At 64.6% G+C, this 57527-nt stretch carries 50 protein-coding genes (2 of these 50 running past the window's edge); 23 read left to right on the plus strand and 27 right to left on the minus strand.

Going from position 1 to position 57527, the window contains the following annotated elements; genetic code table 11:
• The 3 genes in view from FJ988_RS02700 to FJ988_RS02710 are tightly spaced (at most 54 nt apart) and all read right to left on the minus strand, a layout consistent with a single transcriptional unit that may run on beyond the window.
• Positions 1–11, minus strand: the 5' end (the start) of a protein-coding gene (locus FJ988_RS02700; RefSeq protein WP_140815189.1) for a 5-guanidino-2-oxopentanoate decarboxylase. The gene continues 1570 nt to the left of window position 1, outside the view; only the first 11 of its 1581 coding nucleotides appear in the window; its start codon is at positions 9–11; the stop codon falls past the left edge of the window.
• Between the two features lie 54 nt (positions 12–65).
• Positions 66–737, minus strand: coding sequence for a TetR family transcriptional regulator C-terminal domain-containing protein (locus tag FJ988_RS02705; protein WP_140815190.1), 672 nt, complete (start codon positions 735–737; stop codon positions 66–68).
• Positions 707–1579 carry a dimethylarginine dimethylaminohydrolase family protein gene (locus tag FJ988_RS02710; protein ID WP_140815191.1) on the minus strand — a complete coding sequence of 291 codons (873 nt, stop codon included), beginning with the start codon at positions 1577–1579 and terminating at the stop codon, positions 707–709. The genes FJ988_RS02705 and FJ988_RS02710 overlap by 31 nt, the downstream gene beginning before the upstream one ends.
• 213 nt (positions 1580–1792) lie before the next feature.
• Between FJ988_RS02710 and FJ988_RS02715 the strand changes: the two genes are divergently transcribed.
• The 7 genes from FJ988_RS02715 (at position 1793) to FJ988_RS02745 (ending at position 8130) form a co-directional block, all read left to right on the plus strand.
• Entirely contained in the window at positions 1793–2608 is an 816-nt protein-coding gene (locus FJ988_RS02715) for an ABC transporter ATP-binding protein (RefSeq protein WP_140815192.1), read from the plus strand.
• A gap of 55 nt (positions 2609–2663) precedes the next feature.
• Positions 2664–3461 (plus strand): transporter substrate-binding domain-containing protein, encoded by a 798-nt coding sequence (locus tag FJ988_RS02720; RefSeq protein ID WP_140815193.1) that lies wholly within the window; start codon positions 2664–2666, stop codon positions 3459–3461.
• A gap of 192 nt (positions 3462–3653) precedes the next feature.
• Positions 3654–4319 carry an ABC transporter permease gene (locus tag FJ988_RS02725; RefSeq protein WP_181183407.1) on the plus strand — a complete coding sequence of 222 codons (666 nt, stop codon included), beginning with the start codon at positions 3654–3656 and terminating at the stop codon, positions 4317–4319.
• Positions 4319–5125 (plus strand): ABC transporter permease, encoded by an 807-nt coding sequence (locus FJ988_RS02730; protein WP_246688410.1) that lies wholly within the window; start codon positions 4319–4321, stop codon positions 5123–5125. The genes FJ988_RS02725 and FJ988_RS02730 overlap by 1 nt, the downstream gene beginning before the upstream one ends.
• 101 nt (positions 5126–5226) lie before the next feature.
• Complete coding sequence (locus FJ988_RS02735; RefSeq protein WP_140815195.1) at positions 5227–6228, plus strand: Ldh family oxidoreductase; 1002 nt, start codon at positions 5227–5229, stop codon at positions 6226–6228.
• Between the two features lie 350 nt (positions 6229–6578).
• Entirely contained in the window at positions 6579–7031 is a 453-nt protein-coding gene (locus tag FJ988_RS02740; protein ID WP_140815196.1) for a DoxX family protein, read from the plus strand.
• 115 nt (positions 7032–7146) lie between these two features.
• The gene (locus FJ988_RS02745; RefSeq protein WP_140815197.1) at positions 7147–8130 is read left to right on the plus strand and encodes a complex I NDUFA9 subunit family protein; all 984 of its coding nucleotides are present in this window, start codon (positions 7147–7149) and stop codon (positions 8128–8130) included.
• A gap of 9 nt (positions 8131–8139) precedes the next feature.
• On the opposite strand, the gene FJ988_RS02750 is transcribed toward FJ988_RS02745, so the two are convergent.
• Positions 8140–9510, minus strand: a complete 1371-nt coding sequence (locus FJ988_RS02750; protein WP_140815198.1) for a cytochrome P450 — start codon at positions 9508–9510, stop codon at positions 8140–8142.
• A 180-nt stretch (positions 9511–9690) separates the two neighbouring features.
• Between FJ988_RS02750 and FJ988_RS02755 the strand changes: the two genes are divergently transcribed.
• On the plus strand, positions 9691–10272 hold the full coding sequence (locus tag FJ988_RS02755; RefSeq protein ID WP_140815199.1) for an NADPH-dependent FMN reductase: 582 nt from the start codon (positions 9691–9693) through the stop codon (positions 10270–10272).
• A 238-nt stretch (positions 10273–10510) separates the two neighbouring features.
• The gene (gene gyrB, locus FJ988_RS02760) at positions 10511–12982 is read left to right on the plus strand and encodes a DNA topoisomerase (ATP-hydrolyzing) subunit B (protein ID WP_140815200.1); all 2472 of its coding nucleotides are present in this window, start codon (positions 10511–10513) and stop codon (positions 12980–12982) included.
• Here the strand turns inward: gyrB and FJ988_RS02765 are convergent.
• Positions 12966–14051, minus strand: a complete 1086-nt coding sequence (locus tag FJ988_RS02765; RefSeq protein ID WP_246688411.1) for a dienelactone hydrolase — start codon at positions 14049–14051, stop codon at positions 12966–12968. The two genes, gyrB and FJ988_RS02765, sit on opposite strands and share 17 nt — an antisense overlap.
• Before the next feature lie 508 nt (positions 14052–14559).
• Here FJ988_RS02765 and FJ988_RS30735 point away from each other — a divergent pair.
• A complete protein-coding gene (locus tag FJ988_RS30735) occupies positions 14560–19392 on the plus strand; it encodes an autotransporter domain-containing protein (protein ID WP_181183394.1) in 4833 nt (1610 codons plus the stop codon).
• A 164-nt stretch (positions 19393–19556) separates the two neighbouring features.
• Here the strand turns inward: FJ988_RS30735 and FJ988_RS02800 are convergent, their stop codons facing one another.
• The 11 genes from FJ988_RS02800 to FJ988_RS02850 form a co-directional block, all read right to left on the minus strand.
• Entirely contained in the window at positions 19557–20954 is a 1398-nt protein-coding gene (locus FJ988_RS02800) for an NAD(P)(+) transhydrogenase (Re/Si-specific) subunit beta (RefSeq protein WP_140815202.1), read from the minus strand.
• A 3-nt stretch (positions 20955–20957) separates the two neighbouring features.
• Positions 20958–21506: a hypothetical protein gene (locus tag FJ988_RS02805; protein ID WP_140815203.1), complete on the minus strand. Its 549-nt coding sequence runs from the start codon at positions 21504–21506 to the stop codon at positions 20958–20960.
• 44 nt (positions 21507–21550) lie between these two features.
• A complete protein-coding gene (locus FJ988_RS02810; protein WP_140815204.1) occupies positions 21551–21970 on the minus strand; it encodes a proton-translocating transhydrogenase family protein in 420 nt (139 codons plus the stop codon).
• Entirely contained in the window at positions 21970–23247 is a 1278-nt protein-coding gene (locus tag FJ988_RS02815) for a Re/Si-specific NAD(P)(+) transhydrogenase subunit alpha (protein WP_140815205.1), read from the minus strand. Before FJ988_RS02815 ends, FJ988_RS02810 begins: the two co-directional genes overlap by 1 nt.
• Positions 23248–23333: 86 nt before the next feature.
• Positions 23334–23558 carry an aa3-type cytochrome c oxidase subunit IV gene (locus FJ988_RS02820; RefSeq protein WP_140815206.1) on the minus strand — a complete coding sequence of 75 codons (225 nt, stop codon included), beginning with the start codon at positions 23556–23558 and terminating at the stop codon, positions 23334–23336.
• Positions 23559–23713: 155 nt separating this feature from the next.
• The gene (locus FJ988_RS02825) at positions 23714–23863 is read right to left on the minus strand and encodes a DUF3096 domain-containing protein (protein ID WP_140815207.1); all 150 of its coding nucleotides are present in this window, start codon (positions 23861–23863) and stop codon (positions 23714–23716) included.
• A gap of 167 nt (positions 23864–24030) precedes the next feature.
• Positions 24031–24795 (minus strand): N-acyl amino acid synthase FeeM domain-containing protein, encoded by a 765-nt coding sequence (locus tag FJ988_RS02830; protein ID WP_140815208.1) that lies wholly within the window; start codon positions 24793–24795, stop codon positions 24031–24033.
• Between the two features lie 242 nt (positions 24796–25037).
• Positions 25038–27353 carry a bifunctional diguanylate cyclase/phosphodiesterase gene (locus FJ988_RS02835; RefSeq protein WP_140815209.1) on the minus strand — a complete coding sequence of 772 codons (2316 nt, stop codon included), beginning with the start codon at positions 27351–27353 and terminating at the stop codon, positions 25038–25040.
• 151 nt (positions 27354–27504) lie between these two features.
• Complete coding sequence (locus tag FJ988_RS02840) at positions 27505–31071, minus strand: indolepyruvate ferredoxin oxidoreductase family protein (protein WP_407067700.1); 3567 nt, start codon at positions 31069–31071, stop codon at positions 27505–27507.
• 113 nt (positions 31072–31184) lie between these two features.
• On the minus strand, positions 31185–31715 hold the full coding sequence (locus tag FJ988_RS02845; protein WP_140815211.1) for a hypothetical protein: 531 nt from the start codon (positions 31713–31715) through the stop codon (positions 31185–31187).
• Positions 31708–32316, minus strand: a complete 609-nt coding sequence (locus FJ988_RS02850) for a CGNR zinc finger domain-containing protein (RefSeq protein ID WP_140815212.1) — start codon at positions 32314–32316, stop codon at positions 31708–31710. Before FJ988_RS02850 ends, FJ988_RS02845 begins: the two co-directional genes overlap by 8 nt.
• 92 nt (positions 32317–32408) lie before the next feature.
• On the opposite strand from FJ988_RS02850, the gene FJ988_RS02855 reads away from it, so the two are divergent.
• The 4 genes from FJ988_RS02855 (at position 32409) to FJ988_RS02870 (ending at position 36987) form a co-directional block, all read left to right on the plus strand.
• Positions 32409–33314, plus strand: coding sequence for a branched-chain amino acid ABC transporter permease (locus tag FJ988_RS02855; RefSeq protein ID WP_140815213.1), 906 nt, complete (start codon positions 32409–32411; stop codon positions 33312–33314).
• Between the two features lie 175 nt (positions 33315–33489).
• Positions 33490–34095 (plus strand): TRAP transporter small permease subunit, encoded by a 606-nt coding sequence (locus FJ988_RS02860; RefSeq protein WP_140815214.1) that lies wholly within the window; start codon positions 33490–33492, stop codon positions 34093–34095.
• Positions 34095–35864 (plus strand): TRAP transporter large permease subunit, encoded by a 1770-nt coding sequence (locus FJ988_RS02865; RefSeq protein ID WP_140815348.1) that lies wholly within the window; start codon positions 34095–34097, stop codon positions 35862–35864. Before FJ988_RS02860 ends, FJ988_RS02865 begins: the two co-directional genes overlap by 1 nt.
• Positions 35865–35958: 94 nt before the next feature.
• Entirely contained in the window at positions 35959–36987 is a 1029-nt protein-coding gene (locus tag FJ988_RS02870; protein WP_140815215.1) for a zinc-dependent alcohol dehydrogenase family protein, read from the plus strand.
• Between the two features lie 239 nt (positions 36988–37226).
• On the opposite strand, the gene FJ988_RS02875 is transcribed toward FJ988_RS02870, so the two are convergent.
• Complete coding sequence (locus FJ988_RS02875; protein WP_140815216.1) at positions 37227–38336, minus strand: TRAP transporter substrate-binding protein; 1110 nt, start codon at positions 38334–38336, stop codon at positions 37227–37229.
• Between the two features lie 279 nt (positions 38337–38615).
• Between FJ988_RS02875 and FJ988_RS02880 the strand changes: the two genes are divergently transcribed.
• The gene (locus tag FJ988_RS02880) at positions 38616–39389 is read left to right on the plus strand and encodes a gamma-glutamyl-gamma-aminobutyrate hydrolase family protein (RefSeq protein ID WP_140815217.1); all 774 of its coding nucleotides are present in this window, start codon (positions 38616–38618) and stop codon (positions 39387–39389) included.
• A gap of 12 nt (positions 39390–39401) precedes the next feature.
• Here the strand turns inward: FJ988_RS02880 and FJ988_RS02885 are convergent, their stop codons facing one another.
• The 5 genes from FJ988_RS02885 to FJ988_RS02905 all read right to left on the minus strand — a co-directional run bounded on the left by FJ988_RS02885 (position 39402) and on the right by FJ988_RS02905 (position 43813).
• The gene (locus tag FJ988_RS02885) at positions 39402–39737 is read right to left on the minus strand and encodes a hypothetical protein (RefSeq protein WP_407067701.1); all 336 of its coding nucleotides are present in this window, start codon (positions 39735–39737) and stop codon (positions 39402–39404) included.
• A 238-nt stretch (positions 39738–39975) separates the two neighbouring features.
• The gene (locus FJ988_RS02890) at positions 39976–40959 is read right to left on the minus strand and encodes a 2-hydroxyacid dehydrogenase (protein WP_140815219.1); all 984 of its coding nucleotides are present in this window, start codon (positions 40957–40959) and stop codon (positions 39976–39978) included.
• On the minus strand, positions 40956–41978 hold the full coding sequence (locus tag FJ988_RS02895; protein ID WP_140815220.1) for a LacI family DNA-binding transcriptional regulator: 1023 nt from the start codon (positions 41976–41978) through the stop codon (positions 40956–40958). Before FJ988_RS02895 ends, FJ988_RS02890 begins: the two co-directional genes overlap by 4 nt.
• 68 nt (positions 41979–42046) lie before the next feature.
• Positions 42047–42931 carry a DMT family transporter gene (locus FJ988_RS02900; RefSeq protein WP_140815349.1) on the minus strand — a complete coding sequence of 295 codons (885 nt, stop codon included), beginning with the start codon at positions 42929–42931 and terminating at the stop codon, positions 42047–42049.
• A gap of 471 nt (positions 42932–43402) precedes the next feature.
• Entirely contained in the window at positions 43403–43813 is a 411-nt protein-coding gene (locus FJ988_RS02905; protein ID WP_140815221.1) for a DUF2000 family protein, read from the minus strand.
• A 41-nt stretch (positions 43814–43854) separates the two neighbouring features.
• Between FJ988_RS02905 and FJ988_RS02910 the strand changes: the two genes are divergently transcribed.
• Entirely contained in the window at positions 43855–44712 is an 858-nt protein-coding gene (locus FJ988_RS02910; RefSeq protein ID WP_140815222.1) for an AraC family transcriptional regulator, read from the plus strand.
• An 84-nt stretch (positions 44713–44796) separates the two neighbouring features.
• On the opposite strand, the gene FJ988_RS02915 is transcribed toward FJ988_RS02910, so the two are convergent.
• Entirely contained in the window at positions 44797–45270 is a 474-nt protein-coding gene (locus tag FJ988_RS02915; RefSeq protein ID WP_112097283.1) for a MarR family winged helix-turn-helix transcriptional regulator, read from the minus strand.
• A gap of 371 nt (positions 45271–45641) precedes the next feature.
• Between FJ988_RS02915 and FJ988_RS02920 the strand changes: the two genes are divergently transcribed.
• The 3 genes from FJ988_RS02920 to FJ988_RS02930 all read left to right on the plus strand — a co-directional run bounded on the left by FJ988_RS02920 (position 45642) and on the right by FJ988_RS02930 (position 48834).
• Positions 45642–46688, plus strand: coding sequence for a GTP-binding protein (locus FJ988_RS02920; protein WP_140815223.1), 1047 nt, complete (start codon positions 45642–45644; stop codon positions 46686–46688).
• Positions 46689–46917: 229 nt separating this feature from the next.
• Positions 46918–47892, plus strand: coding sequence for a WD40 repeat domain-containing protein (locus FJ988_RS02925; protein ID WP_140815224.1), 975 nt, complete (start codon positions 46918–46920; stop codon positions 47890–47892).
• A 132-nt stretch (positions 47893–48024) separates the two neighbouring features.
• A complete protein-coding gene (locus tag FJ988_RS02930) occupies positions 48025–48834 on the plus strand; it encodes a hypothetical protein (RefSeq protein ID WP_140815225.1) in 810 nt (269 codons plus the stop codon).
• Between the two features lie 10 nt (positions 48835–48844).
• On the opposite strand, the gene FJ988_RS02935 is transcribed toward FJ988_RS02930, so the two are convergent.
• Positions 48845–49285, minus strand: a complete 441-nt coding sequence (locus FJ988_RS02935) for a hypothetical protein (protein WP_140815226.1) — start codon at positions 49283–49285, stop codon at positions 48845–48847.
• Positions 49286–49435: 150 nt separating this feature from the next.
• On the opposite strand from FJ988_RS02935, the gene FJ988_RS02940 reads away from it, so the two are divergent.
• The 4 genes from FJ988_RS02940 to FJ988_RS02955 all read left to right on the plus strand — a co-directional run bounded on the left by FJ988_RS02940 (position 49436) and on the right by FJ988_RS02955 (position 55018).
• On the plus strand, positions 49436–50815 hold the full coding sequence (locus FJ988_RS02940; RefSeq protein WP_140815227.1) for an aspartate aminotransferase family protein: 1380 nt from the start codon (positions 49436–49438) through the stop codon (positions 50813–50815).
• Between the two features lie 11 nt (positions 50816–50826).
• Complete coding sequence (locus FJ988_RS02945; protein ID WP_140815350.1) at positions 50827–52233, plus strand: glutamine synthetase family protein; 1407 nt, start codon at positions 50827–50829, stop codon at positions 52231–52233.
• An 89-nt stretch (positions 52234–52322) separates the two neighbouring features.
• Positions 52323–53558, plus strand: coding sequence for a putative DNA modification/repair radical SAM protein (locus tag FJ988_RS02950; RefSeq protein ID WP_140815228.1), 1236 nt, complete (start codon positions 52323–52325; stop codon positions 53556–53558).
• Between the two features lie 2 nt (positions 53559–53560).
• Positions 53561–55018: a UdgX family uracil-DNA binding protein gene (locus FJ988_RS02955; RefSeq protein WP_407067699.1), complete on the plus strand. Its 1458-nt coding sequence runs from the start codon at positions 53561–53563 to the stop codon at positions 55016–55018.
• A 229-nt stretch (positions 55019–55247) separates the two neighbouring features.
• On the opposite strand, the gene FJ988_RS02965 is transcribed toward FJ988_RS02955, so the two are convergent.
• The 3 genes from FJ988_RS02965 to guaD form a co-directional block, all read right to left on the minus strand.
• Entirely contained in the window at positions 55248–56507 is a 1260-nt protein-coding gene (locus tag FJ988_RS02965; RefSeq protein ID WP_140815230.1) for a glycerate kinase, read from the minus strand.
• Positions 56504–57007, minus strand: coding sequence for a heme-degrading domain-containing protein (locus FJ988_RS02970; RefSeq protein WP_140815231.1), 504 nt, complete (start codon positions 57005–57007; stop codon positions 56504–56506). The genes FJ988_RS02965 and FJ988_RS02970 overlap by 4 nt, the downstream gene beginning before the upstream one ends.
• A gap of 74 nt (positions 57008–57081) precedes the next feature.
• A protein-coding gene (gene guaD, locus FJ988_RS02975) for a guanine deaminase (RefSeq protein ID WP_140815232.1) crosses the window boundary here: on the minus strand, positions 57082–57527 show its final stretch. 868 nt of this gene lie beyond the right edge of the window; only the last 446 of its 1314 coding nucleotides appear in the window; the start codon falls outside the window, past its right edge; it ends in the stop codon at positions 57082–57084.

The following is a 57527-nucleotide window of genomic DNA, read 5'->3' on the forward strand; positions in this document are numbered from 1 at the left end:
ACGGTGGTCATCAATCTCCTCCCTACCTCTTTGTTCTTGCGCAATTCCGGACGGAAAACCGCTTCTCACGTTTCCCGGAACTGCTTTTCCGGCGCCAAGCCGAGCTCGGCCTCTATGGCTTTGATGCCGATCGCCGCCAATTCGCCAGGCGAGAACATCTCTGCGGCCAGGCAGCCTTCGATCCAGAGCCCGTCGATGATCGCATTGATCGCGATGGCATGGCGGCGCAACTCGCTTTCATCCGGCTTGCGCCTTTCGGCGGCAAGCACTTCGGCCACGACCGCTTCCACTTCGTTGCGGAAGCCAAGATAGCCTTCGCGATGGGCACGGGCGAGCGTCGGATCCGCATTGGCGCGGCCGAGGAAGGTCGCCCAAAGCGAAAACACCCGCGCGTCGACGATCGGCGCGTTGAGATTGGCGGCGACGAAGGCCGCGAGGCGCTGGCGCGGCGAGGCGTCTTCCACGGCGAGAGCCGCTTTCGCCTGCTCGGTCATGCGGCCGACCAGGGCCGTATAGGCTTCCTGCAGCAATTCTTCCTTGCCGGGGAAATAGTGCCGGATCAGTCCGGCGGTGACGCCGGCGCGCAAGGCGATGGTGCGCAGGCTAGCGCCCTGCAGGCCATGTTCCGCCACGCTGTCGAGCGTCGCCTCGATCAGGTCCTGCCGCCGCCGCTCCTCGCCCTCGCGACGGAACTTGCGGCGCGCAGTCATTGCCGCAGGATCGGCCGCGTCAGGCATGTCGGCCCGCCTTCGCAGGCAATGCAGAGCGCATCCGCCTCGAATATCTCGACCGTGCAGCCGGCGGCTTCCATCGCGGACTTGGTCTTGGGAAAGCCGGCAACGGCGATGACCTTGAGCGGGCTGGTCGGCAGCACGTTCAGGCTGAGGCCGTTGGAGGCGGCGAACTCCCCTGCGTCGCCTTCGACCAGCCGGATGCCGCGCGCCTTCAGCATCTGATAGAACGGCGCCGGCAAAAGCGGCGAATAGACCAGTGCGAGATCGTCGGCCAGCGGGCTGATCACCGACATCAGATGCAGGCACGCCTCTTCACCCTGCCACAGCGGCAGGTCGAAGCCGTAGACGGAAATGCCGAGCGGCGTCAGCAGGTTGGAAACCTGCTGGATGCCTTCCTGGTTGGAGCGCACGCCGCGCCCGATCGCCAGCGTGCGGGCGTCCAGCCAGACGCAATCGCCGCCTTCGACCTGGCCCGGAGCCGCGACGCGACCGAGGATCGGAATGCCCAGCCTTTTGTAGGTTTCCTCATGCAGCGAGGGCTCGCCGGCGCGCAACGGCTTGCCCATCGACAGGATGAGCGCGCCGCGGTCGGTCATCAGCGATGGATCGTGCGTGAACACCGAATCCGACAGCCCGTCGGCCTTGTCCTCGATCCACTCGATTTCGGCGCCGGAAGCCGTCACCAGTCCAGCAAGCGCGGCATGCTGCAAGGCTGCCTTCGCCGGGTCGAATCCCGGGCCATAGTGCCAGGCGGCCCGGTCGGCGCCGCGCATGGCGTTGGCCGCCGACCGCATCAGCACGCGCCGCAGCGGCGCCGCCATGGACTGGGATCCGAAAGCGCTCATCGATGTCCTTTTTTAGGTGAAAAAAATCGAAAAAATTTCATCAGCGGCTATTTATACACTTGCACAATAAGCCTGCAAGTGCCGTAATGAGCGGGATTGACGGGCTCGCGCTGTCGGGTCCATGCTGAAGTCTGGAGCGGGACAGTACAGCGTAATGTTGATTAGCCGGATGGACGTTCGACGACCTGCCATTGACCATAGAGAGGTCACCTGGTGAGCGCGGTGGGAACCGCCACAGTCTCATCCGGCAAGGCGCTAAACAGCGCCGCCGAAGCCATCCATGTCGAAAACCTGCACAAGAAATTCGGCCAGCTGCATGTGCTGAAGGGCGTGTCGCTTTCGGCGCGCGACGGCGAAGTCATCGCCATCATCGGCGGCTCCGGCTCGGGCAAGTCGACGCTTTTGCGCTGCATCAACTGCCTGGAGAACCCGACCAGCGGCATCATCCGCGTCAATGGCGAGGAGATCAAGCTCAAGGCCGACAGCCACGGCCACACCGTGCCTGCCGACCGCCGGCAGATCGAGCGGATCCGTTCCAGGCTCGGCATGGTGTTCCAGAATTTCAATCTGTGGAGCCACATGACGCTGATCGAGAACGTCATCGAGGTTCCCGTGCATGTGCTGGGCGTCAAGCGCGACGAGGCGATCGCGCAGGCCGAGAAGCTGCTTGCCCGCGTCGGCCTTGCCGAGAAGCGCGACGTCTATCCCGCGTTCCTCTCCGGCGGCCAGCAGCAGCGCGCCGCGATCGCCAGGGCGCTGGCGATCAATCCGCGCGTCATGCTGTTCGACGAGCCGACCTCCGCGCTCGATCCGGAGCTGGTCGGCGAGGTGCTGAAGGTGATCGGCGACCTGGCGCGCGAGGGGCGCACCATGGTGCTGGTGACGCATGAAATGAAGTTTGCCCGCGAGGTCGCGACGCATGTCGTCTACCTCTACAACGGGCTGGTCGAGGAGGAGGGTCCGCCCGAACAGCTGTTCGGCGCGCCCAAATCCGAAAGGCTCAAGCAATTCCTCCGCAATGTCGGCTAGGGCCGGCATCAAGCGGAGCGAAGAACCGGGAACACAACAAAGTGGGAGTTCTGACATGAAGACTGTTCTCAAGACCTTCGCCGCGGCGCTGCTGATCGGCGTCGCCGCGCTGGGCGGCGTGGCCAAGGCCGACCAGGTCAAGATCGGCGTCGCCGCCGAACCCTATCCGCCCTTCACCTCGCCCGATGCCTCCGGCAAATGGGTCGGCTGGGAGATCGACTTCATCGACGCGGTCTGCGCCGAAGAGAAGCTCGACTGCGTCATCACGCCGGTTGCCTGGGACGGCATCATTCCGGCGCTGACCACCAAGAAGATCGACCTCATCGTCTCCTCGATGTCGATTACCGCCGAGCGCGAGAAGACGATCGACTTCTCGGATAAGTACTACAACACCCCGACGGCGATCATCGGGCCGAAGGACCAGAAGTTCGGCGCCACGCCGGACGACCTCAAGGGCAAGGTGATCGGCGTGCAGGTGTCGACGGTGCATGCCGTCTACGCCAAGAAGCACTTCACCGGCGCACAGGAAATCAAGGAATACCAGACGCAGGACGAGGCCAACAACGATCTCGCCGCCGGCCGTCTCGACGCGGTGCAGGCCGATTCCATCGCGCTCGGCGAATTCCTCAAGACCGACCAGGGCAAGGCCTGCTGCGACCTGAAGGGCATGGTTGCCCCGGACGACGAGGTGCTGGGACCGGGCGTCGGCGCCGGCGTGCGCAAGGAAGACACCGCGCTCAAGGAAAAGATCAACGCCGGCATCAAGGCGATCCGCTCCAACGGCAAATATGACGAGATATCGAAGAAGTACTTCGACTTCGACATCTATGGCGGCGCGCCGCAGTCGAACTGAACCCTCGCCTTATGAGTGCGGGCATGGCGCCGGCGCCATGCCCGTCCCTGCCACGCATGCCTGCCGCTGATCTTGCCGTCAGCAACTTGCCAGCAACTGGGGGCGAAGCTGTTCGACGTCCTTCTTCCGGCCTCCGCGGCCGGCATTTTCGAGCTCCTGTCGCCGGTGGCGCCGGGATGGGGCGGCACGCTGCTGGTCGGCCTGCTGCATTCACTCGAGATCGCCATCGGCGCCACTTTCCTTGGTCTGCTGATCGGCACCGCCGGCGCCTTCGGCAAGCTCTATGGCGGCCCGGTGACGCGCGACTTGCTCGCTGTCTACACGACCGTGGTGCGCGCAGTGCCGGAACTGGTGCTGATCCTTTTGCTCTATTACGCCGGCACCGACCTCATCAACCAGGTGCTGGCGGCAATGGGCTACAGCCGTGTCGACATCAGCGGTCTAGCGGCCGGTATTTTCGTGCTCGGTTTCGTCCAGGGCGCCTATTCGACCGAAGTCATCCGCGGCGCCATCCTAGCCATCCCGCAAGGCCAGATCGAAGCCGCCCGCGCCTATGGCATGCCGCCCGGCCTGATGCTTAGGCGCATAACGATACCGGCGATGCTGCCCTTCGCCATTCCGGGCCTGGCCAATCTCTGGCTGATCGCCACCAAGGACACCGCGCTGCTCGCCGTCGTCGGCTTCTTCGAACTGACGCTGGCGACACGGCAGGCGGCCGGCGTCACCAAGGCCTATCTGATCTTCTATCTCGCGGCCGGCGTGCTTTACTTGGCGGTGACGCTTTTCTCCAACGTCATCATCAGCCGCGTCGAGGCCTGGTCGCGGCGCGGCATGCCTTCGGTCAAGGAGGCGCGCTGATGTCCGAGGCAACCGCCATCAACGTTGCGGCGCGCGCCTCGCTCTGGCTGCAGCCGCACCGCATCGTGCTGATCCTGATCGCGCTGGCGCTGGTCTTCTGCGCGGTCTTCTTCCTGCGCTGGGACTGGCTGCCGCAATATTGGCAAATGGGCCTGATGGGCATCTGGCGGGCGCTGTGGATCCTCGCGGTCACCTGCGCGCTTGGCTTTGCGCTGGCCGTGCCGCTCGGGCTGGCGCAGGCCGGCGGACCGTTCTGGTTCGCGGTGCCGGCCAAGGTGTTCTGCACCATCATCCGCGGCACGCCGCTGCTCTTACAGCTCTGGCTGCTCTATTACGGGCTCGGCTCGATCTTTCCTCAATATCCGTGGATCCGCGAATCCTGGATGTGGCCGTATCTGCGACAGGCATGGCCCTATGCCGTGGTGGCGCTGACCTTTTCCTTCGCCGGCTATGAGGGCGAGGTGATGCGCGGCGCCTTCGCCGGCGTGCCGAAGGGTCAGTTGGAGGCCGCGCGGGCCTTCGGCATGAGCCGCTGGAAGATCTTCCGCCGCATCTGGCTGCCGCAGGCCTTCTACCGGGCGCTGCCGACGCTGACCGGCGAGACGGTGCTGCAGCTGAAATCGACGCCGCTGGTGGCGACGATCAGCGTCATCGACATCTTCGCCGTCTCGTCCAAGGTGCGCCAGGACACTTATCTCACCTACGAGCCGCTGCTGCTTCTGGCGCTGATCTATATGACGATCACCGGCATTCTGGTGCTGATCTTCAGCCGGATCGAGGCGCGGATACCGGTCAAGATCGGGTAGTGAATGGTGAATAGTAAGTGGTAAATGGTCGCAATTTTCGCGCCCTCGTCTAAGACGGCCATTCACTATTCACCCATTCACCATTCACCAGGGCGTCCACCATGGAACTATCACTCGACCAGGCAACAGGCCTTTGCCGCATGGCGGCGCTCGGCGCCGGCGCGAACGAAGAAGCGGCGCAGTCGCTGACCGCATCGATCATAGCAGCGGAAGCGGAAGGCCTGGCGACGGTCGGCCTGTCGCATTTCATCGACTATCTCGAAGCGCTCGAGGCCGGCCGTATCGACGGCAATGCCGATCCGGTCATCACAAGGCCGGCGCTCGCGGTCTATCTCTCCGACGCGCGCGGCGGCCTTGCGCATACCGGCTTCGACCGCGCGATCGAAGATCTGATCAAGGCGGCAAAACTGTTCGGGGTGGGGATCTTCTCGCAAAAGAACGCCTATACATGCGGCGCGCTCGGCTATTTCACCGGACGGCTGGCCGAGCAGGGGATGGTTTCCTTCGCCGCCACCAACGGCCCGGCGGTGCTTGCCGGCTCCGGCTCGATCAAGCCGGTCTATTGCACCAACCCGATGTCGTTCGCGGCGCCGACCGCCGACGGGCCGCCGCTGGTCATCGACCAGTCGTCGAGCGCCACCGCCTTCGTCAACATCCGCAAGGCGGCCGAGGACGGCAAGGAAATCCCAGAGGGCTGGGCGCTGGACGTCAACGGCAACGCGACCACCGATCCTGCCGCCGCGATGAAGGGCGCGATGCTTGCCTTCGGCGGCCAGCGCGGCGCCAACATCGCCTTGATGGTCGAGGTGCTGGCCGCCGGCATTTCCGGAGCCAACTGGTCGCTCGACGCGCCCTGGTTCACCGGCGGTCCGGATAGCCCCGGCACCGGGCTTTTCGTCCTGGCCATCGAGCCGAAGCTGCTCGACCCGGATTTCGAACAGCGCATGAAAGACCAGCTCGACCGGCTGCGGCAGCGCTACGGCGTGCATATCCCCGGACGCTCGCGCGCCGTAGCGGCCGAGAAGGCCCGGGAGCGCGGCATCACGACGTCCAAGGCCATCGTGCAGCGCATTTCGGAGTTCGCCGAGCGCTATTCAGCGTGATTTTCTTCCACTCGACTTGAACCTTTCTAGGGCCTGCAACGACCCATTCTCGGCACCCTCGCCGCGAGCCGCTTGGTTGGCTTCGTCCGGTTCGCGGCTGGCGGGCCGCGCCGGGCGGTCAGGGCCGGAGGTAGGCGTGCTTGCTTCACGCCACCTTGATACCGTCTCAGGTCAGGCTGCCTCGTTGGGCCCTGTTTCGGTGCGGGCACTGCCCGGAAAACCCCGCTCCGGCGGGGTTTTCTGCATTTGTGCGCCTGCTAGGCAAAACATGATTAGAAAAGTTAACTTTTGTTAACTTGACTTGAGGAGAGCCGTCGGGCGTTTGCGGAATCGTCAAAAAAGGAGAGACTATGTCCGCGACCACCGACACCCCCCGAGCAAGTCTGATCGTCCCGGCTCTTGGCCGCCTCTATTCGGCGCTTCACGACGCCGGCGAAACCCTGCTGCGCGCCGTAGCCGGCGGCTTCCTGGCCATTCACGGCTCGCAGAAGATCGTCAACCCGTTCGGCGCCACCGAAATGGTCGAAGGCCTAGGCTTCTATCCCGGCGTCTTCTGGTCGCCGCTGCTTGCGGCCACCGAATTCTTCGGCGGCATATTGATCGCCATCGGGCTCTTGACCCGCCCCGCCGCCTTCGCCGGCCTGATCGTGCTTCTGGTCACCGTCTGGTTCCATTGGGTCACCATGGGCCAGGGTTTTTCCGGCGCGGAAAAGTCGCTGCTGTGGGCCGCGATCCTGGCCTTCTTCGTCATCCGCGGCGGCAACCGCCAATCGGTCGACGCGCGCATAGGCAGGGCTTTCTAAGCTACTTTTGCCTGCACACAATTCACGCGACCGGCGACCTCCGGTCGCTCTTTGCCTTTGGCGAAAAACGGATTAAGACACGGCCTCAGCCAAGCATTCGCGCGCGGAGCCAGTCATGACCGAAATCCTGCAGACCCCAAAGCTCGTCGTCGTCTTCGGCGGCTCGGGTTTCGTCGGTCGCCATGTCGTGCGGGCGCTGGCCAAGCGCGGCTACCGCATCCGGGTCGCCTGCCGGCGGCCCGACCTCGCCGGCCACGTGCAGCCGCTCGGCAATGTCGGCCAGATCCAGCCGGTGCAGGCCAATGTGCGTATGCGCTGGTCGGTCGACCGCGCCGTGCAAGGCGCCGACCATGTCGTCAATCTCGTCGCCATCCTGCACGAGACCGGACGGCAGAAATTCAACACCGTTCATGACTTCGGCGCCCGTGCCGTCGCCGAGGCGGCACGCTCCGTCGGCGCCGGCCTCACCCACGTCTCGGCGCTCGGCGCCGACGAGAACTCGCCATCGGTGTATGCGCGCACCAAGGCTGCCGGCGAGAAGGCGGTGTTCGAGACGATCGCCGACGCCGTCATTTTCCGGCCGTCGATCAATTTCGGGCCGGAGGACGGCTTCTTCAACCGTTTCGCCAACATGGCGCGCTTCTCGCCGGTATTGCCGCTGATCGGCGGCGGCCAGAACAAGTTCCAGCCGGTCTATGTCGGCGACGTCGCCGAGGCGGTGGCCCGCTCCGTGGACGGCAACATCAACGGCGGCCAAATCTACGAGCTCGGCGGCCCGCAGGTGCTGACCTTCAAGGAATGCATGCAAGAACTACTCACCGTCATCGAGCGCCGCCGCCTGCTGGTGCCGGTGCCGTTCTGGATGGCGAACATCCAGGCTTCGATCCTGCAGCTTTTGCCCAGCCCGCTGCTGACCAAGGACCAGGTGGAGCAACTGCGCGAGCACAACATCGTCACTGACGAGGCCGCCAAGGCGGGCAGGACGCTGACCGGCCTTGGCATCCAGCCGCAGGCTCTCGCGACGATCCTGCCCAGCTATCTGTGGCGCTTCCGCGCCGCCGGCCAGTTCCAGCAGCGCCGGCCGCTCGCCGACCGGTAATCAAGACACTCAGGTTCTGCGCGAGACCTGCATCGGCAGGCCGCCCTGCGGCTGCGTCGTCAGCTTCTGCACCGGCCATGGCTTGGTGTCTGAGGTGACGTCGAAGCGGAAGCGCGACAACAGGATCGCCAGCGCGATAATTGCTTCCTGCATGGCGAAACTGGCGCCGATGCAGACGCGCGGCCCGGCGCCGAAGGGCAGATATTGGAAGCGGTCGATCTTGTCGCGGTTCCCCGGATGGAAGCGCTCCGGCATGAAGGCGTCCGGCCTGTCCCACAATTTGCGATGGCGGTGCACGACCCAGGGCATGACCAGCACGGCGGCATATTTCGGCAGATAAAGACCGTTCCAGGTCTCGGGCTCGATCGGCTCGCGGTTGATCGAGGGCGCCGGCGGATAGAGCCGCAGCGCCTCCTCGAAAGCGGCGCGGGTGAACGGCATGGCGTCCAGCCATTTTGTCGGATCCGGCTCGCGTGCCAGCACGGCGTCGATCTCCTGCTCGACCTTGTCGCGCTCCCAGGGCGCTTCGGCGAGACAGTAGATGGTCCAGCCCAGCGCGCGGGCCGTCGTCTCATGGCCGGCGCCGATGAAGGTGATGATGTTGTCCTCGACCTCGGCGCGGGTCAGTCCGTCCGGCCCTTCGGCCTTGAGCAGCAGCGTCAGGAAATCCTGCGGCACGCCGTCGGGATCGCGCTTCATGCGCTCCTCGCGCATCTTGACCGTGCCGGCGACGATGGCGCGGAAATAGGCCATGGTCTTGCGGCCGCGGATGCGGGTCAGCCTGGGCAGCCATTCCGGGGCGCGCAACAGGTCGAGCGGGTCGACGCGACCCATGGTCTCGAACAGCCGGTCGATCTCCTTGGCGAAGCTGCCCGGCTCGCCGGCGATCTCGCCGGAAAACAACGTCTCGGCCAGGATGTCGTAGGTGAGCAGCGTCATGTCATGGGCGACGTCGGTGGTGCCGCCGGACTCATAGCGGGTGACGAAGTCCTGCGTGCGCCTCAGCATCGGGGCGGCGAAGCCGAAGATATGGCGCGGCGTGAACACAGGTGCCATGGCCTTGCGCGAGCGCTTCCACACTTCGCCCTCGGCGGTGAGCAGCCCGTCGCGCAGGATCGGCCGCAAGATCAGTTGGCGCACCGTCGCCATCTTGTAATTCCGGGCGTTGTCGATCAGCACGTGGCGGATAAGACCCGGATCGTTGGCGACGATCAGATGTCCGCCGACGCCATTCGCCGATATCCAGGGTTCGTTATAGGTGTGCTCGCCCCACAGTTCGAGCGGGTTGCGATAGACGATGCGCATCATCTCCAGCGTCGAGGGCGGCTGGGTGCGCGGCTTGGGCGCCGGCGGCACGAAAGGGGCGGGCTTGGTGTCCATGAGCATGCTCCGCTGCAGGCATGAATGTAGTGCCGGCCAAACCCGGCGTCCATGCGACCGAGCGGCAGGCTGCAATGGAGGGCCCTCGCCGGAAAGTGACCGGCGTCGGCCCATACAAGCTTGTTGCCGGCGTCCGCTTACTTTAGTCACCAACGGATACCGTCAACGAAGGAGCCACATGTGAAGCATCGTTTGAACATCATCATCGGCAGCACGCGGCCGGGACGCGCAGGGCCGATCTTCGGCGAATGCCTGGAAAAGCTCGCCCGCGAGCACGGCAAGTTCGAGCCGGTGCTGACCGACATCGCCGCGTTCGACCTGCCGATGCTCGACGAGCCGCATCATCCGCGCCTGCGCAAATACGAGAAGGACCACACCAAGGCCTGGTCGAAGGCGATCGATGCCGCGGATGCCTTCGTCTTCGTGGCGCCGGAATACAATTACTTCGTGGCACCCGCGATCGTGAACGCCATCGACTATCTGGTCCATGAATGGCGCTACAAACCGGCCGCCATCTTCAGCTATGGCGGCGTTTCCGGCGGCTTGCGCGCCGCGCAGTCGCTGAAACCGCTGCTTACCTCGGTCGGCGTCATGCCGATCCCGGAAGGCGTCGCGCTGCCCGCCTATGCAAGCCTGCTCGACGAGAAGCGCGCCTACCATCCGTCGGAGCAGGTGCAGGCAAGCGCCAAGGCGATGCTTGACGAGCTGTTCCGCTGGAGCGAGGCGCTGAAGGGACTGCGCGCCGGCCTGCCCGCGCAATAACGAAACCGCTCCGGAAATATGCCTTGCGAGGCCGCGCCCAGGCGCGGCTTTTCGCGTTTTGCACCCACGTCTCGGAGCGCCATTCCATCTCGCTTGGAAAACGCCTGTCGCCAAGCCGGCAAAATGCCCGCAAACCTTGGAAAATCCGCCATTTGCGCCTATATTCAGGACATCAAATCGGCGCGATTCGAGGGCATTTTTCTGCGCCGGACCATCGACATCAATCAGACAGGTTTTCATGAGCGACCAGACCGAAGGCGCCAATGGCGCGGAAGCCGAGTACGGCGCCGATTCCATCAAGGTTTTGAAGGGGTTGGATGCCGTCCGCAAACGGCCAGGCATGTATATCGGCGACACGGATGACGGCTCGGGCCTGCATCACATGGTCTACGAAGTGGTGGACAACGCCATCGACGAGGCGCTTGCCGGCCATGCCGACCTGGTTTCGGTGACGCTCAATCCCGACGGTTCGGTGACCGTCATCGACAATGGCCGCGGGATTCCGACCGATATCCACCCCTCGGAGGGCGTTTCGGCGGCCGAGGTGATCATGACGCAGCTGCATGCCGGCGGCAAATTCGACCAGAACTCCTACAAGGTTTCCGGCGGCCTGCACGGCGTCGGCGTTTCCGTCGTCAACGCGCTTTCCGCCTGGCTGAGGCTGAAGATCCGCCGCAACGGCGAAATCTTCGAAATGAGCTTCACGCACGGCAATGCCGATGCGCCGCTGAAGGTGACCGGCAGCTACGTTCAGGACAAGCAGCCCGGCACCAATGAGGGCCGTAGCGGCTCGGAGATCACCTTCTTCCCGTCGGCCGAGACCTTCACCATGGTCGAATTCGACTACAACACGCTGGAACACCGGCTGCGCGAGCTCGCCTTCCTCAATTCCGGCGTGCGCATCATCCTGACCGACGCCCGCCATGCGGACGTCGTGCGCCACGAGCTGCATTATGACGGCGGCCTGGAAGAGTTCGTCAAATATCTCGACCGGGTGAAGAAGCCGCTGATCGAGAAGCCGATCGCAATCCGCGCCGAACGCGACGGCATCACCGTCGAGGTGGCGATGTGGTGGAACGACAGCTACCACGAGAACGTGCTGGCCTTCACCAACAACATCCCGCAGCGCGACGGCGGCACCCATCTGGCCGGCTTCCGCGCCGCGCTGACGAGGCAGATCACCGGCTATGGCGAATCCTCCGGCCAGACCAAAAAGGAAAAGGTCTCGCTCACCGGCGACGACTGCCGCGAGGGCCTGACCGCCGTTCTGTCGGTCAAGGTGCCGGACCCGAAATTCTCCTCGCAGACCAAGGACAAGCTGGTCTCATCGGAAGTCCGCCCGGTGGTGGAAAGCCTGGTCAACGAGGCGCTCGGCACCTGGCTGGAGGAACATCCGGCAGAAGGCCGGGTCGTGGTCGAGAAGGTGATCCAGGCGGCCGCGGCGCGCGAGGCCGCGCGCAAGGCGCGCGACATCACGCGCAAGAGCACGCTCGGCGTCACCTCGCTGCCCGGCAAGCTCGCCGACTGCCAGGAACGCGATCCGGCCAAGTCGGAAATCTTCATCGTCGAGGGTGACTCGGCCGGCGGCTCGGCCAAGGGTGGGCGCTCGCGCCAGAACCAGGCGATCCTGCCGCTGCGCGGCAAGATCCTGAACGTCGAGCGCGCCCGATTCGACCGCATGCTGTCCTCCGAGATGATCGGCACGCTGATCACCGCGCTCGGCACCTCGATCGGCAAGGACGAGTTCAACGCCGACAAGCTGCGCTACCACAAGATCATCCTGATGACCGACGCCGACGTCGACGGCGCCCACATCCGCACGCTTTTGCTCACCTTCTTCTTCCGGCAGATGCCGGAGCTGATCGAGCGCGGCCATCTCTACATCGCCCAGCCGCCGCTCTACAAAGTGACGCGGGGCAAGAGTTCGCAATATCTCAAGGACGAAAGCGCCTATGAGGAATATCTGATCGGGTCCGGCCTGGACGAGGCTTCGCTGGCGCTGGCCTCCGGCGAGGTGCGGACCGGGCAGGATCTGCGCAGCTCGGTCGACGACGCGCTGGCCGTGCGCCAGCTGATCAACGGCCTGCACACGCGCTACAACCGCAGCGTCGTCGAACAGGCGGCGATCGCCGGTGCGCTCAACGCCGACGTGCTTGCCGATCTCGGCCGCGCCAATGCGATGGCCGAGCGCGTCGCCCAGCGCCTCGACATGATCGCGGAAGAGACCGAGCGCGGCTGGACGGGACGGCTGTCCACCTCCAATGACGGCTCGGGCGGCTATGTGTTCGAGCGCACCGTGCGCGGCGTCAAGGATGTGGCGCAGCTCGATGCCGGACTGATCGCTTCGGCCGACGCGCGACAGCTCGACCGCTATTCATCACGCCTGGCGGAAGTCTATGGCGAGCAGCCGGCCTTGCGCCGCAAGGAAAGCTCGGAGCTGCTTTCGGGGCCGCTGGCGCTGCTCAACGCGGTGTTCGCCTCCGGCCGCAAGGGCCTCACCATGCAGCGTTACAAGGGCCTCGGCGAGATGAATGCCGAGCAGCTTTGGGAAACCACGCTGGACCCGAATGTGCGCTCGCTGCTGCAGGTAAAGGTCAACGACGCGACCGATGCGGATAGTCTGTTCTCACGCCTGATGGGCGACGAGGTGGAGCCGCGGCGCGAGTTCATCCAGGACAACGCGCTGTCGGTGGCTAATCTGGATATCTGAGCGCTGCTTCGAAGAAGCTGACCAGGCCGGCGTTCAGGCGCTGGTGAAACGCGGCCCGGTCGAAGCCGGGCGCGTCGATGCATTTGCCGGGCGCGATGGCGCGCAGCCGGGCGCCGCACGGGGACAGGAAGGCATAATGGCCGGCCAGGGGTTCGACATGAAATTCCGGCGGATGCGGCAGCGCCGAGCGAATATGTTCTTCATACCAGGGATCCGGCTGATGCCGGTCGTCGGCCGCGCGCCATAGCAGCACCGGTATCTGCACCGAAGCGAGGTCGGCGCGCTCGAAGGTGAAGCCGAATGCCGGCGCCGCGGCGGCGATGGCGCGGATCCGCCGGTCGGGCTTCCACGCCTCCGGCGGCGCCTGGGGCGCTTGCGCTACCGAATGGATGCCAGCTCCCGCCAAGGTCGTGCAAAGATCGTGCCCGGGGTTTTCCGCGCAATATGAATCGATCCTGTCGAGCTTGGGTATTCCTCCCGCTTCGACGAGCACGGTGAAGCCGCCATTCGAGAACCCATAGGCGCCAATGCGTTGCGCATCGATGTCGGCATGTTCGGGCCAGTCCGTCAGCATGAAATCGACAAGCCGGCTCAGCTGAGCGGGCCGGCGCCATAGCATCAGAACCTTGCTCTGGTCGTCGTAAGTATCGCCGGCGTGGCTGACCGCGGCGACGACGAACCCGGCTCTGGCCAAGGCGAGTGCGGTGTCATAGTGAGCGGCGTAGGAGCCGCCACCGCCATGCGAGATGACGATGAGCGGCAATGCTTGACCTTTGACCGGACCAGAAGGCGCGACGCGCTGCTTGAAAGTATCCAGCAGCACATCGGACGGCTCGACGGTTGTCGGGTACCAGATGCCGGCTGTCAGCGGCGGCTCGTTGCCGTTGGGAATGCGAACGACTTCAAAACCCACAGGCGGAAGATCGGCGATGTTCTGTGAGACCGAACCGGACGACGTCGCGCCGGTCGGCTCAGCGGCAGCGGCCAAGCTCTTGCCGCAGGCGAACAGACCGCAGAGCAAGAGCAATACAGCGACAGTTGCCAGGCGCAACGTCCGTTCAACCCACATGCGCCAGGTCCTTCGCAGATCGCGGAATTGCTTCACAGCCATTACCTCCGTATTGGCAAGGAAAGTGGCGTTTCGAAGGACCCGGCAGAATGACCGGCCAAGCGCTCCGATCGCCACTCTTCGCGCAATAGCCACTGTCCGGTGTCGGCGGACCAATGTCCACACTTCCGGGACACCACGTCCTGTCGCTCGTCATCGGCGCCTTCGTCACCGGCACAGCGGCACTTGGCGGCAAGCAGTGCCATGACGAGTAAGCCGCCCGGTTTGCCGGCAGTGCCCCCGCATTGAAGACAAAAGCCCAGCCGTGAGTTGGGCTTTACTCAGTCCTGCTTGTCGCGCCAAAGCTGTCGGACAATCCAAGACGGGTGGTTGCCGGTAATCGCCTGGTTGGCCTGGCCGGGCGCCCTCTGACTTTTTCTGGCACGACTTTGCGTTTGTCTAATATCTTGCTGGTTTCGATAATAGTTTGGGCTATCTGGATGATCCCTGTCAGCATGGAGACAGGGTCTTGCCGAACACCGCCACTTCCATCCTTTTTCGCTCGCTCATGGCATGCACGGCGCTGGTTGCCGTGCAGTCGCAGGCGAGAGCCGCCGACATCATGGTCAGCGACGCGGCCAGCCTCTCCAGCGCGATCAGCAATGCCTCGAGCGGCGACCGTATCATTCTGCAGAACGACATCGCGCTCGGCACGACGCTGCTGCCGCCGGTCCTGACCAATGTGTCCATCGACGGCCAGGGTCATACGATCGACGCGCAAGGCAACAACCGCATCTTCTTCCTCGACAGCAAGGATGCCGTGCCGGCCGTCTCGATCGAGAATGTGACGCTGAAAGGCGGCGCGGCCAAGGGCGGCGACGGCGGCAATGGCAATGGCGCCAGCTATGACGGCGGTGGCGCGGGCGGCGGCGGCGGCATGGGCGCCGGCGGTGCGATCTTCGTCAACAACGGTTCCCTTACCATCGCCAATGTGGACTTCGCCGACAACAGCGCCACCGGCGGCAATGGCGGCGTTCGCGTGCCGGGCGGTGGAACATCGGGCGGCGGTGGCGGCGGCGGACTGGGCGGTGGCGGTGGCGGCGGCGGTCAAAGCACGGGCGGCGGCGGCGGCGGTTACAGCGGAGGCGGCGGCGCTCCCGTGGCCCTTTATGGCAGCCCGCCGTCCGTTGGCGGCACCGGGCCGGGCGGCGATGGCGGCTCCAACGGAGCCGGCCAGGGCGGCGGCATCAATGGGGGCGCCGGCCCCAATGGCGGCGGCGGCGGCCTGCCGACCGGCATGGGCGGCAACCCCAACAGCGACGGCACGGAAGGCGGCGGTGGCGGCGGCGCGTCGGACGGCGGCCGTGCCGGCAACGGCGGCGACTTCGGCGGCGGCGGCGGCGACACCACCAGCTTCGGGACCGCGGGCAGCGGCGGCTTCGGCGGCGGCGGCGGCGGCATGGGCGCGTGGGGCAACGGCGGCAATGGCGGTTTCGGCGGCGGCGCCGGCGGCGGGTATGGCTACATGCGCGGTCCAGGCACGCCCGGCATCGGTGGCGGCTACGCCTACCAGTCGGGCGGCGGCGGAGCTGGTTTCGGCGGCGCGGTTTTCGTGCGCTCCGGCGCGTCCATCACCATTGCCGACGGCTCGTTCGAAGGCGGCTCGGCAACGGCCGGCGGCGGTTACACGGCCGGCGCAAGCGCCGGCAGCGATCTCTTCCTGATGTCGGGCACCGTGACCACCTTCAACCCGACCGGCACACTGACCATCAACGGCACGATCGCCGACGACAGCCAGTCCAGCCTGCCGACCGGCCAGAGCTACGGCGCCGGCTGCGCGGTCGGCCCGGGTTGCGGCGCGGCGATCGCGATCACCGGCGGCACGGTGGTGCTGAACGGCGCCAACACTTTCTCTGGCGGCATGTCCGTCCAGAGCCGGGTCCGTCTCGGCAACAGCAGCGCGGCCGGCACGGGCGCCATCACGTCGCTCGGTGCGACCATCGATTATGCCGACGGCATCAGCGTGGCCAATCCGATCGAGCTCGACGCCGACGGCACCAAGCTCAATGTCGACAGCGGCTCGGCCGAACAGTCGGGAGCGATTTCCGAATCCGGCGGTTCGTTCTCGCTGGACAAGACCGGCAACGGCGCGCTGACGCTTTCGGGCGCGAACACCTATTCGGGCGGCACGCTGGTCAGCGCCGGCACGATCGTCGTCGGCGCCGACACAATCGGCAGCCATGGCGCAATTGTGTCCTCCGCGCTCGGCACGGGCGATGTCACACTTGATGGCGGCACCTTGCAGGCCGGCGGCTCCTATACCGTCGCCAACGACATCGCGGTTACCGCCAAAGGCGCTTCGATCGACAACAACGGCAATGTCTTCACGCTGACCGGTACCATTACCGACGGCACGACCGGCGGCGGCACGTTGACCTTTCTGGGTGCGGGAACGACCGAGCTTACCGGCGCCAACACCTATTCGGGTGGCAGCCGGATCAGCGCGGGCACGGTCGTCGTCGACACTGATACGGTCGGCAGCCATGGCGCGATCGTGTCCTCGGCACTCGGCACGGGCGGCGTCACACTTGACGGCGCCACCTTGCAAGCGGGCGGCTCCTACACCGTCGCCAACGATATCGCGGTGAGCGCCAAGGGCGCTTCGATCGACAACAACGGCAACGCCTTCACGCTGTCGGGCACCGTGACCGACGGCACGACCGGCGGCGGCATGCTGACCTTCCTGGGTACGGGGACAACCGAGCTTACCGGCGCCAACACCTATTCGGGTGGCAGCCTGATCAGTGCGGGCACGATCGTCGTCGGCGTCGATACAATCGGCAGCCATGGCGCGATCGTGTCCTCGGCACTCGGCACCGGCACTGTGACGCTGGACGGCGCCACCTTGCAGGCGGGCGGCTCCTACACTGTCGACAACGATATCGCGGTCAGCGCCAAGGGCTCGTCGATCGACAATGACGGCAACGCTTTCACGCTGACCGGCACAATAACCGACGGCACGACCGGCGGCGGCACGCTGACCTTCCTCGGCTCGGGGACCACCGATCTCGCCGGCGCCAACACCTATACCGGCGCGACCTATATCGATAGCGGCGCCACCCTGGCGATCAAAGGCGGCGGCTCGATCGCTTCTTCGGCGATGATCAGCTTCGGCCAGGGCGGCGGAACGCTCGACATCTCGCAGGCCAACAGCGGCGCCAGCGTTACCGAGGTCAGCGACATTGCCGGGAACTCGACGATCGCGCTTGGCGCGAAGACCCTTACCATAACCCGCGATTCACTGTTCGCCGGCGTCATCCAAGACGGCGGCCTTGGCAACGGGACAGGCGGCAGCCTGGTGGTCGCCGACGGCGCTTCGCTGGAGCTACGCGGCGCGAACAGCTTCACCGGCTCGACCAGGATCCAGGACGGCGGCGAGCTCCAGCTCTCCGATGAAGGCAGTCTGGCGGCATCGAGCGAGGTCGCAGCCGACGGTGTCCTCGATATCTCGGCCAGCACCGCGACGGCGGGCGTATCGGTCAAATCGCTGACCGGCGGCGGCGCCGTCTATCTCGGCGACATCGAACTGCACATCACGAATGCGAATGGCGCTTTCGACGGGTCGATCAGCGATTGCGGCACAGATGGAACGAGTTGCGCCTCGATCCAGTCGGGCGGCGGGCTGACGCTCGAAAGCGGCACGCTGACGCTGAACGGCGTCAACACCTATACTGGCGAGACCACGGTCAGCGGCGGCAAGCTCATCATCGGCGACGACAGCCATGCCGGCGCAAGCCTCGCCAGCGCCGTGACGGTCGGCAATGGCGGTAGCCTTGGCGGCATCGGCACGATCAGTGGCCTGACCGTCAACCAAGGCGGCGCCGTCGGCCCTGGCAATTCAATCGGCACGCTGACCGTCACCGGTGACGTGACGCTGGCGGCGGGATCGATCTTCGCGGTCGAGATCGCAGGCAACGGATCGAGCGACAGGATCGCGGCCGATGGCAAGGCGACGCTTGGCGGCGGCCAGGTCGAAGTGAGGGCGCTGGACAGCCGGACCAGCTACAAGACGGGCCAGACCTACACGATCCTGACCGCCACCGGCGGCATCGACGGCAGCTTCGATCCGACCGTGCTGTCGAAGTCGGCCTTCCTCTCCGCCCAGCTTTCGCAGGACGCCAACAGCGTCGACCTCACGATCGCGAGGACGAAAGACGCGTCCTTCGCGTCCATTGCCGACAGCCCGAACGGCAAGCAGACAGGGGCCGCGCTGGACACGCTGGAGCAGAGCGGCCCTTCCCTGGTGCTCTACAACAAGCTTCTGTCGCTGTCGGCCGACGAGGGGGGCGCCGCATTCGACCAGCTGTCGGGCGAAATCCACGGCTCGACCGTCAGCGGGTTGATCACCGACAGCCAGAAGCTGCGCGATGCTATCGGAAGCCGGCTGGATGCGGCGTTCAATGGCACCAGCCCCGCGCCGTTGCCGATTATGGCCTATGGCGACGACGCCTCGCTGACGACGGCGGCTATCCCCACCGAACGCTTCGCCGCCTGGGGTTCTGCTTTCGGCTCCTGGGGCAGCATCGACGGCGACGGCAATACGGCCAAGCTCTCGCATTCGACCGGTGGCTTGGTTACCGGTGCCGACGGTTTCGTCACCGACGACTGGCTGCTCGGCATGCTTGCCGGCTACAGCCATTCCAGCTTCAAGACCGATCGCGGCGACAGCTCGGCTTCGAGCGACAACTATCACCTGGGCGTCTATGGCGGCGCCGAATGGGGCGCACTCGCCTTGCGTACTGGCCTCGCCTACAGCTGGAGCAAGATCGATACCGGCCGCTCCGTGGCCTTCCCCGACTTCGCCGACAATCTGAGCGGCAGCTACCGAGCCGGCACGACCCAGGTCTTCGGCGAACTCGGCTACACGATCAAGGCGGGCGGCATTGCGCTGGAGCCGTTCGCCAACCTTGCCTATGTCGATCTCGACACCGATGGTTTCAGCGAACATGGCGGCGCCGCCGCGCTGAACGTCGAAGGCGGCTCCAACGACGTTACCTTCACCACGCTGGGCTTACGCGCTTCCGGTGATTTCGATCTCGGCGGCCTGAGGGCCACGGGGCACGGCACGATCGGCTGGCTGCATGCCTATGGCGACACCGCGCCAGCGATCACCCAGGCATTCGAGGGCTCCGCTTCCTTCACCGTCACCGGCGCGCCTATCGCCAGCGACAGCGCCATACTGGAGGCCGGACTGGACTTTGCCATCACTCCCGCTGCAAGGCTTGGCATCACCTACAACGGCCAGGTCGCACGGGAGACCCGCAACCACGCCTTCCGGGCCGATCTGGACATCAAATTCTGACAGCCGGGCGCAAACCCGCGCTCACAAGAAAGCCCGGCTCGCGCCGGGCTTTCGATTCCGATACGTCAGCCGACAACCATCTTGCAGAGGGTCGCGGGTAGGCCGACGACCTTGTGTCGGAAGGTTGCGGACAGGCCGACAACCTTCCGTCGGAAGGTTGCGGCTTAGTGATCAAACGCCTTGACGATTTCCTCGGTCATCTTCTTGGCGTCGCCGAGCAGCATCATGGTGCCGTCCTTGTAGAACAGCGTGTTGTCGATGCCGGCATAGCCGGAGCCAAGCGAGCGCTTGACGAACAGGCAGGTGCGGGCTTTGTCGACGTCGAGGATCGGCATGCCGTAGATCGGCGAGGACTTGTCGTCGCGCGCGGACGGGTTGGTGACGTCGTTGGCGCCGATGACATAGGCGACGTCGGCCTGCGCGAATTCGGAGTTGATGTCCTCCAGCTCGAACACTTCGTCATAGGGCACGTTGGCCTCGGCCAACAGCACGTTCATGTGGCCGGGCATGCGGCCGGCGACCGGGTGGATGGCGTATTTCACCTCGACGCCATTGGCCTTGAGCTTGTCGGCCATTTCGCGCAGCGCGTGCTGCGCCTGGGCGACCGCCATGCCGTAACCCGGCACGATGATGACCTTCTGCGCGTTCATCATCAGATAGGCGGCGTCGTCGGCCGAGCCCTGCTTGACGGTGCGCTCGATGCCGTCGTCGGCGGCTGCCGCAGTCTCTCCGCCGAAGCCGCCGAGGATGACCGATATGAAGGAGCGGTTCATGCCCTTGCACATGATGTAGGACAGGATGGCGCCCGACGAGCCAACCAGCGCGCCGGTGATGATCAGCGCCAGGTTGCCGAGCGTGAAGCCGAGTGCTGCCGCCGCCCAGCCCGAATAGGAATTCAGCATCGACACCACGACCGGCATGTCGGCGCCGCCGATCGGGATGATCAAGAGCACGCCGAGCACCAGCGAAGCGGCGACGATCAGCCAGAAGACGAGCTTGGCCTCGGTGGTGACCAGAAGCACGATCAGCACGACCAAAGCGAGGCCGAGGACGATGTTGATGAGGTGGCGGCCGCCGATCATGATCGGTTTGCCGGACATGCGGCCGTCGAGTTTCAAAAAGGCGATGACCGAGCCGGTGAAGGTGATGGCGCCGATGGCGACGCCAAGGCTCATCTCGATCAGCGCCTCGGCGTGGATGTCGCCCGCGGTGCCGATGCCGAAACTTTCCGGCGCATACATGGCGGCGGCGGCCACCATGACGGCGGCGAAGCCGACGAGGGAGTGGAAGGCGGCGACCAGCTGCGGCATCGAGGTCATGGCGATGCGGCGCGCGGTGACGGCGCCGATGCCGCCGCCGATGGCCAAGCCCAGCACGATCAAGCCGAGGCTGGCGGCCGATGGCTTGGCATAGGCCAGCGTGGTGGCGATGGCGATCGCCATGCCGATCATCCCGTAGAGATTGCCCTGGCGGCTGGTGGTCGGATGCGACAGGCCACGCAACGCCAGGATGAACAGGATGCCGGAGATCAGATAGAGGAAGGAGGCGAGATTGACGGTCATGGCTTAGTCCAGTGCCTCCATTGTACCCTGCGGGAATTCGACCTTTTCGAATTCAGGGTAGATTTTCCTTACTATCGTCAATTGCTTGGGCTCATCGACCCGAACCAGATACCATTGGCTGCCTTCGAGAAGCGCCAGTGTCTGGCTGTGGGCAACAAAGCGCTGCTTGTGCCCATCCTTGTCGACGCTCATGACCGTTTCGGTGGGAAGAAAGGCGTAAGGCGTTCCGTCTTCCCTCTCAAGATATCGTACGGCGGCCAGATCCATCCTGAACGACTCGACAGTCACGCGCTTTTGCACATCGGCCCAGGCCGCCTGCATCTGTGTTTGCAACTGATCGATGGTCAGACCGCTCGATGTTGCAATGTAGTCCAGAATTTTGGGGGACGTCATGCCGAAGACATGCCCCATGTCGTTGGCTCCGAAAGCGGCCTTGAATTCTTCAACCGTGGCGGACAGAGCTTGTTTTTCGATATCCGTCGGCGTGCGAGCCCACCCGGCCCCGACAGCGACAAAGGCGGCAAGCCAGAGAGCAAGCAGCGTTCTCAACATCGCACTCCCTCCCCCAAAAACGCGAACGACGCCGGAGAACGCCGTCACTTGTCCTTCTTCTTGTACATGGCGAGCATGCGCTGGGTGACCAGGAAGCCGCCGAAGATATTGACCGAGACCAGCACCAGGGCGACGAAGCCGAAGCCGGCGGCAAGCCCGGAGGCCGAGAGGCCGACGGCAAGCAGCGCGCCGACGACGATGACCGAGGAAATGGCGTTGGTCACGGCCATCAGCGGCGTGTGCAGCGCCGGCGTCACCGACCAGACGACATAGTAGCCGACGAAGATCGCCAGCACGAAGATGGCGAACTGAAAGACGAAAGGATCGACGGCGCCGCCGGAGAGCGCATGGGCGGCATTGCCGGCAGCCTCGGCGCCCGGCGCGGTGGCGGCGTTCTGCACCGCAAGCTTGACGGCGGCGGTCGCTTGATCGAGCTGATCGAGGGCTTTCTGGAGGGCGTCCATCACGCGGTCCCTTCTGACTTGGACGAGGGCGACTTGGCGGCGGCCTTCTTTGTCGCTGCTTTCTTGGCGGCGGGCTTGGCCGAGGCATCGGCAACCATGGTCGTCGCCGGAATGGCCGCAGGTTCGGTGCGCGGCTGCTCAGCCGCCTTGGCGAAGTTCGGATGCACGACCTGGCCAGCGTCGGTCAGCATCGTCGCCTTGACCAACTCGTCGTCGCGCTTGACGGCAAGCGCCTTCGCCGCCTTGTCGACCATGGTCTCGAGGAAGGCGTAAAGGTTCTTGGCGTAGAGCAACGAAGCCGACGCGGCGACGCGGCCGGGAACGTTGAGATGGCCGACGATCTTGACACCGTTTTGCGTCGTCACGACCTTGCCCGGCACCGCGCCCTCGACATTGCCGCCGCGCTCGACAGCGAGATCGACGATCACGGAACCCGGCTTCATCGAGGCGACCATGGCGGCCGAGACCAGCTTCGGCGCCGGCCGCCCCGGGATCAGCGCGGTGGTGATGACGATGTCCTGCTTGGCGATGTGCTCGGCGGTGAGCGCCGCCTGCTTGGCCTGGTATTCCTTCGACATTTCCTTGGCGTAGCCGCCGGCCGTTTCGGCCGCCTTGAACTCCTCGTCCTCGACCGCCAGGAATTTCGCGCCGAGCGACTGCACCTGCTCCTTCACCGCCGGCCGCACGTCGGTGGCGGTGACGACAGCGCCGAGCCGGCGCGCGGTGGCGATCGCCTGCAGGCCGGCGACGCCGACGCCCATGATGAAGGTCTTCGCCGCCGGCACGGTGCCGGCCGCCGTCATCATCATCGGCAGGGCGCGGTCATATTCGGCCGCGGCGTCGATCACCGCCTGGTAGCCGGCGAGATTGGCCTGCGAAGACAAAACGTCCATCGACTGGGCGCGCGTGATGCGCGGCATGAATTCCATCGAGAACGCGGTAATGCCGGCCTTGGCCATGGCGGCGACGGCGGCGTCGTTGCCATAGGGATCCATGATGGCGATGACGACGGCGCCGGATTTGTAAGCCTTCAGCTCGGCGTCGGTCGGCCGGCGCACTTTCAGCACCACATCGGCCTTCCCTGCATCGCCGGCCGAGCCGATCGAGGCGCCCGCGCCGGCAAAGTCCTGGTCGGTGATGCGCGAGCCCTGGCCGGCGCCCTTTTCGACGATCACGTCGAAACCCAGGCCCGCCAGCCGCTTGACCGTCTCCGGCGAGGCCGCGACGCGCGGCTCGTTCGGGTCAAGCTCGCGAGGGATGAATATCGTCTGTCCCACCGGATGAATCCTTTCGGCTGGAACCTTGATTGCGCAAGGCGTCGGCCGGACGTCCGGCGACGTCGAGGACAATGGGCTGGAAGCTGCTACCGCAGAATGAGAGCGCCGACCGCCATGACCAGAAGGAACACGATGGTGGCCGAGAAGAAGCCGCCGACGAAGAAGCCGAAGGCCATGGCAATGAGGATGGCCGCGCAAAAGAGCGAGCCGTATTTAGCAAGCCCGAGGAAGCCCTTATAGGTGCGGTCGTGCTCGGCGTAGTCCATTGCAGCGCCCAGTTCGACAGGACCGGTCGGCGTGTGATCAGCCATAGGAATACCCCTTCGAAAATGCCTTTGAGGCACATAGCGAAAAGCTGGACGCAGAGCAATGGCGCTATTGCCGCACAACCGGCGACAACAGCCTCAAACGAAAGTTGAAATTGGAAGTGGCCCTGCCGGTCGCCGTGGGCCGATCGGAATCCTGATTAGCCGGCGAGATGCGGGAACAGGCCGAGCACGCCGACGAGGATCAAATAGAGCGCGACGATGTAGTTGAGCAGCCGCGGCATGATCAGGATCAAAACGCCGGCGATCAGCGAGATCAGAGGGGTGAGCGCGAGCGAGTGGATGGTCATTTCGGTTTCCTTTGCTGCAGTTCTGCCGGGCCGCCTCATAACGGAGCAGCGCTGGAAAGGTTCACCGCAGCGAGGCAATTCAAGGAAAAGTGTGTAGCGGTCGGGCTCGGCAACTTCGCCGCAGCCTTCGGTCCGGAATTGCGTGACGACAAATAGAAAGAAGAGGTTCAGGCGGCGGCGCGGTAGTATTTCGCCGTCGGGACGATCGACACGGGCATCAGCCGGTTGATGGCCGGATTGCCGAACATCAGCCGCTGTTCCATCGGCGTCGAATGGTAGAAGGGGAACCGTTCGAGCGTGTTGCGCATGTTTTGGCCGGCCGGTATTTCGAACAGCGCGATCGGGGCAAGAACACCGGGGAACATCCTGCCCTCGGTGCGCTGCACGGCGTTGAAGAAGCGCGCATAGAAGGCGGAATGCTCGACCTTGACCGGCGTCAGCACCGAATCCTGGCCAAAGTAGCAGGATGCGACCATAGCGATCCTGAGCGTCAGGAAAGGCAGCACGCCAGGCGCCGGCGCGTTGTCAGGGTCGGCTGCGAAGCGCGTGCCGTCGATGAAGGTTTCGCCGCGGGCGAGCCTTGGCAGCAACACGTCAGGATAGGCATCGACCGAAGGTGAGTATGGCTGCTCGCTGGAGATATAGTGAAAGCGCAAAGTGCTGACCAATTCGCCGTAGCAATAGACGCCGAAGCGGTAGGAATTGGGCAGGTTGTCCCACTTGTCCTCGAACATTCCGCTGGCGAGCGGACCGCACATGCCGGAGCGGACATAGGATTGATAGCGAAGCCTGTAGATCGCCTCCAGATCCTCGCCGCCGGCTATAAGGCGGTATTCCACATGCTCAAGCAATTCCATCATGGTTCGGTTGAGCAGGGAGTCGCGTTTAGCGCTGGCGCCCGCCGGAGCGCTTTTAGCCGCAGCATCGATCATAGTCGGTCCTCGAATTCCGCCTATGAATAGGCTATTCGAGTTGAAATGAGACACAAGTTGAAAATTCGTGAGAGCGGATTTACCGCTTGTTAACCTTAATGGCCGCGGTCCTTTCGCCGATATTGCCGACGAAACAAGCAAATCGCGCCGCTTGAGGCGGCGCCGCGGGCAGGCTTTTCTGAGATTGCTTATAGGCTCGCCGAGATTGAGGTTGGGCCCGGCCTCAGTTGGATATGAATGTCTTAGACAGCAGTCCGTTTGCCGGCGATACGCAGGTCCGCGGCGAAAGGCCATGTGACGCTCGACATCGTTTCGATGCCCGACGCGCTGAGCGCGGCGCCGAAGAGGAAGCCCTGGACGAAGTCCGGCTTGATCGAATGCACGAGCGTCTTCAACTGCTCGAAGGTCTCGACGCCTTCGATGGTGACGGAAAGGCCCAGCGTCCGGGTCAGGCCGACGATGCCCTTGAGAAGGTCGAGCGACTGCCGGTTCTGGTTTAGATCGACCAGGAAGGAACGGTCGATCTTGATCTTGTCGAGCGGCAGCTTGTGAAGGTAGCTCAGGCTGGAGTAGCCGGTGCCGAAATCGTCGAGCGCGATGCGTACACCCAGCGCTTTCAACTCCTCGATCGATTCCCGTGTCAGCGATTTGTCGTCGAGCAAGGCGGTCTCGGTGACTTCGATCTCGAGCCGGTGCGCCGCCAGGCCTGACTTGGCCAAGGCATCCGCGACCTTCTGGACGATGCTGCGGCTGCGGAAATCCTTGGCCGACAGGTTGACAGAGACGCTGGTCTGCGCCGGCCATTTGGCGCACTGGCCGCATGCCGCCTCCAGCACGAAAGTGCTAATGTCGGAAACGATACCCATCTCCTCCGCCAGGGGGATGAAGATGCTGGGCGAGATAGGCCCAAGATCGGGGTGATCCCAGCGGCAGAGCGCCTCGCAGCTGGCGATGCGCATCGTGTTCACCGCGACGATCGGCTGATAGACTACGCGCAATTCCTTGGCCTGCACGGCATTGCGAAGATCGGCCTTCATCAATTGGCGGCTGCGGAAGGCGGCGTCCATCGCCGCCTCGAACAGCCGCCAGCTGTTCTTGCCGAGCTCCTTGGCCTTGTAGAGGGCAAGATCGGCCTTGACGATCATGGCGTCGGCGTCTGTGTCCTTGACCCTGGACAGCACCGCGCCGCCACTCGACTGGATGCGCAGACCGTGGCCGGCAACATCGACGTCGCCCTGCAGATCGGCGAAGAGCTCGTCGAGCAGGTTGGTCAGATGGCTCTCGTCCTCGACACGGTCGAAGAAGATCATGAACTCGTCGCCACCGAAGCGGCTGACGGTGATGCCCGGCCCGGCGACCGCCGCGAGCCGCTCGGCCACCGCATAGATCAGCCCGTCGCCGACCGGATGTCCCAGCGTGTCGTTGACGCTCTTGAAGTCGTCGAGATCGAGCACCGCAAGGGCGCAGAGCCGGTCCTGGTCGCCGGAGGCCATGGCCTCGCCGACCAGCTCGTGGAAATAGGCGCGGTTCGGCAGACCGGTCAAATTGTCGTAGCGCGCCATGAAGCGGATCTTTTCCTCGGCTTCGACGCGCGCCGTGACATCCTCGAAGGTGATGACGCCGAGTTCCAGGCTGCCCTCCCGGGCGGAAAACTCGTAGTGCTGGCCGTTGGCAAGCGAAACCAGCACCTTGCGGTCGCGGCCCTCGCGCAAGGCGCGCGTGAGCTGCGCTTCGATGTAGCGGCAGTCCTTCGGCGCCAGCATGCCGCCGGCGACGCCGCGCATCAAAAGACCGTGAATGGAGCGTCCGAGCAAGGCGTCGCCCGATTTCAGCGACATCAAACGGGCGGCTTCGGCATTGGCCACGGCCACGCGCCCGTCGGGGCCGAGCATGACCAGGCCGTGAGACATGGTGTTGAGCGCCCTATCGAACCTGCGCGTCAGGTTACCGGCCTGCTTGTGGCCAATGACCGCGGAAAAGAGCACGTTGCGAACATGGTCGGCGCTGTTGATGGTGACGAAGGTCAGCGGGATGATCATCAGTCCGAGCAGAACCGACGGGGCATCCATACGCAGCAACAGGCCGAGCGCTGCCGGCCCGATGAACAGCACGGAGAAAATCCGCACCATGCGCGGAGAGCCGTAATTGCGGCCGACGACCGTGACCAGCGTTGCGATCGTCAGCGATGTCGCGGCCAGTTCGGCGAAGGGATCCGGGTATACATAGAGCGATATGAAGCACAGCGAGCCCAGGCAGAGGCCTTGCAAGGAGCCTTTGAGTATGTAGTTGCGCTCCCAGCGCCGGGCTTCCTCGACATCGGCGATCGTGCCGCCCGCCTTCAGGAAGCTGCGAATGCCCAGGTACCGGTAAAGGGTGATGCCCAGCAAGACAAAAGAAAACGCCAGGAACAACGGATTGTACGTGCGCAAGTAGATCATGAATCCGAGGATCCAATAGCACACGCCGCCAATCACCAGCATGTACGCGTTGTCGAACAACGACCGCACAAATTGGATGTAAACATCCGCTGGGATGCTTTCGGTCTTTGCTCTGCCCATATCGTCGGCCCAACGCTACGCCGTGTCATGACACACCCGCCTTAAGAAAGGCTTAGACCAGCGTGGTCGAAACGACCGGTCCGGCAAGTGGATCCGGACAGGCCAGCAGATTAACCGTCGAAATTAAGCTCCGGGAAACCAGCCGGCGCGATTACTCGGCCGCCCGCAGCACCGGCTCGACCACTTTTTGCAGGCGGTCCAGAAGCCTGGAACGTTCATCCGCCGCCTTCGCCGCGCTGGCGCGCCTGACATGGCCATAGCCGCGGATCAGCGAAGGCACCGACGCCAGAGCGGCGGCGGCTTCGACCCTGCCCGGCGCAAGCGACGCGGCGATAAGGTCGAGATCGGCTTCGTATTGCTCAAGTTGCCGGCGCTCCAGGCGCCGTTCCTCGGTATAGCCGAAGAGGTCGAAAGCGGTGCCGCGCAGGTGCTTCAGCGCCGCCAGCAGCCGAAAACCCTTCATCATCCACGGGCCGAAGCTCGATTTCCGGGGGCTGCCGTCATTGCCGCGCCGGCCGAGGATCGGCGGCGCCAGATGGAATTCGAGCTTGTCGTAGCTCTGGAACTGTTTGGCGAGATCGGCGGCGAAGCTGCCGTCGGTATAGAGCCGCGCCACCTCATATTCGTCCTTGATCGCCATAAGCTTGAAGAGGTTTTTCGCGGCGGCTTCGGCGACAACGGTCGAACCGGGTGCGACCTTGGCTTCCGCCGCGCGAAGCGTGGCAACGCGGGTCGCATACCGCCTGGCGTAGGCGGCGTTCTGGTAGGCGGTGAGGAAAGCGACGCGGCGGGCGATGACCTCGTCCAGCGTCTCGGCCGGCCTGGACGCCGGCTTGCCGGTCTGGGCGACCAGGCTGCGCACGAAATCCGGCTGGTGCGCGGCGCGGCGGCCCCAGCGGAAAGCGGCGACGTTCATGGCCACCGCTTCTCCGTTCAATTCTATAGCCTTTTCAACAGCTTCAGCCGACAGCGGCAGGCCGCCATGCTGGAACGCGAAGCCCAGCATGAACATATTGGCGCCGAGCGAATTGCCGAACAGCGCGGTCGCCGTGCGTGTGGCGTCGAAGAAATGCGCCTTGTCCTCGCCGGCGGCGGCGCGGATTGCCTTCTTCAGCCGCTCGACCGGCAGCGAGAAGTCGGCCGACCGGGTGAATTCGCCGGGCATGATCTCGGCGGTGTTGGCGAGGAAGATGGTGTGGCCCTCGCGCACCGCGCCGAGCACCTTCTTGGCGCCGGAGACGATGAGATCGCAGCCGAGCACGAGATCGGCCTTGCCGGCCGAGACGCGGATGGCGTGGATCTCCTCCGGCGTCGGCGCGATGCGGACATGGGTGAAGACCGAGCCGCCCTTCTGGGCAAGGCCGGCCATGTCGATCATGCCGCAGCCCTTGCCTTCCAGATGCGCCGCCATGCCGAGCACAGCGCCGACAGTGACGACGCCGGTGCCGCCGACGCCATCGATGATCGCCGCCCAGCCCTGATTTCCCATCGCGAATTCAGACGGGGCCGGCACGCCTTCGAGCGGATCGGCTTTGCCGGCAATGCCTTCGGCCTTGCGGATCTTGCCGCCATGCACGGTGACGAAGGACGGGCAGAAGCCGTTGACGCAGGAGAAATCCTTGTTGCAGCTCGACTGGTCGATGCGGCGCTTGCGGCCGAACTCGGTCTCGACCGGCTGGATCGAGACGCAGTTCGACTGCACGCCGCAATCGCCGCAGCCTTCGCAGACCAGCTCGTTGATGAAGACGCGCTTGTCGGGATCGGGAAAGGTGCCGCGCTTGCGGCGGCGGCGCTTTTCCGCAGCGCAGGTCTGGTCGTAGATCAGCACCGAGATGCCCTTCACGTCGCGCAGCTCGCGCTGGACGAGATCGAGATCGTCTCGGTGATGGATGGTGATGCCTGCGGGGAACTCGGCCTTGCCGGCATATTTGTCCGGCTCGTCGGTGACAACGGCGATGCGGTCGACGCCCTCGGCACGCACTTGCCTGGCGATCATATCGACGGTGAGCCCACCCTCATGCGGCTGGCCGCCGGTCATGGCGACCGCATCGTTGTAGAGGATCTTGTAGGTAATGTTGGCGCCGGAGGACAGCGCGAAGCGGATCGCCAGCACGCCGGAATGGTTGTAGGTGCCGTCGCCGAGATTCTGGAAGATATGGTCGCGCTTGGAGAACGGAGCCTGGCCGACCCATTGCGCGCCCTCGCCGCCCATGGCGGTGAAGCCGACGGTGTTCCGGTCCATCCACAGCGCCATGAAATGGCAGCCGATGCCGGCGGCGGCGAGCGAACCGTCCGGCACCTTGGTCGAGGAATTGTGCGGGCAGCCCGAGCAGAAGAAGGGCGTGCGCGAGCCGATGTCGAGCGTGTCGGCAAGCATCGCCTGGAACTGGCGCAGCTTGGCGACGCGCGCGGCGATCTCTTCCGACGGGCCGATGGTGCGCAATATCCGTTCGCCGAGCGCGATCGCGATTTCGTTCGGGTCGAGCGCGCCCTTGGCCGGGAACAGCCAGTCGCCGCGTTCGTCCTTCTTGCCGACGATCATGGGCTGCGTGGCGGTGCCGTAGAGGTTTTCGCGCAGTTGCACCTCGATCAGCGAGCGCTTTTCCTCGACGACGACGATGGCATCGAGGCCGCGGGCGAACTCGGCGATGTGCTGCAGGTCGAGCGGCCACGGACAGCCGACCTTGAACAGGCGGATGCCTATGCGATTGGCGGCCGCTTCGTCGATGCCGATATCCTCCAGCGCCTGGCGGACATCGAGATAGCTCTTGCCAATGGTGATGACGCCGAGCTTAGGATTGCGGCCGCCGGAATAGACGATGCGGTTCAGGCCGTTGGCGTGGATGAAGGCGGAAGCGGCTGCGCGCTTATACTCATGCAGCCGCTCCTCCTGGCCGAGCATGTCGATCTCGTGGCGGATGTTGAGGCCGCCCGGCGGCATGTCGAATTCGGGAACGACGATGTTCAGCCGTCCGATCGAGGCGTCGACCGAAGCCGTCGATTCGATGTTGTCCTTGACGCATTTGATCGCCGCCCAGGTGCCGGCGAAACGTGACATGGCAAAGCCGTAGAGGCCGTAGTCGATGATCTCCTGGACGCCGGCCGGATTGAGGATCGGCACCATGGTGTCGACGAAGAGGAATTCGGTGGCGTGCGCGTTGGTCGAGGATTCGGCCATGTGGTCGTCGCCCATCAGGGCAAGCACGCCGCCATGCTTGGAGGAACCAGCCAGATTGGCGTGGCGGAAGACGTCGCCGGAACGATCGACGCCCGGCCCCTTACCGTACCAGACCGAAAAGACGCCGTCATGCGTGCCTTCGCCCAGCAGTTCTGTCTGCTGCGAGCCCCAGCAGGCGGTGGCGGCGAGCTCTTCGTTGAGACCGGGCTGGAAGACGATATCGGCGGCGGCAAGCTGTTTCTTCGCCCGCCAAAGCTGCATGTCGAGGCCGCCGAGCGGCGAGCCGCGATAGCCGGAGACGAAGCCCGCCGTGTCGAGGCCGGCACGGCGGTCGCGCTCGCGCTGCATCAAAAGCATGCGAACGACAGCCTGGGCGCCGGACAGGAAGACGCGCTCCTTACCAAGGTCGAACTTGTCGTCGAGCGCGACGTCGTGCAGCGTCATCAAGCATTTCCTCTGCGGCGGCGCTTCCCAAAAAAAGCGGCCAACGTCGGAGTCGGACGCCGCAGTCTTTCTTCCCTTGGCGATGAGGTCAAACAAAATCGCTGGGGCCAAATAACACGCAACAAACGGTCTGGCGAGCAGCAAGCAGCGCACGCAAGATCATGCTAACCGCTTCGTGAAGAATAAAAATTTCGCGAGCGCTACGCGTTTCAGCTCGCCCTGGAGCAATTGGGCTTCGGCTCGCCGGGCAGTTTGCCGTCGGGATGGTCGGCAAGATCGGGGTTGAGTTCGTAATTCGGCCCGATCACCAGCGGCCGGTCCGGCAGCATGGTCTGGTCCTCGGACGAGGTCATGGTGGTGTCGATGCTTTGCAACAGCGTGCCGCTGGCATCCTGGATGCGGATCGAGACGGAATAGGGCTTGTCCTTGACCACGCAGGAGAGCGGCGGGCTGGTCAGCGTGATGTGCGGCAGCTTCGGCCAAATCTTCTGGTTGACGATCAACGGATCGCCGCCCGCCGGGTTCTGAAAGCTGACGACCGCGACCTGGCCGTCGACCATCGGCCGCAGCGGCTTGAGCGTGATGACATAGGTGGCGATGGCCAGCCGGTAGTTGAACTCGAACAGCTTGCCGGAGATGGCGAAAAGCTGGTCCTCGCCGGTGTCGCGGCAGGCGCCGAGCGCGATGGCGGCAATCAAGGCGGCGCCAATCAGGGCCGAACGCGACAATTTCCTAAGCATTGCTGACCTCCCTCGCCGCGGTGCGGCGGCGGTAATAGCGGTTTGCCTTCTGGCGGTTGCCGCAAACGGCCATGTCGCACCAGAGGCGGCTCGAGTTGCGGCTGCGGTCGACGAACAGCCAGCTGCAATTGGGGCAGATCCTCAGCCGCGCCACAGTGTCGTCGCGCAGCAGCGACAGCGCCGAGACGGCCAAAGCCGCCTCGAAAGCCATCGGCGTTTGCGGATCGCCAAAAGGCTGGCCTGGCGTGCCGATCTCGGTCGCGCTGCCGGACAGGCCGCCGGCGCAGGCAGTGAGGAAATCGGGCAGGTGGCTGGTCGCGACCGCGCCGTTCGAGACGGCATGGCGGAACAGGCGGTCGGTCGTCTCACGGATCGAGATGACGGTCGACTTGATGCCGTCCGGCTGCGGCGCCCGCAGCCGCCGGCCGCCAAGCTCGGCAGCGCGAAAGCCGCTTGCCGCTTCGGCGAAACGGGCGATCTCGGCCGCATCGTCGAAGCGATCGAACGTCTTGTCCGGTTCGTTGCGCAAAACCACGGTGTTCGCGGTATCGAGCGCAAGCATGCCACCGGTGAAGCGATGCGGTGTCCAGGAGACGGTCATGGGAGAAATCTAACCGATAAAACGTATTTGACAAGTTAGATTCCGAATGCGACGGTTTGGCTGGGTCGCGTCATGCGACCCGTGGGAGCGGCATGCTTTATTTCTTCCAGCAGGTGCTGAACGGGCTGCATTCGGGCGCGCTCTATGCGCTGCTTGCCTTCGGCTATGTGCTGACCAACGGCATCCTGCACCGCACCAACCTCGCCTATGGCGCGCTGTTCGCCTTTTGCGGCCAGACGATGATCCTGACCGCGGCCTTCGGCTATCAGGCGCTGTGGCTGACGCTGGGCGCCTCGGTGGCGCTCGGCGTGGTTGCCGCCCTTCTCTATGCCGCGCTGATCAGCCATGTTCTGTCGCGCAGCGTGTTCGAAAGGCTGGCCGACCGCTCGCCCAACGCCATCGTGGTGACGACGCTGGGCATCCTGATCTTCCTGTCGGAGGCCAGCCGCATCGCCGCCGACACGCATGATCTGTGGCTGCCGCCGATGCTCGCCACGCCCGTCATTTTCGCCGAAGGCGACGGCTTCAAGGTCACGCTCACCGTCATCCAGTTGCTCGACTGCGCCGGCGTGGTCGCAATGGTGGCGCTGGCGGCATGGCTGTTTTCCCATTCCAGCTTCGGCCGCGCCTGGCGCGCCGTCTCCGACGATCCGAAGGCGGCGGCGATGTGCGGTGTCGATGTGCGGGCGGTGTTCCGCCGCGCCGTGCTGTTCGGCGGCTTTTGCGCGGCGCTCGCCGGCGTGCTCGCCGGCCTCTATTACGGCAATATCAGCTTCGGCACGGGCCTCGTCTACGGCCTGAAAATCCTGTTCGTGACGGCCGTTGGCGGCTATCTGTCACCGCTGCGCGCGGCACTCGGCGCGGCCGCCTTCGGCATGGCGGAATCGCTCTGGGCCGGCTATTTCCCGCTCGAATGGCGCGATGCCTGGATATATCTCTTCCTCGTCGCCATGCTGGTGCTGATCGGCGCCGGCCGCGACCAGGCCAAGATCGCCTGAACCCATCAGACTTTGGTTGCATGACGTGTCGTGAACCGGCGGCTTTTCGCCGGCGCCATCGTTTGTGGCGGCTTGTCGTGTTGACCTGCCAGACCACGCACTGCATATCGTTGGTCCAAACGACGCGACACCGGAGGGGGAATCGGGCGCATCGTAAGGTACAGGGAGGACATGCATGGCAGGGCTGCTCGCTCTATCCAGGACGATCGACCGCATCAACGAGTTCATCGGCCGCTGGGTCTCGTGGCTGATCCTGCTGGCGATCCTGGTCAGCGCCGGCAATGCCGTCATCCGCAAGGTGTTCGACACCTCCTCCAACGCCTGGCTGGAACTGCAATGGTACCTGTTCGGCGCCGCCTTCATGCTGGCCGCCGCCTACACGCTGAAGCAGAACGACCATATCCGCATCGACATCGTCTACGGTATGTTCTCGCGCCGCGTGCAGCACTGGATCGACCTTCTCGGCCACCTCTTCTTCCTGATGCCGTTCGTGACACTGATGGTGATCTATTTCGTGCCTTACGTGTCGCTCTCCTTCCGCAGCGGCGAAATGTCGACCAATGCCGGCGGCCTGATCGTGTGGCCGGCCAAGGCCATCCTGCTCGCCGGCTTCTTCCTGCTCGCGCTGCAAGGCGTTTCCGAGATCATCAAGAAGATCGCCATCATGCGCGGCGACATGGACGATCCCAATCCCTTCATCTCGGCGCACGACCAGGCCAAGCTCGAAGCCGAGGCGCTGGCCGAGGAAGCCAAGGCGATCGCCGGCGAGGTGCGCTCGTGATCGAACTCATCGCGCAGAACATGGCGCCGATCATGTTCGCCTCGCTGATCATCTTCCTGCTGATCGGCTATCCCGTCGCCTTCTCGCTCGCCGCCAACGGCCTTTTGTTCTTCGGCATCGGGGTGATCCTGTCGCCCTATTCGGGCGGATCGATCAACCTCGCCTGGCCGTTGCTGCACGCCCTGCCCGATAACTTCTACGGCACCAGGGTGATGTCCAACGACACGCTCCTGGCGATCCCGTTCTTCACCTTCATGGGCATCGTGCTCGAACGCTCGGGCATGGCCGAGGACCTGCTCGACACGATCGGTCAGCTGTTCGGTCCGATCCGCGGCGGCCTTGCCTATGCGGTGATCTTCGTCGGCGCGCTGCTGGCCGCCACAACCGGCGTGGTGGCGGCCTCCGTCATAGCGATGGGGCTGATCTCGCTGCCGATCATGCTGCGCTACGGCTACGACCGCCGCGTCGCCTCGGGCGTCATCGCCGCCTCCGGCACGCTGGCGCAGATCATCCCGCCTTCGCTGGTGCTGATCGTGCTGGCCGACCAACTCGGCCGCTCGGTCGGCGACATGTATGCCGGCGCGCTGATCCCCGGCCTCGTGCTCACCGGCCTCTACATGGCCTACATCCTGATCATGTCGATCGTCCGGCCGAATTCCATGCCGGCGCTGCCGGCGGAGGCGCGCACGCTCGGCCACGGCGTGCTGTCGCTGATCGTGGCGCTGCTGGTCACGGGTGCGATTTCCTACGGCGCCTATCGCTATCTGGCGCCGACGCAAGGCGACAATGCCGACATCCTCGGCTTCGCGGTCGGCGTCATCATCATCTATGTCGCCGCCATCGCCGACCAGCGCCTGAACCTCAATCTGATGTCCAGGTTGGCCCAGCAGGTGGTGATCGTGCTGATTCCGCCGCTGGCGCTGATCTTCCTGGTGCTCGGCACCATCTTCCTGGGTATCGCGACGCCCACCGAAGGCGGCGCCATGGGCGCCGTCGGCGCGCTCATCATGGCGGCGCTGAAGGGCCGCCTGAACAAGGACGTCATCAACCAGGCGCTGGCTTCGACGACCAGGCTTTCCTCCTTCGTGCTGTTCATCCTGATCGGAGCACGCGTCTTTTCGCTCACCTTCTACGGCGTCAACGGCCATATCTGGGTCGAGCATCTGTTGACCTCGCTGCCCGGCGGCGAGATCGGCTTCTTGATCGGCGTCAACATCCTGGTCTTCGTGCTCGCCTTCTTCCTCGATTTCTTCGAGCTCGCCTTCATCATCGTGCCGCTCTTGGCACCGGCCGCCGACAAGCTCGGCATCGACCTGATCTGGTTCGGCGTGCTGCTCGGGGTCAACATGCAGACCTCCTTCATGCACCCGCCCTTCGGCTTCGCGCTGTTCTACCTGCGTTCGGTCGCGGCGCGGGTGCCCTATCTCGACAGGATCACCGGCAAGCAGATCGCGCCGGTCACCACCGGCCAGATCTACTGGGGCGCCGTGCCGTTCGTCTGCATCCAGGTGATCATGATCGGGCTCACCATCGCCTTCCCGCAAATGGTGATGCGCTACAAGACGCCCACCGTGGATCCCGGCACGATCGACTACAAGCTGCCCGACATGCCGACGCTGGCGCCGCTCGGCGCGCCGCCGGCCGGCGGTGGCGCGGCGCCGGCGGCGCCCGGCACGCCGGACCTGTCGCAGCCGCCGAACTTCGGCGATGCGCCGGCCAAGCCGGCGACACCCGCGCCCGACCTCTCGCAACCGCCCAAATTCAACTAGAGTATTGACGCAATTTCGAACGGAAGGGCGATGGCGAAGTCGCCGCGCCTGACCGCTCCACACGTTTCCTTAAATTGCTCTGGAGGTGATCGCGATGAGAGCCGTGCGGTTGGAGAAAGTGGGCGGCATCGCGTTGCGCGAGGTGGCAAAACCCGTGCCCGGGGCTGAGGATGTCCTGGTCCGGATCGAGGCTTGCGGTGTCTGCGGCACCGACCGCCATCTGTTCCACGGCGAGTTTCCCTGCACGCCGCCGGTGACGCTCGGCCATGAATTTTCCGGGATCGTCGAGGCCGTCGGCGAGGCGGTGCCGGGCATCGCGGTCGGCGACCGGGTCACGGGCGATCCCAACATCGCCTGCGGGCGCTGCGCCCATTGCCACGCGGGCCGCGTCAATCTTTGCAGCAATCTGCGCGCCATCGGCATCCATCGCGACGGCGGCTTCGCCGACTATGTGCTGATGCCGCACAAGCAGGCGTTCAAGCTGCCCAAGGATCTGAAGCCCACGCATGGCGCCTTCTGCGAACCGCTGGCCTGTTGTCTGCACGGCATCGACCTCGCCGCGATCCGGCCCGGCGCCTCGGTCGTCGTGCTCGGCGGCGGCGTCATCGGCCTGCTTGTCGTGCAACTGGCAAAGCTCGCGGGGGCGACGACCATCATCCTGTCTACCAGGCAGGCCTCGCGCCGGGCGCTGGCCGAGGAGCTCGGCGCGACGGCGACGGTCGACCCGAGCGCCGCCGACCCGATCGCAGCTATCGCCGGACCGAACGGCCTGGCGCCCGGCGGCGTCGACGTGGTGCTGGAATGCGCCGGCGTGCGCGACACGGTGGAGCAGTCGATGCGCATCGCCAGAGCCGGCGGCACCGTCGTCATCGTCGGCGTGGTGCCGCAAGGCATGAAGGTGGAGGTCGAGCCGTTCGATCTCCTGTTCCGCGAATTGAAGGTGCTCGGCTCCTTCCTCAACCCGTTCACGCATGGCCGGGCGGCGCAATTGATCGCCTCCGGTGCGATCGAGGTCGACAGGCTGATTTCGAAGCAGGTCAGCCTGGAGGAAGCACCGGAGGTGATCGCCAACCCGCCGGCGCCGGGCGAGGTCAAGGTGCTGGTGGTGCCGGGCCGAGGCTGAGCGCGGTCTTGCAACGTTGGCGGTTGGCGAAACCGCCGACGACAGCCCCCTCTCTCCGTCACTATACGGGGAGAGGATGCCGGCAGGCAGGTGAGGGGCGGCGCCAATACCGAGTTGATAAGATGCGAGGTCGGGGCTTAAGCCAAGGGCGATCAATCGCCGACGTCTGCGCTGCCCCTCATCCGCCCTTCGGGCACCTTCTCCCCGTATAGTGACGGGGAGAAGGAAAAGCCTGCGCCCTACAGCTTGCCGTTGCGCTGCTGCACCATCATGAAGGTGTCGTAATTGTATTCGGCGACCTGGGCCCAGAGATAGTGCTCCTTGCGGAAGGCCTTGATCGATTCCCAGATCTTCTTGAACGGCGCGTTGTTGGCCTCCATCTCGGCATAGACCTCGTTGGCCTTGTCGAAACAAGCGGCCATGATCTCCTGGCTGAAGGGCGCCAGCTTGGCGCCGCCCGCCACCAGCCGCTTCACCGCCGCCGGATTGAGGTAGTCGTATTTCTGCAGCATGTTGGCGTCGGCCGCCTGCGCGGCGGTGTGCACCAGTGACTTGTAGGCCGGCGACAATTCCTCGTACTTGGCCTTGTTGAACATCAAATGCACGGTCGGGCCGCCTTCCCACCAGCCAGGATAGTAGTAGTAGGGCGCTACCTTGTAGAAGCCGAGCTTCTCGTCGTCATAAGGACCGACCCATTCGGCGGCATCGATGGTGCCCTTCTCCAACGCCGGGTAGATATCGCCGCCGGCGATCTGCTGTGGCACGACGCCGAGCTTCTGCACCACTTTGCCGGCAAAGCCGCCGATGCGCATCTTGAGACCGGAGAGATCGGCGACGCTGTTGATCTGCTTGCGGAACCAGCCGCCCATCTGCACGCCGGTGTTGCCGCCCGGCAGGCCGAACAGCCCTTGCGTGGCCAGGAACTCGTTGAACAGATCGATGCCGCCGCCGTGATAGTGCCAGGCATTCATGCCGCGTGCGTTGAGCGAGAACGGCACGGCAGCGCCCAGCGCCCAGGTTGGGTCCTTGCCCCAGTAGTAGTAAGCCACCGTATGGCAGGCCTCGACGGTGCCGGCCGTGGTGGCATCCGCCGCCTGCAGGCCGGGCACCAACTCGCCGGAAGCGAAGACCTGGACCTGAAAGTTGCCGTCGGTCGCGTCCGACAGCATCTTGGAGAACACTTCGGCGCCGCCATAGATGGTGTCGAGCGATTTCGGGAAGGACGACGCCAGCCGCCAGGTCACTTTCGGGTTGGATTGGGCGATTGCCGGCGTGGCGAGCGACGCGGCGGCGGCCGCAACGCCCACGCCGGATGCCCCGGCCTTGCGGATGAATGAACGACGATCCATGCACTTTCCTCCCTTGCGGATCAGCTGACCGATGCAAAGGGCATCCTCGTTGCCCGGATCGGTTGGGGAGAACCATACACAGGCAAAAGGTCGAGTCCAGCGTTGCGACCAAGGTTGCCGCCATTCCGGCGACGCGTGCAACTATAGTCTAACGCGCCGGTCTGACGTGCTTGGCGCTGGCCTATGCGAGGCCGCGAAACTTGCCATGGCAAACTGCCTTCAGATCGCCTATTTTGTAGGCAGATAACTCCTTAGCTCTCGAAGGAATCCAAACCCAAAATGCAGCAGCCGCTCGTCGCAATCTCGACCGACGTCCGCCAGTTCGACAACTACACCTGGCATGCCGCGCCCCAGCAATATCTGGAGGCCGCGGTCGCCGGCGCAGGCGTGTTCCCACTCATGGTGCCGTCCTTCGGCGACCGGCTCGACCTCGACGAATTGCTGTCGTCGGTCGACGGCGTCATGGTCACCGGTTCGAAGTCCAACGTGCATCCTTCGCTCTATGGCGGCGACGCCAGCGAGGCCAACGGCCCCTACGATCCGGCGCGTGATGCCACCACGCTGCCGCTGATCCGCAAGGCGATCGAACGCGGCGTGCCGCTGCTTGCCATCTGCCGCGGCATCCAGGAACTCAACGTGGCGCTGGGCGGCACGCTCGGCACCGAGATCCAGGAGCGCGAAGGCTCGCTCGACCACCGCGCGCCGGTGAGCGACAATCAAGACGAGCGCTTCGGCATCAATCAGACGATTTCGATCAAGCCCGGCAGCTGCCTCGCCGGCGTGTTCGGCGCCGGCGAGATCAAGGTAAACTCGCTGCACCGCCAGGCGATCGACCGGCTCGGCTCGAAGCTGCAGGTCGAGGCGCTGGCCACCGACGGTACGATCGAGGCGGTCTCGGTCAGGGATGCCCGCGCCTTTGCCGTCGGCGTTCAGTGGCACCCGGAATATTGGGTGAAGTCGGATAGCAATTCCGCCAAGATCTTCAAGGCTTTCGGCGACGCCGTGCGACTGCATGCGGCAGCGAAGAGCGGGGCTCGCGCCGCGGCGGAATAACCCCGCTTACGCTCAGTTGTTGTTCAGCGCCAGAAGCGGCGCGGCCGGGGCGTAGGATTCGTAGCCTTCGCCATCGGCGACGCCAAAGGTGATGATCGGGTCGACGCCGTTGGCGCTGAAGGCAACCGTGCCGTCTGCCTGTTCGCGCCAGAATTTTACCCGCTCGATGCCAGGCATCAGCTTGCGGCAGTTTTGAGCAACGCTGAGCAGGGACAGACCTTGCGATATTTCGGCGCCGCGGTGGACGGCGCAGGCGGCTTCGTCGCCATTGGCGGTAAGCCGATAGTCGCTCGACGGAGCGATCTGCGAGGCCGTTGCCCGGCCGTCGCCGCCCTGCAGGAACTGCATGCCCCCGAACAACGCAGCCGCCACTACCAAACCCGCAACCAGTCTCACGCCATTTCTCCATACTTACTCAAATATAGAGAATGATTTCAGAGGGTTAAGCAGAAGTTAAAAGCGCCGGAGGCTTGTTAATAAATGTGGCGAAGACGCTGGACCTGGAGGAAAGCCATCATCCTGATCCAGCTCTTTTGGTGGAGCATGATCTTTTCCGAAAACCGGTTGCCACCTTCGGAATCACGCTTCAAGCCCGCGCCTTGACGTTGACCGTCTCCGGCACCGGCGTCAGAGGCCGGCGTTCGGTGAACCACGACACCAGATTGTCGACGCACAGATCCGCCATGGCGCGGCGCGTATGCTCGGACGCCGAGCCGACATGCGGCAAAAGCGAGGTGTTGGGCGCATCGAGCAGCGCCTTGGGCACATTCGGTTCGTCGGCAAAGACATCGAGACCGGCGGCGGCGATGGTGCCGTTCTTGAGCGCGGCGGCAAGTGCGGCCTCGTCCACAGTCGAGCCGCGGCCTATGTTGACGAAGACGCCATTCGAACCGAGAGCCGACAGGATCTCGGCATTGATCGCCTTTTCCGTCGCAGCACCCCCGGGGGCAACGCAGATCAGCGTGTCGACCGCTTCGGCGAGACCTTTCAAGGTTGCATGATACTCATAGGCGAGGCCCTCGACCTTGCGGCGGTTGTGATAGGCGACGGGCAGGCCGAACACTTCGAGGCGGCGCGCCACGGCAAGGCCGATGCGGCCCATGCCGAAAATGCCGACGCGGCGGCCGCGCAAGGTAAGCCGGCTCAGCGGGTAGTGGCCTTTCTTCACCCAGTCGCCGTCGCGCAGATATTTCTCGGCGGCATAGAATTCACGCACCGTGTTGATCAAAAGGCCGATCGTCGTGTCGGCGACCTCTTCGGTCAGCACGTCCGGCGTGTTGGTGACCATGATGTCTTTTCTGGCGGCGTGATTTGCATCGACCGAATCATAGCCGACGCCGAAGGACGCGATCAGCTCGAGATTGGGCAGCGCGTCCATCATCGCCGCGTCGATGCCGGCGAAGGAAGCGATGGCGCGCACGTCGCGGCGCATTTCGTCGGTGACCAGCGCCGGATCGGCGCGCTCGATCCTGACCCGTCTGAAGGTCCGGTCGATGCGCTCCACCGCATGGTCGTTGAAATGACCCGGCACCAGGACGGCGACGGTCTGCAACGCTTCAGGCTTGGTCATGCACGCTCCACCGGCTTGCCGGTCGACTGCCTCACATGCAGTTCCGGCTTGATCAGTTCCTGCGAGGGCCGCACCGCCTGGCCGTTCAGCTTGTCGAGCAGGGCGCTGGCGGCGCGGCGGCCGACCTCGCGCTGACCATTCCAGACCGTGGTCAGCGCCGGTGTCGCGATTGCCGCTTCCTCGAGATCGTCATAGCCGGTGACGGAGATGTCGACGCCCGGCACGAGGCCGGCGCGCGCGATGCCGTTCATCAGCCCGATCGCCACCAGATCATTCCAGCAGCAGGCCGCGGTGGGCTTGTCTTTCAGCGCCAAAAACTGTCCTGCCGCTTCGAAGCCAGCCTGCTTGGTGCGCGGGCCGGGGATGCGCCAGGACGGCCTGACTTCCAGCCCCGCCGCTTCCATGGCGTTGACATAGCCCTGGTAGCGGTCGCGGCCGGTCGAGGTCTGGTCGGTGCCGCCGATCATGGCGATGCGCTTGTGGCCGAGCGAGATAAGGTGATTGGTGGCAAGCGCGGTGCCGTAGGCATCGTCGCCGCGGAACACCGGCACATCCGCCCCGGCCACGGAGCGCGCGATCAGCACCGCCGGCAGTCCGTTGTCCTCGGCCATGACGATGTCCTCGGCCGGCGTGCCAATGGCCGGCGACATGATGACACCGTCGGCGCCGAGCTGCAGCAGCGTGTCGATGAAAGTTCGCTGCTTTTCCAGCTGATCGTAGTGGTTGGACAGGATGAAGGTTTGGCGGCTGCGGTCTAGCTCGCTTTCGATCGAGCGCAGGATTTCGGCGAAGAACGGGTTCATGATGTCGTGCACGACGACGCCGACGATGCCCGAGCGCGAGGTGCGCAGGCTGGCGGCCCGGCGGTTGTAGATATAACCGATGGCGCGGGCATGCTCCTTGATGCGCTCGCGCGTGGCACCGGCCACCAGCGGGCTGTCGCGCAGCGCCAGCGATACCGTTGCCGTGGAGACGCCCAGCGCATCCGCGATCGTCGAAAGCTTGATCTTCTGTGCCAGTGCCCTTCGCTCCCCAGGGTCTATTTAAATTTTTTAAAACGGCCTTATGCCACCGGATTTGGAGCAAATCAAAGTTTTTTCGCCAGCGCTTCGGCTTCGGTGTCGAGCAAGGCGGAGTTGCGCACGCGCAGCCGATGCTCGCGGTGGATGATGTAAAGCCCGCTGGCGACGATGATGGCGGCGCCGAGCAGCGTCCAGCGGTCGGGGAACTGATGGAAGATCAGCCAGCCGGAAATGATCATCCAGACCATCTGCGAATAGGGATAGGGCGCGAGCTGCGTCGTGGTCGCCAGCCGATAGGCCCGCACCAAGAGATAGTGGCCGCCGGCGCCGAAGACGCCCAGCATCAGCACGACGAACCATTGAAAGCCGCCCTGCGGCAGCGTGTGCGAGAAGGCCAGCGCCGGCGCCAGCAGCACGGACGGCGCGAGCGCCGAAAACAGGATCAGGCTTTCCGACGTCTCGGATGCCGACATGCGCCGCGTCATGATGACGTAGAAGGAGTTCGACAGCATCGAGCCGAGCGCGAAGAGATGGCCGATGCCGAACACGCCGACGCCCGGACGGGTAATGATCAGGACGCCGACAAAGCCGGTGAGGATCGCCAGCCAGCGCCGCCAGCCGGCCCATTCGCCGAGCAGCGGGCCGGCGAGCGCGGTGATGACCATTGGGCCGAAGAAATAGATCGAGGTGGTTTCGGCGAGTTGCAGCGTGCGTAGCGCCAGGATGTTGAACATGGTCGAGCCGAACAGGAACAGCCCGCGCAATATATGCGCCGGCAGATTGTTGGCACGAAAGCGCGACGGCTCGCGCCAGCCGCGCAGGAAGACGCCGACGAGCAGCACATGGACGGTGAAGCGCGTCCAGGCGACGACCAGCGCCGAGACGCCGGCCAGCACCAGATATTTGCTCGAGGTGTCGAGAAAGGTGAAGCAGACATAGACGCAGAGCATCAAAAGCATCGCCGCGGGCGGCGTTGCGCTGTCATCTTGGGTTCGGGAAATGGTCAAGGGCCGGCCGCAGGGGAAGATAGACGTCCCCTTCTGCGGCAATCGCCACTGGCCAGCAAGCCAAAAGCGACTGGCCCAATAGGCAGTTAAGGCAGGCTTAGAGACCGCTATGGCTGGTGATTGGCCTCAGCGCCCCTCACGGTCGTCATCCACGGGCGAAGCAAGGAGCGAAGCGACGCGCGCAGACCCGAGGATCCATGCCGTTACATCGACGCTCTGCCAACGGCGCGGAATCTGCTCCGTTGCACATTTCGGCGAAGGTCACGGAATGGATCCTCGGGTCTTCGCTCCGCTTCGCGTTGCTACGCCCGTTGATGACGACGCCGGGGAGGCTTGCGGCTCATCTCGAACGTTTACGCTTCGGGGCAAAGGTAAACCGCAAGCAGAGCAGGGCCAACCACCCTTTCCAGCGGTTCAGCCATGCATGCGGGCGCTCTTGGTGATCTTGTCCACCAACTTCTTCTCGCCGCGCAAAGCGATACCGACGATCTTGGCGTCATCAGGCGCGAATTGCGCGAAGACGGCTCGGTTGGCCACATCGTGCCCGGTCGCAAACATCTCCTCGATATAGGCCGACATCGTCACGCCGCGCTCCAGGGCCCGGCGATGGATCGCGCCGAGCGTCGCCTGATCGGCGGACAAGACGATGACCGGCTGGATGGACATCGGATTATAGAGATTGCCGGCGCGGTCGCGATAGGGCTCGCCGATGATTTCGGGGAACTGCGCGGCAATGCCGCTGGTCAGGAAGGCGGTGACGTTGAGCTTCTGCCAGACAGGCAGGTCGTCCCTCAGGACAATTGCAATTTTCGTATCGAATACCAAGATGGAGGCTCCAGGAAGCCCATGACGGGCAGGAAAAGGCGATGGCGCAGGCTCTAGGCGGAGAAGCCAGGGAAGGTCTTGGACGTTTGTGCGCGGACCGGATCGTTTCGGCGCCGGGCGGCAGCGGCATCGAGCGCATCGAGGCGCAATTCCACGGCAACGCCTTCGACCTGCACCGCCACGACACCTATGCCATCGGCGTGACGCTTTCCGGCGTGCAGCGCTTCCATTATCGCGGCGCAGTGCAGAACAGCCTTGCCGGACAGGTGATCGTGCTGCATCCCGACGAATTGCATGACGGCGGCGCCGGCACCGAAGACGGGTTGCGCTACCGGATCCTCTATCTGGAGCCGTCGCTGCTGCTGGATTGTCTCGGCGGCGCCAAGCTGCCGTTCGTGCGCGACGCGGTGGTGAGCGATCCGGGCTTGCGCGGAACCTTGCTTTCGGCGCTGACGCCGCTGGACGAGGAGTTGGACGAATTGTTCGTCGCCGATTTCGTTGCACAGTTGGCGCAGCAATTGAAGCGCCACGCCGGACAGCCGGCAAAACCAACGGGCAAGAAAGCATGGCGCGCCGCGGCCCTTGCCCGCGACTATCTCGAGGACAATGCCGAGCGTGCCGTGCGTTCCGGCGAACTGGAAGCCATTACCGGCCTCGACCGCTACGCCCTGTCACGCCATTTCCGCGCGACCTACGCGACCAGCCCGCATCGCTTCCTTTTGATGCGCCGGCTGCAGCGGGCAAGGCGCATGATCGCGGCGGGAGAGCCGCTGGCGGAAATCGCGGCCGGCGCCGGCTTCAGCGACCAGAGCCATTTCAACCGGCACTTCAAGAAGGCTTTTGGGTTGACCCCGGGGCGCTGGGCAGCGCTGGTTCGCGGAGCCGGAGCGGCGGCTTAGCAAGAGAGCGACGACGCTGCGCGTCGCGCTTGCGGAGCAATGCCAATGTGGGTGCGTGGAGCGATGACGCTACGCGTCACGCTTTCACGCTTCATCCAGTTCCGCGTCGTCGTCGATCAGCACCAGATCTTCGTTCGACAGGTTGGCCTCGATGCGGGCGAGCAGCTTGAACAGCGCCTTCTGGTCCTTCTTGTCGAGGCCCTTCAGTGCCTGCTTCTCGGTCTTCTTCACCGACTTCTCGATGGCGCGGATCGTTTCGCGGCCGGATTCGGTGAGGAAGATATGCGCCTGGCGGGCATCGGCGGACGACGCGCGCTTTTCCAGGAAACCTTGCGCCTGCAGCCGGTTGATGGTCTTGGTGATCGTCGGCGGGCGCACGCCGAGGCGGCCGGCGAGGTTGCCCGGCGTCTGGCCGTCCTCACGGTCGAGCGCCAGCATGATCTGGTCCTGGCCGGCATAGAAGCCGTGCGCCAGCAAGCGCGCCGCGAGCGCCGTGCGCGCCAGCCTGGCCGCCGAATGCAGCCGGCTCATTGTCGCTGTCTTGTCCGCCTTGGCCATGGTCATCCCCTCTTCGGCCGAACCGGTCCGGACAGCATAGAGGCTGCGCGGCGGCTGGCAAATGACGATTTAAAGAGTCCGGCTTGGAGAACGCTTTGCCGGCAAGCATTGCGCTGTCCGGCGTGGTGATGCCAGATGTTTATTTCAGTTAGATGACAAACGACTTTTCATTGGACGCGATCCACAGCGGGGCGCCGCGAACTCCCGTATAAACCCGACCGGCTCCGTGCCTGAGCCATCATGGCTGGTGCCGAATCCGCCCTCGGCGGGCTTCCGCGAGCGGCGGCGGCCTGGCCCAGCGGTTTGCCGCGTGCAAAACCCGCTTCGCCATCCTATATGAGGCCGACAATCCAGAAATTTCGAGGCAAGCCATGAGCGATGCACAGACGCAAATCCCCGTAACCGTTCTCACCGGCTATCTCGGCGCGGGTAAGACGACCCTGCTCAACCGCATCCTGTCGGAGAACCACGGCAGGCGTTACGCCGTCATCGTCAACGAATTCGGCGAGATCGGCATCGACAACGATTTGATCGTGGAATCCGACGAGGAAATCTACGAGATGAACAATGGCTGCGTGTGCTGCACGGTGCGCGGCGACCTGATCCGCGTCGTCGAGGGCCTGATGAAGCGGCCGGGCCGCTTCGACGCCATCGTGGTGGAAACCACCGGCCTCGCCGACCCGGTGCCGGTGGCGCAGACCTTCTTCATGGACGACGACGTGCGCACCAAGACCAAGCTCGACGCCGTGGTGGCGCTGGTCGACGCCAAGCACCTGCCGCTGCGGCTGAAGGACTCGAAAGAGGCCGAGGACCAGATCGCCTTCGCCGACGTCGTGGTGCTGAACAAGACCGACCTCGTCACGCCCGACGAACTCGATAAGGTCGAGGCGACCATCCGCGCCATCAACCCGGCGGCGAAAATCCATCGCACGCAGCGTTCCGGCGTGGCGCTCGACCAGGTGCTCGACCGCGGCGCCTTCGACCTGTCGCGCGCGCTGGAAAACGACCCGCATTTCCTCGACGCGCATGACCACGATCACGACCACCATGACCACGACCATCACGATCATGACGGGCATGATCATCATCACCATCACGACCATGCCTCCGACATCCACGACGTGACGGTGAAGTCGGTGTCGCTGCACGGCGGCGAGATGGACCCGAAGAAGTTCTTCCCCTGGATCGAGAAGGTGACCCAGATGGAGGGGCCGAACATCCTGCGGCTAAAGGGCATCATCGCGCTCAAGGGCGACGAAGACCGCTATGTGCTGCAGGGCGTGCACATGATCCTCGAGGGCGACCACCAGCGCCCCTGGAAGGACGGCGAGAAGCATGAGAGCCGGCTGGTGTTCATCGGCAGGGATCTTGACGCCGAGCGGCTGCGCAAGAGTTTTGAAGCCTGCCAGGCGGCTTGATTTCCAGACTTTCAGGCGCTAGCGCTGCCCTTCTTTCCTTCTCCCCTTGTGGGAGAAGGTGGCCTCGCGAAGCGAGGTCGGATGAGGGGTGCTCCAGCTTGGCAAGGACGGCGATCCGTCACCCACCCCTCATCCGTCTCGGCGCTGCGCGCCGATCCACCTTCTCCCACAAGGGGAGAAGGCAGAGCCACATCTGGCCGCGCCGGCTAATTCGAACGGACCCGTATGCATGCCCACAGTTGCTCCCCTCGACCTCGAAGGCCATTGCGTCGCCGCAGTCTTCCTCGGCGACGTGCCGCATTTCGCTTTGGCCGACGGCGCGATCCACCGACTCGACAACGGGCAGAAGACCACGCAGGCCAATGACGGGCTGCTCGCCGCCTTCCATGACGCGGCCAACGACCGGCTGATCACCGGCGGCGAGGACGGCAAGGTGTTTGCCGTCAAGGCGGGCGGCGAGGTGACGGAACTCGCCAGCGCCGGCAAAAAGTGGATCACCAGCGTTGCCGCGGGGCCGCAGGGCGCGGTCGCCTATGCCACGGGCAAGACCGCCTTCGTGCGTTTCGCCGACGGCAAGATCAAGGAATTCACCCATCCGCGCTCGGTCGAGGGGCTCGCCTTCTCGCCCAAGGGCATGCGCTTCGGCGTCGCCCGCTACAATGGCGCGACGCTGCATTTCCCGGCGGCGGAGGGCAAGCCGGTGGAACTCGAATGGGCCGGCGCCCATACCGGCATCAGCTTTTCGCCCGACGGCGCTTTCATCGTCACCACCATGCAGGAAAACGCGCTGCATGGCTGGAAGCTTGCCGACGGCAAGCACATGCGCATGTCGGGCTACCCAGGCAAGGTGAAGAGCCTGTCGTGGAGCGTGAAGGGCAAATGGCTGGCCAGTTCCGGCGCGCCGGCGGCGATCATCTGGCCGTTTCAAGCCAAGGACGGCCCGATGGGCAAGGCGCCGCTGGAGCTCGGCACGCGCGGCAATTCGATGGTCACCTGCGTCGCCTGCCATCCCAGCCAGGACGTCGTGGCCATCGGCTATGAGGACGGCATGGTGATCGCGGCGCGCTTCGCCGACGCCAAGGAAGTGCTGCTGCGCCGCCCCGGCAAGGGCTCGATCACCGCCATGATGTGGGACAAAGAAGAGCGCCGCATCCTGTTCGGCAGCGCGGCCGGCGATTGCGGCGTGATCGACATTACCGCCTGAATATTCAGCGCCGCAATCAAAGTTTCTTGAAAACAGCCCGCCCGAAATTTCTTACACCGTCGGTAGACTTGCTTATCAGCCTTGATGAGAGCATCTTCTGCTTCTGGCATATTTCCAGAGCGGGAGGAGACCTTGGCAAGCACAGCTACACTCTATGCTTGGGCGACGCCAGCATTTGTAAGTGGATCGCCGCTCGATCATACTTGGGTCACGACTTATGACAATCAGCAGTATCACTACGCAAATGCCGCCGCTGTCGCTGCGGCCGGAAAGGACTATTGGTTCTGCTGGGGTAGCTATCACCCAACCGGAGGCGTGCCGGGCAATCCGACGGGCGGCATCGGCAATCAGTCCGGCAACCTCGCGCTGGCGCGATGCCTGGTTCAGTCGAATGCAGATTCCGCGTCGGTGCCCGCGGCTCAGGGCACCATCCTGATTTATGGCATCGACGGCGTATGCCACCAACTCGCAAATCAAGTTCTCTATGCGACGACCGGAAATCGGCTGACGGTAAAGAACGCCCGTGGCTACGGAGCAAGCAGCTTCCTATATGGCACTTACGGGCTGCGGCATGCGGCATGGGCAAGCAAGATACAGCAGTGCTCGGCCGGGAGCGCCATGGCGGTCGCCAGCACAGGCGGAGTAATGCGAATGCAGGATTTGCCTGACGACTTTGAAGAGCACGCCAGGGCGGTGCTGGGCGAGCATGAACCAGAACTGTTGGCCAAGCTTCTGTCCCTAAGGGGTGAAGTGCTGAATTTTACGGCGCAGCGGATTCCCGGCTTCACGCCACCGAACGCCGACGCTATCAACGCTCGCAATCAACATCTAATCGATCAGGCGGCTCTGTTGCTGGGGCCGGAGCATTTCGAGCGCATCTTCGGTTTCGCGCCCGGAGAGAAGATCAATCTGGTTGACCCGTCCATCGCCCAACGAAGATAGGGCGAGCGACCTACTCGGCTCCGCAGGAGACCTTGCCGGCGAGTTCAACTGGCTCACCCTCCGCCGTGCCGTCAAAGACCGAGAGCGTGTAGCGGCCGTCATAGGTGCCTTCGTCCTTGGCCTTGGTCAGGATCGTCAGCTCCACCGAGCGGTAGGTGTCCTTGGCTTCATGCTCGCGGTAGACGAGCAGCCGCATCTCCTCGCCGTCCAGCCAGTATTGCGCGAGGTTCTGGTCCTCGAAGACCGTCTTGCGCAGGCTATCGCCCGCTTTGCGGGCCTTGATTTCCAGATCGCCGCGGAAATTGAAGGTCGGGCCGCCAAGGCCTCGGGTGACGCCCGCATCGAGCTGGAAGGCGACCTGATGGTCGTCGACCGAGCACCAGAGCGCGCCGGAAGCCAGGGCGCTGCTGGCCGATGCAAGAAACGCCGTCACGCACAGAACTGCCCGCATATTTCCCACCCCCTTGCCGCAGACCAGCCCTATTGAGCCGCTGGCGGCCGGCCGGGTCAAGAGCGCTGAACCAATGTCCCCCCTATGCGCGGCCAATTGCAGTTTTCCCTAAGCCATGGGCAGAGTGCGGCGCCAAACGGAGAGGCATTCATGCAGGCATCGGATTCAGGATCTTCCATCGGTGGCATCGAGGTCGCGCGCATCGCCGAACTGCGGGAGACGGAGGCGGCCGTCTTCCGCAAGGCGCGGCCGACATCGGAGGCGAAGCTCGGCAACGGTATCGCCGGTTTCCTGGGCGGCGTGCCGATGCATTGGATGACCGACTGGCCGACGCCGTTCCCGATCCTGGTCGACGGCGCCAAGGGCGCCACCATAACCGACATCGACGGCAACAGGCTCGACGATTTCTGCCTCGGCGACACCGGCTCGATGCTTGGCCATTCGCCGCCGGCGGTGGCGCGCGCCATCCGCCGGCAGGCGGCGCGCGGCCTGACCTATATGCTGCCCAGCGAGGATGCGCTGGCGATCGGCACGCTTTTGCAGCAGCGCTTCGGCCTGCCCTACTGGCAGATCGCCACCACCGCCACCGACGCCAACCGCTTCGCGCTGCGGGTCGCCCGCGCGGTGACGGGGCGCGAAAAGATCCTGGTCTTCAACGGCTGCTATCACGGCTCGGTCGACGAGACGATGGTGCGGCTGGTCGACGGCAAGCCGGTCAACCGTCCGGGGCTCGCCGGTGAGTTCCGTGACCTGACACGCGCGACGAAGATCGTCGAGTTCAACGATGTGGCAGCGCTTGAGGCGGCGCTGGCCGATCGCGACGTCGCCTGCGTCATCACCGAGCCGGTGCTGACCAATTCCTGCATGGTGCTGCCGGATGCCGGGTTCCACGACGCGTTGCGGCGGCTGACGCGCGCGGCCAGCACGCTGCTGCTGATCGATGAGACGCACACCATTTCAACCGGCCCCGGCGGCTACACGAGGAAGCATGAGCTGGAACCGGACCTGTTCGTGCTCGGCAAACCGGTGGCCGGCGGCGTGCCGGCGAGCATCTGGGGGATGAGCGAGGAGGTCGCCACCCGCTACGGCGCCTACAACAGCACAAAGGAACCCGGCTATTCCGGCATGGGCACGACGCTGTCGGCCAACCCGCTGCAGTTCGCAGCGATGCGCGCGACGCTGGAAGAGGTGATGACCGAGAAGGCCTATGCCCATATGGACCGGCTGGCGCAGCGGCTCGATGCCGGGCTGACCAAGGTGATCGAGCGGAACAAGCTGCCCTGGCATGTGGCGCGCGTCGGCGCCCGCGTCGAATTCATCTGCGCGCCCGGACCACTTCGCAATGGCGGCGAGGCGGAGAAGGCGCATGCGTCGAAGCTCGAGGCGGCCATCCATGTCGCGCTGGTCAATCGCGGCGTGCTGATCGCGCCGTTCCACAACATGATGCTTATCTCGCCGGCAACGACATCGGCGCAAGTGAGCCGGCTGATCGCCGCTTTCGGCGCGGTTGCGGCCAGGCTTACGGCGTGAGACAAGCTCCCATGGACAATCCGAGCGCCCTTGCGACCTCACCTTCCGGCTCGACGCCCGCCGAGGCCAAGGGCTTTCTCGACGCTCATCCCGAGATCGAGGCCTTCGACATCGTGCTCACCGACGCCAACGGCATCGGCCGCGGCAAGATCGTGCGGCGGCATGAGCTGACGGGCATTTTCGAGAACGGACGGCATCTGCCGATCTCGATCCTCGGCCTCGACATCACCGGCGAGGATGTGCACGAGACCGGGCTGGTGTGGGACACCGGCGACGGCGACCTTCGGGCATGGCCGATCCCCGGCACGCTGGTGCCGCTCTTCGGCACCCAGCCGCCGCGCGGCCAGCTGCTGATGTCGATGCATCATCTCGACGGTCAGCCGATGACCTCCGATCCAAGGCTGGTGCTGGCAAGGCAGGTGGAACTGCTGGCGGCGCGCGGCCTGCATCCGGCCGGCGCGTTCGAGCTCGAATTTTTTCTCCTGGCCAATGAGCGCGATGCCGACGGCAAGGTGCAGGCAGCGCGCGCGGTGCTCGACGGCCGCCGCTCGGCCAAGACGGAAGTCTATTCCGTCGACCATCTGCACGGCATGGAGCCGCTTTTCTCCGACATCTACGCCGCGGCCAAGGCGCAAGGCATTCCGGCCGAGACGGTGATCTCGGAATACGCGCCCGGCCAGTACGAGCTGACGCTCAACTATCGCAAGGATGTGCTGCGGGCGGCGGACGACCTCGTCATGCTGAAGCGGCTGGTCAGGGCGCAGGCGCGCCGGCACGGCGTCACCGCATGTTTCATGGCCAAGCCCATCGAAGCCTATGCCGGCTCGGGCATGCATTTCCACGTCTCGCTGCAGGACGATGCAGGCAAAAACGTATTCACCGAGGCCGCCGGCGAAAAATGGTCGCCCAAGCTGCTCAACGCGCTGGGCGGTCTGATCCACACCATGGCGGAATCGATGCTGGTGTTTGCGCCGCACGCCAATTCCTGGCGGCGGTTCGTGTCGCAATCCTACGCGCCGGTGGCGCCGACATGGGGCGTCAACAACCGCTCGGTGGCGCTGCGGGTGCCGGCGGGCGACGCCAAGAACCGGCGCATCGAGCACCGGCCGTCCGGCGTCGATGCCAACCCCTATCTGGTCGCGGCAACGGTGCTGGCCGGCATCGTCAAGGGCCTGGACGAAGGGCTTGAGCCTGGGGCCGAAACGACCGGCAACGGCTACGAGCAGGCTTCCGACGCATCCGCGATGCCGGCCGATTGGCGCGCCGCGATCGAGGCGGCCAAGAGCTCCGATTTCCTCAAATCGGCGCTCGGGCCCGACCTGCACCGCACCTTCGTGGCGATCAAGCAGGCCGAATATCTGCGCGTCGCGCGCACGGTCAGCGAGCTGGATTACCATCTCTACCTGCACGAGGTCTGATCGCCGGAGCGACTGGCGCGGCGATCACATTTTGCCGCCGATAATCAAAAGTTATAGCCAATTGCATTTCTAGAACATATCATGAACAAATGGCTATACTGTCCGTCCGCGAGAAACTGGCGATCCTGTCCGACGCCGCCAAATACGACGCCTCCTGCGCCTCGTCCGGCTCGGCCAAACGCGACTCGCTGAAGTCGGGCGGCATCGGTTCCACCGAAGGCTCGGGCATCTGCCATTCCTACGCGCCGGACGGCCGCTGTATCTCGCTCTTAAAAATCCTGCTCACCAATTTCTGCATCTACGACTGCAGCTATTGCATCAACCGCTCATCCTCCAACGTGCGGCGCGCCCGCTTCAGCGTCGAGGAAGTGGTGCGGCTGACCATGGATTTCTACCGGCGCAACTATATCGAGGGCCTGTTCCTGTCCTCCGGCGTCATCCGCTCGCCGGACGAGACGATGGGCGAGATGGTCGAGGTGGCGCGGCGACTCAGGATCGAGGAGAAGTTCGGCGGCTACATCCATCTCAAGACCATTCCCGAAGCGTCGGCCGAGCTAATCGAGACAGCGGGCCTCTACGCTGATCGACTGTCGATCAATGTCGAGCTGCCCACCGATGAAGGGGTGAAGAGACTGGCGCCGGAAAAGAAGCCGGAAACCATCCGGCTCTCGATGGCGAAGCTGCGCCGCAAGATCGAGGAGAAGGCCGAACCGACGCTGAAAAGCCGCAAGCGCGAGCGCTTCGCGCCGGGCGGCCAGTCGACGCAGATGATCGTCGGCGCCGACAAGACTTCCGACGACGGCATCTTGCACGCCAGCGCCCGGCTCTACGGCAGCTACCACCTGCGCCGGGTCTATTATTCGGCCTTCAGCCCGATCCCGGATTCGTCTTCGGCGCTGCCACTGCAAAAGCCGCCGCTGATGCGAGAGCACCGGCTCTATCAGGCCGACTGGCTGATGCGCTTCTACGGCTTCTCGCAGCCGGAGATTCTCGCAGGCAGCAATGACGGGATGCTCGACCTGGCCATCGACCCGAAACTGGCCTGGGCGCTGCGCAATCGCGGCCGGTTCCCGATCGACGTCAACCGCGCCGAGCGCGAGGCGTTGCTGCGCGTGCCCGGGCTGGGCACGAAGGTCATCGACCGGATCATTGCGACGCGGCGCCATCGCCGGCTGCGGCTGGAGGATGTCGGCCGCATCTGCCATTCGGTCGCCAAGGTGCGGCCGTTCATCATCGCCGAGGGCTGGTCGCCGGGCGCGCTGACGGACAAGGCAGCTTTGCGTGAGACCATCACCCGCTCCTGCGAACAGCTGTCGCTGTTTTGACCATGGCCCAACTCGACCTCGCCATCCATCTCGTCCGGCTCGACAGCGAAACCGACTTTGCCGGCTGGCGGGATGCCGCGCGCCGGCTGGCGACCAACGATATCCCGCCGGAGGATGTCGCGTGGCAGGTCGGGTTCGAGGATGATGTTCGCAACAGTGATTTGCCGGCTGCGAAGCCTGATGCCCGGCTGGTCGTGCCGCGCGACTTCATCGAGCGGGCGGAGACGGCCATCTGCCATTGCGATCTCGAACGCTTCGGCTTTCTCTACCGGCTGCTGTGGCGGCTGCGTACCGAGCCGAAGCTGCTGTCGATCGCGACCGATCCCGATATCCGCCGGCTGGAGGCGATGGAAAAGGCGGTGCGCCGCGACATCCACAAGATGCGCGCCTTCGTGCGGTTCCGGAGGATCGGCGAAGGCGCTGACGAGCGCTATGTCGCCTGGTTCGAGCCGGAGCATTTCATCGTCGAGCGCAATGCGGATTTCTTCGTGCGCCGCTTCACCGGCATGCGCTGGACGATCCTGGCACCACATGCTTCCGCCGACTGGGATGGCGAGCGGCTGGCTATCGGTCCGGGTGCGGCCAAGCGCGATGCGCCAGCCGAGGACGACGCCGAGGCGCTGTGGCAGACCTATTTCGAGAACATCTTCAATCCCGCGCGGCTCAAGGTGAAGGCCATGCAGAAGGAGATGCCGAAAAAGTATTGGCGGAACCTTCCCGAGGCGTCGCTCATTCCAGACCTGATAGCAGGAGCAGACAAAGCCGCGTCAGCCATGATCGCCCGCATGCCCACCACCCCAGCGCCGCACCACGCCAAGGTCCAGGCCAAGCATTGGCCGACGCCGCAGACAGCCGACGCGGACGAAACCGCCGATACGATACCGGAGCTGCGCGAAGTCGCCAAAGGCTGCCATCGCTGCCCGCTCTGGCGCGATGCAACGCAAACGGTGTTCGGCGAAGGCCCGGAGAACGCCGATGTCGTCTTCGTCGGCGAGCAGCCGGGCGATCAGGAGGATCTGGCCGGCAAGCCTTTCGTCGGGCCGGCGGGCAAGGTTTTCGACGCCATCCTCGGCGACGCCGCGATCGACCGCCGCAAGGTCTATGTCACCAATGCGGTAAAACACTTCAAATTCGAGCCGCGCGGCAAACGCCGCATCCACTCGAAACCAAATGCCGGCGAAATCCAGGCCTGCCGCTGGTGGCTGGACAAGGAGCTTGAGCTGATCAAGCCCAACCTCGTGGTGGCGTTGGGCGCGACCGCGGCGCAGTCGCTGCTCGGCAGGGCGGTGCCGATAACCAGGATGCGCGGCGATATGGTCGAACGCGAGGACGGCTTGCGGGTGTTCCTGACCATCCACCCGTCCTTCATCCTGCGCATCCGCGAGCAGGCGGACAAAGAGGCGGAGCGGGAGCGGTTCTTGCAGGATATGCGCAAGGTGAGAGAGTTGATGGGAGCTTGATAGGTAACCTTGGGCGCCTCTCTTTCGAACACGAGCAACACAGATAAATACCTGCCCGTCTGCGCTGCCCCTCATTGCCCTGCCGGGCATTTCTCCCCGTATAGTGACGGGGAGAAAGGGCTGTCACCGGCGCCGCGCCTCTTCCTTCTCCCCGTTCACGGGGAGAAGGTGCCCGAAGGGCGGATGAGGGGCGGCGCCAGCGTTTGTCCAGATGACACTGCGCCGTCGTCTAACGAACGAGAATAGCCCTCAGATCGTTGACATTCGTGCCCGTAGGTCCCGGCACGAACAGATCTCCGACAGCATTGAAGGCCGTCCAGGCGTTGTTGCCGGCCAGCACCGCCTTGGCGTCGACGCCAGCCGCCCGCATACGCGCCACGGTCGAACCGTCGGCAAAGGCGCCGGCGTTGTTTTCGGAGCCGTCTATGCCGTCCGTGTCGGCGGCCAGCGCGTGAATGCCGCTCACTCCATCGATGCCGAGCGCGAAGGCGAGCAGGAATTCGGAATTGCGGCCGCCCTTGCCCTTGGCGCGCAGCGTTACAGTCGTTTCGCCCCCGGAAAGAATCAGCACCGGCTTGGCGAAGGGCCGGTTGCGCGTCGCCACTTCGCGCGCGATCGCGGCGTGGACGCCGCCGACCTCGCGCGCCTCGCCTTCGATCGCATCCGACAGGATGACGGCCTCGATGCCTTGCCGCCTGGCTTCGGCTGCGGCGGCCTCCAGCGAGACGCCGGCCGAGGCGGTCAGATGCACTTCATTGCCGGCAAAGCGCGGATCGCCCGGGCTCGGCGCGTCGGCGGCCGGCGAATTGATATGCGCCATGACCGAGGCCGGCAGCTTCATGCCATAGGCGGCGATCGAGGCCAGCGCATCCGCGCGGCTGCCGGTGTCGGGAACGGTCGGGCCGGAGGCGACCAGCGCCGGATTGTCGCCCGGGATGTCGGAGACGACCAGCGACACCACGCGCGCCGGGTGCGCGGCGGCGGCGAGGCGGCCGCCCTTGATGGTCGAGACATGCTTGCGGATGGTGTTCATCGCCGCGATCGGCGCCCCGGAAGCGAGCAGCCCCTCGTTGACGGCGATCTCGTCGGCCAAGGTCAGCCCAGGCGCAGGCGAAGGCAGCAGTGCCGAGCCGCCGCCGGAAATCAGCGCGACGACCAGATCGTCCGCCGTAAGCCCGCGCACCTTTTCCAGCAGACGCCGCGAGGCTTCGAGGCCGGCCGCATCCGGTACCGGATGCGCAGCCTCGATGATCTCGATGCGCTCGCATTTCGCGCCATAGCCGTAGCGGGTGACGACCAGCCCATCGATCGGACCGTCCCAGGCTTTCTCGAAGGCCGCCGCCATCTGCGCCGAGCCTTTGCCGGCGCCTATGACGATGGTGCGGCCCTTCGGCTTTGCCGGCAAATGATTGCGGATCGTCTTTTCCGGATCGGCGGCGGCGACGGCGGCGTTGAAGATCGACGTCAGAAAGGTTTTCGGGTCGGTCATTTTTCTTCCGGCGGCAACGTGAGGCCGTTGGCATCGATGTTCAGATGCGCGCAGAGCGCATCGACGACGACGCCATGATCCTCGCGCTCGGGCAGGCCCGAGACGGCGATGACGCCGATCACGCCGGCGCCCTTGACGGTGACGGGAAAGCCGCCGCCGGCCAGCACATAGTCGGCGATGTCCAGGCCCTCGCCGATTTTGAAGGTGCGGTCCGGCCGCTGCTGCTCCAGCACAAGGCGGTAGGTGCTTCTGAGATACCGCTTGACGACATTGATCTTGCGCCGTGCCCAGTCCGGATTGGAGGCATTCGAGCCCGGCATCGCCGCGTAGAAAAGCGGCCGGTCCCACAGCCTGATGTCGACGATGACAGGCAGGTTTTCCTTCAGCGCACGGCTTCTAATCGCGGAGCCGATCTCGAAGGCGACGGCCTCGTCGAAGGCCGAAAAGACCAGCGTCGCTTCCTGTTTCTTGATCAGAGCGATGTCGTCGGCAACTGCCATCTCGTTCCCCTGTCAGCGTCGAGGCACGCTTTGGCCGATGGCTGACGCCGGGTCAAGCGAAGAGCGCTTTTAATCTATGCGACAATCGCGCTCTTCGCCGGCCGGCCCGCCACATAGACCTCGCGCACGGCGCGGTCGTCGCCCAGCGTCTGCAGCAGGAAAAGCTCCTCCGCCAGCGTCTCGACCGTTTCCATTCGCAGCCGCATCGCCGGCGTGGCATTGGCATCGAGCACGACGATGTCGGCGTCGGTGCCTTCGTCCAGCGTGCCGACCTTGTCGGAGACAGACAGCGCCTCGGCATTGCCGCGCGTCAATTGCCAGAAGGACTGGAACGGGTTGAGCTTCTCGCCGTTCAGCGCGATCACCTTGTAGCCCTCGTCCATGGTGCGCAGCATCGAATAGTTGGTGCCGCCGCCGACATCGGTGGCGGCGGCGATCCTGAGCGGTGCTTCGCGGCGGCGGAAGCGCTGGTAGTCGAACAGGCCGGAGCCAAGGAAAAGGTTGGAGGTCGGGCAGAACA

The organism is Mesorhizobium sp. CU3 (genome assembly GCF_006442965.1).
GTDB lineage: Bacteria > Pseudomonadota > Alphaproteobacteria > Rhizobiales > Rhizobiaceae > Mesorhizobium.

What these genes read in the sequence shown, in the direction of transcription:
- FJ988_RS02925 (WP_140815224.1), top strand. Translation starts at nt 46,918, where the DNA reads ATGCCCACAGTTGCTCCCCTCGACCTCGAAGGCCATTGCGTCGCCGCA.
- FJ988_RS02910 (WP_140815222.1), top strand. Translation starts at nt 43,855, where the DNA reads ATGGCGCAGGCTCTAGGCGGAGAAGCCAGGGAAGGTCTTGGACGTTTG.
- FJ988_RS02810 (WP_140815204.1), bottom strand. Translation starts at nt 21,970, where the DNA reads ATGGACGCCCTCCAGAAAGCCCTCGATCAGCTCGATCAAGCGACCGCC.
- FJ988_RS02730 (WP_246688410.1), top strand. Translation starts at nt 4,319, where the DNA reads ATGTCCGAGGCAACCGCCATCAACGTTGCGGCGCGCGCCTCGCTCTGG.
- FJ988_RS02820 (WP_140815206.1), bottom strand. Translation starts at nt 23,558, where the DNA reads ATGGCTGATCACACGCCGACCGGTCCTGTCGAACTGGGCGCTGCAATG.
- FJ988_RS02935 (WP_140815226.1), bottom strand. Translation starts at nt 49,285, where the DNA reads ATGCGGGCAGTTCTGTGCGTGACGGCGTTTCTTGCATCGGCCAGCAGC.
- FJ988_RS02920 (WP_140815223.1), top strand. Translation starts at nt 45,642, where the DNA reads ATGAGCGATGCACAGACGCAAATCCCCGTAACCGTTCTCACCGGCTAT.
- FJ988_RS02900 (WP_140815349.1), bottom strand. Translation starts at nt 42,931, where the DNA reads ATGCTCTGCGTCTATGTCTGCTTCACCTTTCTCGACACCTCGAGCAAA.
- FJ988_RS02940 (WP_140815227.1), top strand. Translation starts at nt 49,436, where the DNA reads ATGCAGGCATCGGATTCAGGATCTTCCATCGGTGGCATCGAGGTCGCG.
- gyrB (WP_140815200.1), top strand. Translation starts at nt 10,511, where the DNA reads ATGAGCGACCAGACCGAAGGCGCCAATGGCGCGGAAGCCGAGTACGGC.
- FJ988_RS02915 (WP_112097283.1), bottom strand. Translation starts at nt 45,270, where the DNA reads ATGGCCAAGGCGGACAAGACAGCGACAATGAGCCGGCTGCATTCGGCG.
- FJ988_RS02945 (WP_140815350.1), top strand. Translation starts at nt 50,827, where the DNA reads ATGGACAATCCGAGCGCCCTTGCGACCTCACCTTCCGGCTCGACGCCC.
- FJ988_RS02950 (WP_140815228.1), top strand. Translation starts at nt 52,323, where the DNA reads ATGGCTATACTGTCCGTCCGCGAGAAACTGGCGATCCTGTCCGACGCC.
- FJ988_RS02845 (WP_140815211.1), bottom strand. Translation starts at nt 31,715, where the DNA reads ATGCTTAGGAAATTGTCGCGTTCGGCCCTGATTGGCGCCGCCTTGATT.
- FJ988_RS02710 (WP_140815191.1), bottom strand. Translation starts at nt 1,579, where the DNA reads ATGAGCGCTTTCGGATCCCAGTCCATGGCGGCGCCGCTGCGGCGCGTG.
- FJ988_RS02860 (WP_140815214.1), top strand. Translation starts at nt 33,490, where the DNA reads ATGGCAGGGCTGCTCGCTCTATCCAGGACGATCGACCGCATCAACGAG.
- FJ988_RS02750 (WP_140815198.1), bottom strand. Translation starts at nt 9,510, where the DNA reads ATGGACACCAAGCCCGCCCCTTTCGTGCCGCCGGCGCCCAAGCCGCGC.
- FJ988_RS02870 (WP_140815215.1), top strand. Translation starts at nt 35,959, where the DNA reads ATGAGAGCCGTGCGGTTGGAGAAAGTGGGCGGCATCGCGTTGCGCGAG.
- FJ988_RS02720 (WP_140815193.1), top strand. Translation starts at nt 2,664, where the DNA reads ATGAAGACTGTTCTCAAGACCTTCGCCGCGGCGCTGCTGATCGGCGTC.
- FJ988_RS02735 (WP_140815195.1), top strand. Translation starts at nt 5,227, where the DNA reads ATGGAACTATCACTCGACCAGGCAACAGGCCTTTGCCGCATGGCGGCG.
- FJ988_RS02705 (WP_140815190.1), bottom strand. Translation starts at nt 737, where the DNA reads ATGCCTGACGCGGCCGATCCTGCGGCAATGACTGCGCGCCGCAAGTTC.
- FJ988_RS02850 (WP_140815212.1), bottom strand. Translation starts at nt 32,316, where the DNA reads ATGACCGTCTCCTGGACACCGCATCGCTTCACCGGTGGCATGCTTGCG.
- FJ988_RS02745 (WP_140815197.1), top strand. Translation starts at nt 7,147, where the DNA reads ATGACCGAAATCCTGCAGACCCCAAAGCTCGTCGTCGTCTTCGGCGGC.
- FJ988_RS02825 (WP_140815207.1), bottom strand. Translation starts at nt 23,863, where the DNA reads ATGACCATCCACTCGCTCGCGCTCACCCCTCTGATCTCGCTGATCGCC.
- FJ988_RS02855 (WP_140815213.1), top strand. Translation starts at nt 32,409, where the DNA reads ATGCTTTATTTCTTCCAGCAGGTGCTGAACGGGCTGCATTCGGGCGCG.
- FJ988_RS02740 (WP_140815196.1), top strand. Translation starts at nt 6,579, where the DNA reads ATGTCCGCGACCACCGACACCCCCCGAGCAAGTCTGATCGTCCCGGCT.
- FJ988_RS02765 (WP_246688411.1), bottom strand. Translation starts at nt 14,051, where the DNA reads ATGTGGGTTGAACGGACGTTGCGCCTGGCAACTGTCGCTGTATTGCTC.
- FJ988_RS02890 (WP_140815219.1), bottom strand. Translation starts at nt 40,959, where the DNA reads ATGACCAAGCCTGAAGCGTTGCAGACCGTCGCCGTCCTGGTGCCGGGT.
- FJ988_RS02885 (WP_407067701.1), bottom strand. Translation starts at nt 39,737, where the DNA reads ATGCAGTTCCTGCAGGGCGGCGACGGCCGGGCAACGGCCTCGCAGATC.
- FJ988_RS02970 (WP_140815231.1), bottom strand. Translation starts at nt 57,007, where the DNA reads ATGGCAGTTGCCGACGACATCGCTCTGATCAAGAAACAGGAAGCGACG.
- FJ988_RS02805 (WP_140815203.1), bottom strand. Translation starts at nt 21,506, where the DNA reads ATGTTGAGAACGCTGCTTGCTCTCTGGCTTGCCGCCTTTGTCGCTGTC.
- FJ988_RS02880 (WP_140815217.1), top strand. Translation starts at nt 38,616, where the DNA reads ATGCAGCAGCCGCTCGTCGCAATCTCGACCGACGTCCGCCAGTTCGAC.
- FJ988_RS02830 (WP_140815208.1), bottom strand. Translation starts at nt 24,795, where the DNA reads ATGATCGATGCTGCGGCTAAAAGCGCTCCGGCGGGCGCCAGCGCTAAA.
- FJ988_RS02835 (WP_140815209.1), bottom strand. Translation starts at nt 27,353, where the DNA reads ATGGGCAGAGCAAAGACCGAAAGCATCCCAGCGGATGTTTACATCCAA.
- FJ988_RS02965 (WP_140815230.1), bottom strand. Translation starts at nt 56,507, where the DNA reads ATGACCGACCCGAAAACCTTTCTGACGTCGATCTTCAACGCCGCCGTC.
- FJ988_RS02955 (WP_407067699.1), top strand. Translation starts at nt 53,561, where the DNA reads ATGGCCCAACTCGACCTCGCCATCCATCTCGTCCGGCTCGACAGCGAA.
- FJ988_RS02875 (WP_140815216.1), bottom strand. Translation starts at nt 38,336, where the DNA reads ATGGATCGTCGTTCATTCATCCGCAAGGCCGGGGCATCCGGCGTGGGC.
- FJ988_RS02800 (WP_140815202.1), bottom strand. Translation starts at nt 20,954, where the DNA reads ATGACCGTCAATCTCGCCTCCTTCCTCTATCTGATCTCCGGCATCCTG.